This window comes from Sphingomonas phoenicis, from assembly GCF_047238005.1.
Lineage (GTDB): Bacteria > Pseudomonadota > Alphaproteobacteria > Sphingomonadales > Sphingomonadaceae > Sphingomonas.
On record NZ_JBDFMC010000002.1, the window covers coordinates 2,019,844 to 2,077,514 of the forward strand.

Genomic DNA, 57,671 nt, shown 5'->3' on the forward strand with positions numbered 1-57,671 from the left:
GCGAGAAGCATGTCATCGACGACGGGTTCTCCCCGCCGCCGAATAGGATCGGGAGACCTATCATGATCAAGAAGTTTTCGCTCGCCGCCGCCGTCCTCGCCATGAGCGCCTCCACCCTGGTGCCGGTGAGTGCCGCCGACGCGCAGCGCCGCCACTATCGCGGCGACCGGTACGAGCAGCGCTATGACCGGTACGAGCGGCGCAACTATCGCGACGCCTGCCGCCGCAAGGGCGTGGGCAGCACCGGCACCGTGGTCGGCGCGATCGCCGGTGGCCTGCTGGGCCGCACGATCGACACCCGCGGCGACCGCACGATGGGCACGCTGCTCGGCGCCGGTGCCGGCGCACTGGCCGGCCGCGCCGTCGAGCGGGGCGAGCGCCCCGGCTATTGCCGCTGATCCCTCACGAGTTTTCGAGTTCCCTCGCGTAGCGTATCGAGGGCGGAGGGCCGGTGCCGAAAGGTGCCGGCCCTCTTGTTGTGTGGGTGGCCGCGACCGCAGCGGATTGCGTCATGACGGCGCGAAAGCGACTATATCCGACAGCGCGCGCTTGCCGAAAAGCGGGGGATGATTGCGCCCGCGTAAACCGCTACATCGCGGGCACGATGCCCCATCTCTATCTCGTCGACGGCTCCGGCTATATCTTTCGGGCGTATCATCGCCTGCCGCCGCTCACCAACAAGCATGGCGAGCCGGTGGGCGCCGTGTACGGCTATACGTCGATGCTGTGGAAGCTGGTCGACGAGCTGCACGCGGCGGAGGGGCCGACGCACATGGCCGTCATCCTCGACAAATCGTCAAAGACGTTCCGCAACGAGCTGTACGACCAGTACAAGGCGCACCGCCCGCCCCCGCCCGAGGATCTGGTCCCGCAGTTCCCGATGATCCGCGACGCCACCCGCGCCTTCTCGCTGCCCTGCATCGAGACCGAGGGGCTGGAGGCGGACGACATCATCGCCTGCTATGCCAAGGCGGCACTGGCGCAAGGGTGGCAGGTCACGATCGTGTCGAGCGACAAGGACCTGATGCAGCTGATCGAGCCGGGGCTCGACCTGTACGACACGATGAACAACCGGCGGCTGGGCGCGGAGCATGTCGCCGAGAAGTTCTTCGGCATCGCGCCGTCGCAGCTGGGCGACGTGCTGGCGCTGATGGGCGACAGCGTCGACAACGTCCCCGGCGTGCCCGGCGTCGGCCCGAAGACCGCGGCGAAGCTGATCCTGGAACATGGCGACCTGACGTCCGTCCTCGCGGCGGCGGAGGGGATGAAGAAGGGCAAGCTGCGCGACAACCTGATCGAGCATGCCGACATGGCGCGGCTCAGCCGCGAGCTGGTCGACTTGCGCTGTGACGTGGCCCTGCCCGAGCCGCTCGACGATCTGGAGCTGAAGGGCATCCCCGATGCGCCGCTGCGCGCCTTTCTGGAGCATCACGGCTTCCGTTCGCTCCTGGCCAAGCTGGGGCAGGTCGCCGACGCGCCGGTCGCCGTCCCCGCGACCGGCACGGCCGAGGTGCCGATGGAGGAGGACCCGCCCTGCGACCTCGACAATTACGAGACGGTGCAGGACCTCGACGCGCTGGACCGCTGGATCACGATCGCGCGGCACCAGGGCTGGATCGCGATCGATACCGAGACCAGCTCGACCGACGCGACCCAGGCGGAGCTGGTCGGCGTGTCGCTGGCGCTGCACCCCAATCTGGCATGCTACATCCCGCTGGGTCATGGCGGCACCGATCTGCTGGCCGAGGTGCCGGTGCAGATCGATGTCGACGCGGCGCTTTCACGGCTGAAAGACCTGTTCGAGGATCCGGCGGTCCTGAAGATCGGTCACAACCTGAAGTTCGACATGATCGTGCTGGGCGAGCGCGGGATCGACGTGGCGCCGCATGACGACACGATCGTGATGAGCTTCGACCTGGACGCCGGGCTGCACGGCCACGGCATGGACGAACTCGCCGCTACCCACCTCTCGCACAGCTGCATCGCGTTCAAGGACGTCGTGGGCACCGGCAAGACGCAGCGCGGCTTCCACGAGATCGACCTGAAGGCCGCGACCCGCTACGCCGCCGAGGACGCGGACGTGACCTATCGTCTGTGGAAGCGGTTCAGGGCACGGTTGCCGGCGGAGCAGGCGACGCGCGTCTACGAGATGGTCGACCGGCCGCTGGTACCGGTGATCGCGCGGATGGAGCGGCACGGCATCAAGGTCGATCGCGAGCGGCTGGCGGCGCTGTCGGCCGAGTTCGCCGGCCAGATCGCCGAGCGGGAGGCGGAGGTGCACGCGCTCGCCGGCACGCCCTTCACCATCGGCAGCCCCAAGCAGCTGGGCGACATCCTGTTCGAGCGGATGGGCCTGAAGGGCGGGCGCAAGGGCAAGTCCGGCGTCTATTCGACCGACGTGACCGAACTGGAGCGGCTGGCCCGCGACAAGGGGCCGGGCAGCGAGATCGTGCGCAAGGTGCTCGACTGGCGCCAGCTGACCAAGCTGAAGAACACCTATACCGACGCGCTGCAGGCGCAGATCAATCCGAAGACCGGGCGCGTCCATACCAGCTACTCGCTGACCGGCGCGCAGACCGGGCGGTTGTCGTCGACCGAGCCGAACCTTCAGAACATCCCGATCCGCACCGAGGTGGGCCGCCAGATCCGCGAGGCGTTCGTGGCGGAGCCGGGCAACGTGCTGCTCGCGGCCGACTATTCGCAGATCGAGCTGCGGCTGGCGGCGCACATGGCCGACGTGCCGGCGTTGCGCGACGCCTTCGCGAACGGTGACGACATCCACAGCCTGACCGCGACCGAGTTGTTCGGCGAGGTGAACCGCGACACGCGCGCGCGCGCCAAGACGATCAACTTCGCCATCCTGTACGGCATCAGCCGCTGGGGCCTGGCCGGACGGCTGGAGGTGTCGGCGGACGAGGCGCAGGCGATGATCGACCGCTATTTCGAGCGGTTCCCCGGCATCAACCGCTACATGGCCGAGACGCTGGAGGCGGTGCGCGATCAGGGCTTCACCACCACGCTGTTCGGCCGCAAGACCTGGTTCTCGCGGATCAAGTCGAAGAACCAGGGCGAGCGCCAGGGTGCCGAGCGCGCGGCGATCAACGCACCGATCCAGGGCACAAGTGCCGATATCATCAAACGCGCCATGGTGCGGATGGAACCGGCCCTCGCCGCGGCCGGGCTGAGCCATGTCCGCATGCTGCTGCAGGTTCACGACGAACTGGTGTTCGAATTGCCCGAGGGCGATGTCGAGGCGGCCGGCGCGGTGATCCGCGGCGTGATGGAAACGGCGGCGGAACCGGCGGTGAAGCTGTCGGTGCCGCTGGGCGTGGAGATCGGAACCGGGTTGAGCTGGGGCGCCGCGCACTAGTGCGCAACGTCAGCTGCCTTCTCTCCCGTCGCCACCCGGCCTCCACCGGGACGGCGGAGGGTCTTCGATCGAGCTTGGCGTCGATCCCCCGATGACCGACACCAAGGACATCGACGCGCTCGCCAAGGGAGGCCGGACGAACATCGCCGGCTTCATCCTGCGGCTGGCGGCGCGGATCCCGTTCCTGTTCATCGCGGGCCGCGCCTATGGCCCGGATTTGGTCGGACGCTTCGCGATCGCCGTCGTGGTGGTCGAACTGGCCGCGCTGCTTGCCACGCTGGGGCTGAAGCGGGGGCTGGCGCAGGCGCTGTCGGAAACCGACCGACCGCACGTCCATGTGGTGTGGGACGCGATGGCGATGGCGCTGATCGTGTCGCTGGTCGCCAGCGCGGTGCTCTGCACCTTTCCGCAGATCATGTACCCCAATTCGCCGATCACCGGGCTGGACCGCTGGCTGCCGCTGATCGTCGTCGCCATCGCCTGGTCCGACGTCAGCCTGGCGGCGCTCGCCTATCGCCTGAACGTGAAGGCGGCGGTGACGGCGCGGGCGGTGGTGGAACCGTGGACGATCTCGGTCGCCGCCTGGGCATTCTCGTTCTTCACGATCCGCGACGGACTCGTCCTGTCCTACGTCGCGTCGATGACGGCGGCGCTGATCGCCAGCATCGTGCCGTTCCTGCGCAGTTACGGCCTGCCGCACGGCTGGTCGCCACACCTGGGCGTGCTGTGGCGGATGGCGCGGGCGAATGCGCCGCTGGCCGGGGCGGACGCGCTGGAATGGGGCAGCCGCAACGTCGACCGTTTCATCCTGGGCCTGCTGTTCACGCCCGGTATCGTCGGCATCTACTACATGGCGCAGCAGGTATCGTCCCTGCCGCAGAAGCTGAAGACCAGTTTCGATCCCGTACTGGGTCCGGTCATCACCCATGCGCTGGCGCGCGACGACCGGGCGGCGGTGGCGCAGCAGGTGCGTCAGGTCGCGTTCTGGATCATGGCAGCGCAGGGGCTGCTCGCGCTGATGGGCGCCATCCCCGGCGAGGCGGTGATGGGCATCGTCGGACCGCAGTTCGTCGCGGGCACCGCTGCGCTGGCCTTCCTGCTGGCGGGCGAGGTGCTCGCCTCGACCGGCGCGGTGTGCGAATCGGCGCTGGTCTACACCGCGCCGCGCCGCAACCTGCTGATCTCGATGGCTATGCTGGCGTTCCAGATCGGGCTCAGCTTCGCGCTGGTGCTGGGCATGCGCGCGCTGGACTGGCCATTGACGTGGCAGGCGGCGGGGGTCGCGGTGGCGCTGGCGACCAGCCTGGGGCTGACATCGGTCATCAAGGCGAAGCTGCTCCACCGCCTGCTGAAGGCGCCGGTGTCGCCGTTCCGCTGGCCGCTGGTGTGGGCGGCGCTGGCCGCGATCGTCGTCGGAGGCGCGTTCACCGCGCTGCCCAAGCGATACGAATGGGCCGAGCTGCTGATCGGCGAGCCGGCGATCGCCGCGACCTATCTGTTCATCCTCTGGCGCTGGGCGTTCGGCGCGGCCGACCGCGCGCTGTTCGGCAGCGTGCCGAAGACGCAGGATGCGACGTTGCCGAACGTCGGGTCGCCGGTGCGATAGCGCCCCCATCCGCGCCATGCCGGCGCAGGCCGGCGCGGCGCCTCGGTCGTCAGTGGCGGAAGTGGCGCATGCCGGTGAACACCATCGCCAACCCGGCCGCGTCGGCGGCGGCGATCACCTCGTCGTCGCGGATCGAGCCGCCGGGCTGGATCACCGCCGTCGCCCCCGCCTCCACCGCGGCCAGCAGGCCATCGGCGAACGGGAAGAACGCATCTGATGCCACCGCGCAGCCGATCGTACGGGGTTCGGCCCAGCCGGCCTTGTCGGCGGCATCCTTCGCCTTCCACGCCGCGATCCGGGCCGATTCCAGCCGGTTCATCTGCCCCGCGCCGATCCCGGCGGTGCTGCCGTCCTTCGCATAGACGATCGCATTCGACTTGACGTGCTTGGCGACCGTCCATGCGAAGCGACAATCGGCCAGCTCGCGGTCTGTCGGCTGGCGCTTCGTCACCACCTTCATCATCGCATCGGTCAGCTGGCCATTGTCGCGTGACTGGATCAGATAACCGCCGACGATCTCCTTGCCCAGCTCCCCTTCACGCGCCGGATCGGGCAGTCCCTCCGTCAACAGCAGGCGCAGATTCTTCTTCGCCGCGAAGATCGCCAGCGCCTCTTCGTCCGCACCGGGAGCGACCACCACTTCGGTGAAGATGCCGGTGATCGCCCGTGCGGTGGCGGCGTCGATTGCCCGATTGAGCGCGATGATCCCGCCAAACGCCGACACCGTGTCGCACGCAAATGCCGCATCATAGGCGCCGGCGAGCGTCGCCGCCGTGGCGACGCCACACGGGTTGGCATGCTTGACGATGACGACGGTCGGATCGGCATCGCGGAATTCCGCGACAAGTTCCAGCGCCGCATCGGCATCGTTGTAGTTGTTGTAGCTCAGCGCCTTGCCCTGCACCTGTCGCGCCTGCGGAAGGCCCGCGGGCACATCCCAGTTTCTCGACGACAGCACGCGTGCACTCTGGTGCGGGTTCTCGCCGTACCGCAGTTCGACGACGTCGGGCATGTCCGGGTTCGGCTCGCCCGCCTGCTCGACGAACCAGCCGGCGATCGCGCTATCGTACATCGCGGTGTGCATATACGCCTTGCCCGCCAGCCGGCGCCGCGTCGCCATCGCCGTGCCGCCGTCCTGCGCCAGCTCGTCCAGCACCACGGCGTAGTCGGCCGGGTCGGTGACGATCGCGACCCAGGCGTGGTTCTTCGCCGAGGAGCGCACCATGGCCGGTCCGCCTATGTCGATATTCTCGATCACCGTGTCGGCGTCGGCGCCGCTTTCGACGGTTTTCACGAACGGATAGAGGTTCACCACCACCAGATCGATCGCGCCGATCCCGTGTTCCTCCATCGATGCGACATGGCCGGGATCGTCGCGCACCGCCAGCAGGCCGCCATGGACGGTCGGGTGCAGCGTCTTGACGCGGCCGTCCATCATCTCGGGAAAGCCGGTCAGCTCGGCGACGTCCTTCACGGCCAGCCCGGCGTCGCGCAGCGCCTTCGCGGTGCCGCCGGTGGAGACCAGCTCCACGCCGTGCCGGCTGAGCGCGGTGGCGAGGTCGACGATGCCGGTCTTGTCCGACACGGACAGGAGCGCGCGCTTTACGGTGACGATATCCATGGCCCGGCCCTGTGGCCCGTCAGAGCGCCCGCTTCAAGGCCCAGCTGACGCTGGCGCCGCCGGCGGGCGCCATCCCGGCGACGACCAGCTGTGCGATCTGCTGGGGACGACCGTCGCCGTCGATCCACAGGCTCTCCTCGATCGACAGCGCCCCGCCGCGGCAGCGGAACTGCCACAGGGCGCCGCCCGGCAGGCGAAGCAACGCCGCCTGTCCGTCGGCGGTGGGTGACGCCTGCACCCCCACGCCCAGATGGAACCTGACCGCGAACGGCGTCTGCCCGCCACGGCCGAAGCGGCGACCGGCAGGCAGCAGCGCATCCTCGCCGCGCAGCTCGCGCCCGTCGCCGGTCAGCATCAGCTGGCGGCGATGGGTGAACCCCCAGCGCCGGGCATAGCCGTCGTGGCTGGCCTCTATCCGGCTGGCCGCGTCCGATTCCTGCCGCGACAGCTCGACTGCCGACACCCCGCGCCCCAGCATCCCGTCGCCATGGATCGCGGTCGAGTTGCTGTCGCCGACGACCAGCGTCGAATGCGCCGCCGTGGTCCGCAGACCGTCGAGCAGCGCGCCCGGCAGCGTCGCCGCCGCCTCACGCGCGCCGCCGCAGCCGACGACCAGTCGCTGCTCGCCATCAGAGAATTCGAACGCCAGCGTCGACGCGCAGCCGCCCTCCACCAGCCGGGCGATGGGCGGGGGCGCGGCGTCGACGATCACCACCGCGCTGCCCGCGGCCAGGCGCTGGTACCCCCATTCACGCGACTGGCGGAGCGGCCGGGTGCGCACCCCGCTGGCCGCGATCACCGCCGCCACCTGCTCGGGCGTCGACGGCCCCGCCCCCTGCCAGCTGGCGAGCGCGCGGTCGCCATGCATCACGCCCAGCAGCGCGGGCACCATCCGCGACAGCGCCGCGCTGGCCAGGTCGGGCATCGCCATCCGGCGCGCGGCGTAGCAGGCGCGCAGGCAGGACAGCAGGACGATGGTGTCCATCAGCATCGCCGGGCTGCGCGACACCGATCCGCCATCCTCGAACAGCCCGCCCGCGATCGCGCGCGCCAGCCCCGCCTCGCCAAAGGCACGTCGCGGATCGCCGCCGGGGATCAGCAGCCCCGCCGCGACGATCCCGCACCACGCGGCGATCCGCGGCGCGCCCGGTGCCGCCTTGTCCGCGCCCCGATCCAGATGCCGCGCGCCGCGGGCCAGCGTGTTCAGCACCCGCGAGCGATAGATCAGGTCGGTCGACGACAGGATCAGCGGCGCATGCGCCACGCACGCCAGGATGCGCCGACCCCACAGGTCGGGAGCCCAGGCGACGCCGTCGACCCGCTCGGCATGGGTGGCCAGCCAGCGGGCCATCAATGCCTCGGCCCGCGGCGCCGCCTGCGCCCGCGTCGCCACCGTCGACAGGTCGCGCAACCAGTCGAACCCGTGCAGGTAGCGCGAGAAGGCGGGGCTCCAGTCCGGCCGGGTCAGGTCGAGCGAGTGGAGCGGCCGAACCTCACCGCGAAATTGCAGCTGCCCGGCCATGAAGGCCTTGCCGCGCGTCACGTCGCCCAGCATCGGATCGTCGGGCACCGCGATCAGCTTCAGCGGATAGCGCCCCTTCAGCCGCATCGCGTGCAGGGGCGTGCGCCAGGTCAGTCGATAGAGCCGCTCCGACAGCCGTTCGGCGAGCGACAATCCCTTGTCGCCCCCGACGCGTACCAGCCGCTTGCCCTCGTCGATCCCGTCGGCGCCGGGAAGGATCGCGCCCTCGTCCCTCATCCGCCCCCGTCAGTCACCGCGCAGCGCCGCGATGTTGGCGGCATAGCAGGCGGGACCGCCGCGGAACGCCGCGGTGCCCGCGACCAGCGCATCGGCCCCGGCCTCGACGCAACGGCGGGCATGAACCGGATCGACGCCGCCATCCACCTCCAGGTCGATCGTGCGGCCGCTCTGGTCGATCATCTTGCGGATCGCCGCGATCTTCTTCAGCTGGCTGTCGATGAAGTGCTGCCCGCCGAAGCCGGGATTGACGCTCATCACCAGCACCAGATCGACCATGTCGATCAGGTAATCGAGCATCTTGGCCGGGGTGGCGGGGTTCAGCACGACCCCTGCGCGCTTGCCCAGCCCCTTGATGTGCTGGACCGTCCGATGCACGTGGGGCCCCGCCTCCGGATGGACGGTGATGCAGTCGGCGCCCGCCTCGGCAAAGGCATCCAGATACGCGTCGACCGGCGAAATCATCAGATGGACGTCGAACGGCTTGGCGGTGTGCGGGCGCAGCGCCTTCACCACTGCCGGGCCGATGGTGATGTTAGGCACGAAATGCCCGTCCATCACGTCAATATGGATCCAGTCCGCCCCCGCCGCATCGATCGCACGCACTTCCTCGCCCAGCCGGGCGAAGTCGGCGGAAAGGATCGAGGGTGCGATACGAACGGGCTGCATAGTCCGTCATTAACAGCGAAGATGAACGCGGCAAGATGGGCGTTCACCATAATTGTTCGCACGCCGAACAGAGCGCGAACACTGCCCGGATATTGACGCCTCCTCCACCCCACCTGCCTTCGCCAGTGCGGACGGAGAACAGAGGCGGCAATACGCTAAGCCATTGCCGGAGCTGACCGAGGCCCGGCAAGTTGCGGCCTAGATCGCGCCGGTGCCGCCATTGGCGCCGAACGCGCTGCCGGTGGTGAAGCTGTTGCCGCCCTCCGCCAGCGCCACATACAGTCCGGCGAGCTCAGCCGGCTGACCCGCACGGCCAAGGGGCGTATCCTGCCCGAACTTGCCGAGATCGCCGGGCAATTGCCCGCCGGCGACCTGCAGCGGCGTCCAGATCGGACCGGGCGCCACCATGTTCACACGAATACCCTGCTTGCCGAGCTGCTTCGCCAGCCCCTTGGTGAAGATCAGGATGCCGCCCTTCGTGGTCGCATAGTCGAGCAACTCCTCGCCCGGATCCACCGAGTTGACCGAACCGGTGTTGATAATCGCCGCGCCCGGCTTCATCAGCGGGATCGCCGCTTTCGTCAGCCAGAACATGGCGTAGAGGTTGGTCTTCAACGTGCGATCAAACTGTTCAAAGCTGATGTCGGCGATCGACTTCTTCGACTGCTGGTAGGCGGCATTGTTGACGAGAATGTCGAGGCCGCCCAGCTGCCTGGCGGCCTTGCCTGCCAGGCCGGTGGTGAAGCTCTGCTCGGTCAGGTCGCCGGGCAGCAGCACCAGCCTGCGTCCTTCCGCCTTCAGCAGGCGGGCGAGGTCCTGCGCATCGGGCTCCTCAGTCGGGTAATAGTTGATCGCGACGTCTGCTCCCTCGCGCGCGAAAGCGATCGCAGCGGCGCGGCCGATGCCGGAGTCGCCGCCGGTGACGAGCGCCTTGCGCCCCTGCAACCGGCCGGAGCCGCGATAGCTCGCCTCGCCGCAATCGGGCACCGGCTTCATCGCGCGCTGCAAGGCGGGCCATTTCTGCGGCTGCTCGGCGAACGGCTCGCGCGTGTATTTGCTCTGTGGATCCACCGGCGGGGCCGGCGGCGTCTGGGCGAGGGCGGGTGCGGCACCGGCCGCGAGGCCGGCGACGGCCGTACCCTTCAGGATGTCGCGGCGGCTGGTCTGGTCGGTCATGGCAATGCTCCCGTGTCGCAGCCAAGCGCACGGCGAGCCGAAAATGTTTCAGGCGATCAGAAGGGTTTGCGATCTGTGTTGCCGTGCTCCCTTCTGCCGATTTTCAGAACGCGGGCACGACCGCGCCACGGTATTTGCGTTCGATGAACGCACGGGTCCCGGGGCTGCGCAGTGCCGCGATCAGCTTCTGGACGCGGGGGTCAGTGCGCGCGCTTTCCGGCCCGACAAGGAAATTGACATAGGGACTGTCCTTGCCCTCGATCAGCAGGGCGTCGCGGGTCGGGTCCAGCCCGGCGTCGAGCGCGTAGTTGGTGTTGATGAGGGCAAGGTCCGCCTCTCCCATCACGCGCGGCAGGGTGGCGGCCTCCAGTTCGCGGAAGACCAGCTTTTTCGGATTCGCGACCACGTCCTTCGGCGTCGCGGAGGGATCGCGCGGATCGCGCAGCGTGATCACGCCATTCTTGGCGAGCAGCTGGAGCGCCCGGCCGCTGTTGCTCGGTTCGTTGGGGATGGCGACGGTGGCACCGACGGGCAGGTCGCCGATCGACTTCCACTTGCGCGAATAGGCGCCGAACGGCTCGACGTGCACGCCCGCCAGCGTGACCAGCTTCGTGCCCTTCGACTTGTTGAACTCGGCCAGATAGGGCTCGGTCTCGAAATAGTTCACGTCCATCCGCCCCTCGGCGACCTGGGTGTTGGGCTGCACATAGTCGTTGAAGACGCGGACCTCGAGGTTGACGCCCTGCTTCGCCAGCACCGGCTTCACCTGGTCGAGAATCTCGGCATGCGGGACGGCGGTGGCGGCGACGCGCAAGGTGTTGGGATCGCTCGCCGTCTTGCCGCCGCAGGCGGTCAGGGCGAGCGCGCCCAGTGCGACGAGCAGGAGGCGGCGATGCATGAAACGATCCTTCTTCAACGACGACTGAAGCGGCGGACTAGGCGGTCTCCCGCCATCTGCAGCAGTTGCACCAGAACGAGGAGCAGCGCGACGGTGACGAGCATGACGTCGGTCTGGAACCGCTGGTAGCCGAAGCGGATCGCGAGGTCGCCCAGCCCGCCGGCGCCGACCACGCCCGCCATCGCGGTGAACGACACCAGCGCGACCGCGGTGACGGTGGCGGCGGCGATGATGCCGGGCACCGCCTCCGGCAGCAACGCGCGCAGCACCAGATCGCGGGTGGTGGCGCCCATCGCCTGCACCGCCTCCACCGTGTTGCGATCCACCTCGCGCAAGCTGGTCTCGACGAGGCGCGCGAAGAACGGCGCGGCGCCGACGACCAGCGGCGGGATCGCACCGGCGACGCCGAGCGAGGTGCCGACCAGCAGGACGGTCAGCGGGATCATGACGATCAGCAGGATGATGAACGGGACGGATCGCAACAGGTTGACAATCAACGCCAGCGCACCGTTGCCGAGGCGGCTCGCCCAGACCTGCCCCGGCCCGGTCAGGAACAGCGCAACCCCCAGTGGCAGGCCGACGGCGATCGTCAAAGCCAGCGATCCGAACAACATGGCGAGCGTATCGCGCGTCGCCAGCGCGATCTCCGCCCAATCGACGTTCGCGAACCCGGTCATGCCGACAGCCTTGCGACATCGCCGTGGCGGCGGAGCGCGGCCAGCGTCTGCTCGGTATCGCCGCCGCTGAGACCGAGCGTCAGCTGGCCGAAGCTCTGGTCCTTCAGCCGGCCGATCCGGCCGTCGAGGATCGCGAAATCGGTCCCGGTTTCCCGGGCGATACGGGTCAGCACCGGCTCCCAGATCGCCTGCCCCTGCAGGGTCAAACGGATGACGGGACCGGGAAAGGGCGCTGCGTCGGCATCCTCCTGCCCCTCGGCCAGCAGCGCGCGGGTCTCCACTGATCGAGGGCGCAGGAACAGGTCGGCGACGGTGCCGCTTTCGGCTACACGGCCGGCGTGGAGCACCGCGACCCGGTCGCAGGTCTGGCGCACCACCTCCATCTCATGGGTGATCAGGACGATCGTCAGCCCGAGCTCGCGATTCAAATCCGCCAGCAAAGTCAGGATGCTGCGGGTGGTTTCGGGGTCGAGCGCGCTGGTCGCCTCGTCGCAGAGCAGGATGTCGGGCGCGGTGGCGAGCGCACGGGCGATGCCGACGCGCTGCTTCTGCCCGCCCGACAGCTGCGCCGGATATTTGCCGCCCTGATCGGCGAGTCCGACGCGGGCGAGGAGATCGGCGACGCGGGCTGCGATGGCGGTACGATCCTCGCCGGCGATGCGGAGCGGCAGGGCGACATTGTCGCCAACGGTACGCGACGAGAGCAGGCCGAAGTTCTGGAATATCATGCCGATACGACGGCGCAGCGTGCGCAGCGGCCGACCCGACAGGCCCGCAACATCGATGCCGTCGATCGACACCGTTCCCTCGCTCGGCCGCTCCAGTCCGTTCAGCAGGCGGACCAGGGTCGATTTGCCGGCGCCCGAGCGACCGATGATGCCGAACACCTCGCCACGCGCGACGGCCAGGTCGACGCCGGCGAGCGCGGCGTGGCCGTTCGCGAACCGCTTGTGGACGCCCCGCATCTCGATCATCCGGCGATCACCTGCGCCGCGAACCGCTCCATCTCCTCTGCCTGGGGGCTCATCTGGAGGAGGAGGAGGTCGAGACCGGCGGCCTCATATTCGGCGATACGCTCCTTCAGCTGCTCGGGCGTGCCGACCAGATTGGGTCGCAAGCCACGGTTCGAGACCGAATATTCCTGGATCTTCAACTCGCGTTCCAGCTGGGTGCCGGACAGCCACTGGTCGAAATTGGCGTAACCGGCGGGCAATTCCTGCACGTCGGTGATGCGGGCCAGTTCGCGTTTCGCCTCCGCCTCGCTGTCGCGGACGATGGCGTAGGCGGCCATGCCGAAGGTCATCGGCGTTCCGCCGGTCGCGGCGCGGCGGGCGCGCATGTCGGCGATCTTGGGCGCGATCGCCGCCACCGGATCGCCGTGCATGACATAGGCGTCGCAGCGGCCCGCGATCATCGATTTGGCCGCCTCGCTCTCACCACCGGCATAAAGAACAGGCGAATGCAACGGCTTGGGCGAGCAGATCGCTGCGTCGGTGCGGTAGAAGCGACCGTCGAAATCGAACCGCTCCTCCCGCCACAAGCCCTTCACCACGTCGAGCCATTCGGACGTGCGGGCGTAGCGGTCGTCGTGCTGGTCGAATTGCAGGCCGTACTGGCGTGCCTCGTCCGCCCACCACGAGGAGACGACGTTGAGCGACAGGCGACCGCCCGAGATGCGGTCGATGTTCGCCGCGGCCTTCGCGAACAGGGCGGGCTGGTGGAAATTGGGGCGGACGGCGACCATCAGTTCCTGCGTAGTCGTCACCGCCGCGATCGCCGCTGCGGTCGACCAGGCATCGAGTGCGGGCTGCTCCACACCCTTGATATCGTTCAGGTTCAGCTCGGCGATCAGGGTAAGGTCGTACCCGATCCGCTCGGCGCGCACGGCCAGGTCGCGGGCATATTCCCAGCTCGCCTCCATCCCCTCGTCGGGGACGTTGCGCAGCCAGCCGCCGAAGACGGGCATCCAGTAACCGTACCTCATGCCCGCTGCTCCGCGATCACCATTTCCAGCCAGTCGACCAGCCGGTCGTGCGGATCCCAGCCCAGCACATCGAGCGGATCGGCAACGAAGTTCGACAAGGCATTGATATCGTAGAAGCGCGGCGTGCCGTCGCGGTCGTCCACCATCACCTCGATCCCGCCGACGTCGAGGTGCGCGGCCTGCGCGATCCGCTCCGCCGCGGCGATCAGCGCCGGATCGGGGCGGCGTTCCGTGATCTTTATCGAGGGTTTGCCGGGGGTTGCGAGGCACGCGTCGGCGGGGCAGAGGTCGAAACCGCCGCCACCATCGACGTCGATCGCGTAGAGGAACCTGCCGGCCAGCGTCTCGATCCGGGTGATCGCGCCACCGCGGACGGGGATATATTCCTGTATCAACAACACCTTGTCGATGCTGTCGGGGACCATGCCGTCGGCAACCGCGGCGGCGAGGGCGGCGGCGCTGTCGTAGCGGGCGATGCCGGCGCCGGAGCCGCCGATGTTCGCCTTGACGACGATCGGGAAGCGGAGCGTGGCAGCCGCCGCTGCGAGATCGGCCGCGCGGTGGACGACACGGGTGGCCGGTGTCGCCAGCCCCAAGCCTGCGATTACAGAGAGTTGCCGCGCCTTCGACGCGTCGAGGGCCAGCGCGGCGGCACCGTTCAGGACGCGGGCGCCGGCGGCGGACCAGTGCGCCATCAGTGCCTGCGCATAGAAGATCGGATGCTCCCGCTCCCGCAAAAAGCTGGACATTGCAATGCGGTTGAACACCACCGGGGCCGGCGGCGCGGGATCGGCGGGGTCGTAGGCGTGACCGTCTGCGGGGAGGGCGGCATAGGCGATGCCGCGCCGGTCCAGCGCCGCGAAGAGCGGGCGAAACCATTGGGTATGTTCGTAAATAACGGCGAGGTCGACCATCGGATCGCGATAGACCAAGTCGCCGGTCGCCAGCCAGGATTTTACCTTTAGCCGGCCCAAGCCAATCAACTGATCGAAGTTAAGCCACGGATTTCCTTAAATTTCCCGGCGGAACCGACAGCGTCGGCGCGCGGTTGGTGCCGCATTCCAGCATGAGGAGATGCCGATGCGCGACCTTGCAAACGGGCAGAGCGACGACGCGCCGCTCGAGACCTCGAAACGGCGGGAAGCGGCTGCCGAAGCCGCCGCGCAGATCACCGATGCGCAGGGCGATACCATCGTCAACTGTTCCTTGACCGTCAACAAGCCATTGACCGACGTCTATGCGTTCTTCCGCGACTTCGGAAACTGGCCGCAGTTCATGGAAAACGTCGTTCGGATCGACGTGGCCGATGCCACGCGATCGCACTGGGTGGTCAAGGCGCCCGGCGGCACCACGGTGGAATGGGATGCGCGGGTGACCGAGGAGGAACCCGGGCGGCTGATCGCGTGGAGCAGCGAGGAGGGCGCCGACGTGCCCAATTCGGGCCGGGTGACGTTCCGCGATGCCGGCCGGCGCGGCACGGTGGTGACCGCGACGATCCTGTACGATCCGCCGGGCGGCGTGATCGGCAAGGTGGTCGCCAAGATGTTCCAGCGCGAACCGGCGATCCAGGCGCGCCGCGACCTGCGCCGGTTCAAGCAGCTGATGGAGACGGGCGAGATCGCGACCCCCGCGATGAACCCGAAACAGTTCGAGGAGATGGGACTGTGAAAGCACTGGCCTGGCACGGCAAGCACGACGTGCGCATCGACACCGTCGACGATCCCGAGATCGTCAACCCGCGCGATGCGATCATCAAGGTGACGTCGACGGCGATCTGCGGATCGGACCTGCACCTGTACGACGGTTACATCCCGACGATGAAGTCGGGCGACATCCTGGGCCATGAATTCATGGGCGAGGTGGTCGAGACCGGACCGAAATCGACCCTGAAGAAGGGGCAGCGCGTCGTCGTGCCGTTCACGATCGCGTGCGGCAGCTGCTATCATTGCGGCAAGCACCAGTATTCGGCGTGCGACAACGGCCTGCCCGCGGACAATCAGGACATCGCGCAGACGCTGTACGGCCAGCCGATGTCGGGGCTGTTCGGATACAGCCACATGACCGGCGGCTATGCCGGCGGCCAGGCGGAATATGTCCGCGTGCCGTTCAGCGACGTCGGCCCGATCGTGATCCCCGACGGGGTCGAGGACGACAAGGTGCTGTTCCTGTCGGACATCCTGCCGACCGGATGGCAGGCGGCGGAATATGCGCAGATCGAGCCGGGCGACACGGTGGCGGTATGGGGCTGCGGCCCGGTGGGGCTGTTCGCGGTACAGTCGGCATTCCTGATGGGCGCCGAGCGGGTGATCGCGATCGACCATTTCCCGCACCGGCTGGAGCTGGCGAGGAAGTTCGGCGCGGAGACGATCAATTTCGAGGAATCGGCGACGTACGACGCGCTGATGACGATGACCGGCGGGATCGGCCCCGACGCGGTGATCGACGCGGTGGGACTGGAGGCGCACGGGCTGTTCGTCGACAATATCGTCGACCAGATCAAGGCATCGACGTTCCTGGGCACCGACCGGCCACATTCGATCCGGCAGGCGATCATCGCGTGCCGCAAGGGCGGGCGCGTGTCGATGCCGGCGGTCTATGGCGGCTTCGTCGACAAGTTTCCGCTGGGCGCCTTTATGGAGAAGGGCCTGACGCTGAAGACCGGGCAGACGCACGTCCAGCACTACATGCCCGCGCTGCTGAACGCGATCATGGAAGGCAAGATCGACACCGAGTTCCTGATCTCCCACCGGATGCCGCTGTCGGCGGCGCCGGAGGGGTACAAGATGTTCAAGGACCAGCAGAACGAGGTGACGAAGATCGTGCTGAAGCCGGGGATGGACCGGGTGGCGGCATAGCGTTCCGTCGTCACCGACGGAACGTCGGCGGTGGCGGACAGCATGTACCTCGACCGGCGGGATGGCGAGGACGCGGATCGGCAGCCCGGTCATCCGTCGTCATCCCCGCGCAGGCGGGGATCCATACACGCTGGCGTATCGGCTGGATGGGCAAGGACAGCGGCTCTGGATCCCCGCCTGCGCGGGGATGACGGGTCATTCGACAACATGCGGACAGGAGAGAAACAATGGCCGATAAATTCGCGATCGTCACCGGTGCGTCGACCGGTATCGGGTTCGAGCTGGCGTCGCTGGCGGCGCAGGACGGGTATGACGTGCTGGTCGTGGCGAACGAGCCGCTGATCGATGCGGCGGCGGCCGATTTCAGGCAGTTCGGGACGCAGGTCCAGTCGGTCGAGGCGGACCTGTCGACGCTGGAGGGAGTTGACGCATTGCTGGCCGCCGCGAACGGGCGGCCGATCGACGTGCTGTGCGCCAATGCCGGCAAGGGGCTGGGCCACGCGTTCCTCGACCAGCGGGTCGAGGACTGGCGGCACGTGATCGACACCAACATCACCGGCACGCTGTACCTGCTGCAAAAGGTGCTGAAGGGAATGGTGGCGCGCGGCGACGGCAAGGTGCTGGTGACCGGATCGATCGCGGGATACATCCCGGGGTCGTTCCAGGCGGTGTACAACTCGTCCAAGTCGTTCATCGATTATTTCACCGACGCGATCCGCAACGAGATCAAGGACGCCAAGGGCGTGACGATCACCACGCTGAAGCCGGGCCCCGTCGATACCGAGTTCTTCGCCAGCGCGGACATGCTCGACACCTCGGTCGGCCAGTCGGAATCGAAGAGCGATCCGGCCAAGGTGGCGAAGGATGGCTGGGATGCGATGAACAAGGGCGAGGCATCGATCTTTTCGGGGCTGAAGACCAAGATCCAGGGCGTGCTGGCCAATGTGACGCCGGCGGCGGTGCTGGCCGAGCAGCACCGCAGCATGGCGGAGCCGGGTTCGGGGAAGGATTGAGGGGTCGGGGCAGGGCGCGTCGCGTTGAGGTGACATCATCCAGCCCCTCCCCTTCAGGGGAGGGGTTGGGGTGGGGCCTGACCACGAACGCTGCGCCTGCGGAAGCGCCCCACCCCCAACCCCTCCCCTGAAGGGGAGGGGCTCAGTCGACCACGACGGGCTTCCTTGTACCGTCACGTTCGATCGACGATGGTCTTTCCAACCGGGCTCCGGCCTTCACTAGACCTCGCAGAAGCCCCTCGAAACTCGCTTTTATGCGTCATCCCGGCGCACGCCGGGACCATGGACACGCAACATCAACGGCCTGGACGCTCGTGGAGAGATGGGTCCCGGCGTACGCCGGGATAACGGGCGGGTTTTGCAGAAGTCTCGCCTTCGCCGGGGTGCTTCACTCCCGGTGAACCGCACTCTGGAGCCGCTGTCGATCAGCTTCATACAGTTGTCGTCCCGGACTTGATCCGGGATCCCGCTGGACGCGGGATAAGCGGGACCCCGGATCAAGTCCGGGGTGACGATGCTGTTGACGAGACCTGATCGAGATCCAGTCTATTCCCCCACCCCGGCAGGCAGGCGGATCGTGACGGTCAGGCCGCCCCCCTCCCCGCCCGCCATCGCCAGCGATCCGCCGTGCAGCTCGACCAGTTCGCGGGCGATCGGGATGCCGAAGCCGTGGCCGTCGCCGGCCTCGTCGAGGCGGCGGCCGGGGCGGACGGCGTCGGCGAGACGGTCGGCGGGGATGCCGGGTCCGTCGTCGGCGATGGCGATCGTCGCATCGCGGCCGGTGACCGTGGCGGTCAGGTCGACGCGGGTGCGGGCGTGGCGCCAGGCGTTGTCGAGCAGGTTGCCGAGCAGTTCCTCCAGATCCTGACGATCGCAGCGGACCGTCAGCGACGGCGGCACGGCGGGCGTGCAGGCGATGCCGCGATCGGCATGGATGCGCGACAGTGCGTCGGTAAGGTCGGCGACGACCGGCGCGAGCGCGACGGGGGGTGTCGCGAGATCGCCGATACTGGCGGCGCGCGCGCGGCCGAGATGGTGGCGGACCTGCCCCTCGATCCGGTCGACCTGCGCGGTGAGGATACCGGCGGGATCGTGCGCGGGCAGATCGAGGCGGAGCGCGGCGAGCGGGGTCTTCAGGCCATGGGCGAGGTTGGCGACATGGCCGCGCGCGCGCTCCAGCTGGGCGTGCTGGGCATCGATCAGCGCGTTGAGTTCGACGACCACCGGGCGCAGTTCGGTGGCGACGTCGAGGTTGATGCGGCGCCGGGTGCCGCCGCGCACCTCCGCCAGCATCAGCCGCAGCCGATCGAGCGGGCGGAGTCCGACGCGCAGCTGGACGATGGTGGCGACGGCGAGCAGCGCGCCGACGAGCGCGAGCATGACGACGAGCGGGGTCAGTGCCTGGCGCACCGGCTGGTCGATCATCCACCGCGGCACCGCGACCGCGACCAGCGCCGGTCCGGCATCGGTCGGCACCCGTTGCCAGCGGCCATGGACGCGGGTGCCATCGGCGAGGCGAGCATCGAAGGGCGTGGGTGCCAGGCCGGCGTCCGCGACCGGCGGCGGCGGCGGTGCCGCGGGGGGATCGTCGCGGCCCGGACCGCCATCCACGGTCCTGCCGGCAAGGGGCGGGAGCCGGGCAGGCGATGGCGGAGAGGGGCGTTCGGCCTCGTCGGGAGGGCCGAAACCGCCGGACCCCGGGCCGCGCCGCGAACGTGCGTCGTCACCGGGGGGGTATTCCAGCCCGGATGGACCGCGCGCCGGACGACCGTCGCGGTCCGGGTCGCGGCGATCGGGGTGATGGCGTCCGGCGGCGAGCGTCGCGACGGGGCCAAGCTGCTGGCCACCGGCGAAGCTGATGCCGGGATCGCCATCGGTCATGGTCGATCCGGCGGTACCGTGCGGCGCATCGATGCGCCACATCCCGTCGCGGGCGGCAATGGTGTCGAGGCGGTTCGCCAGCGCCGGGTCGATCGCGCCGGCGCGCGTCACCGCGGCGCTGAACACCGCCAGCCGGTCGTCGAGGCGGGTGTCGACGGTGCCGGTGACATAGCGTTCGAGGAGGCCGGCGATGCCCAGCCCGGCGACGACCAGCGCGGCGAGCGTCGTCGCCACCGCGATGACGAGCAGGCGACCGCGGATCGAGGCGGGCAGCACCCTCATGCCAGCGCGCCAGCGGTCAGGCGGTAGCCGCGGCCGCGCACCGTCTCGATCCGGTCGGCGCCGATCTTGCGGCGGAGGCGGCCGATGATGACCTCCAGCGAGTTCGAATCGACGTCGGCATCGCCCTCGTACACCCGTTCCAGCAGGTCGAGCCGCTCGACCACGATCTCCGCCCGGAGCATCAGGGCCGACAGGACGCGCCATTCGAACGCGGTGAGTTTCAGGGGCAGGCCGTCCTGCTCGAACTGGCCGGTCTGCGCATCGAAGCTGGTGGCGCCGCAGCGGATGACGCTGGCGGCGTGGCCGGCAGCGCGGCGGACGAGGGCACGCAGGCGCATGACCAGCTCCTCGACGCGGAACGGCTTGGTCAGGTAATCGTCGGCGCCGGCCTTGAACCCCTGTACCTTGTCCGACCACAGTTCGCGCGCGGTGAGGATCAGGACGGGCATGGTGCGGCCCTCGCGCCGCCATTCGGCCAGGATCGACAGGCCGTCGCGGGTGGGCAGGCCGAGGTCGAGGACGACGGCGTCGTAGGTTTCGGTCGCGCCGAGATGGCCGGCATCCTCGCCGTCGGTGGCGATGTCGACGGCGAAATGCTCGGCGCGGAGCGCGCGGGCGGTGGCGTCGCCGAGTGCGGGATCGTCCTCGACGAGCAGTACGCGCATGCTGTGGCCCTTCCTCCCTCGTCATCCCCGCGCAGACGGAGATCCATAAACGCTGCGGTCCGCGGCCGGAAGCGCAGCGTTGGCGGGAATGGCGCTACCCCCGCGCCCTAAACCGAAACTGAACGGCGCGGTTCAGCGGGGAACGGGGGGCGGGGCGTAGAAGGGCGACACCAACCACACGGAGACTATCCCATGCCCCTTCCCTTCAATCTCTCGCGCCGCGGCACCTGCGCGATCGCCGCGGCCACGCTGTTCGTCGTCGGCGGGGCCGGCGGTGCGCTGGCCGGCAAGGCGTTCGGCCCGACGGTCGAGATGGCGCCGATGCGGCCCACCGCGATCCGCTCGCTGACCGCGGGTGACGACATCGTCACGATCCGCGGCCAGGTGGCCGAGGTGTTCGGCAACAAGTTCGTCGCCAGCGACGGCAGCGGGCGGGCGCTGGTCGACCTGGGTCGCGCCGGCGAGGACGCCGCGCTGGTGGCGCCGGGGCAGACCGTCAGCGTCCAGGGCCGCTACGACCGCGGGATGCTGCACGCGTCGTTCCTGGTCGATGCGGCGAACAAGGTGCTGCCGCTGGGCCCCCGGCCGGGCGGACCGGGCGAGCATCGCGGTCCGGGTGGGCCGGGTGGTCCGGGTCGCCACGGGCCGGACGCGCCGCCGCCGCCGCCCGTCGCCGGCGGGGCCGCACCGGTGGCACCTGCCCCCGCCGTGCCGGCCGCGCCCGCGCCCACGCAGGGCTGATCCCGCCGCGCCCCTCCCCCTGTTTCGGGGAGGGGCGTTGCTCAGCGCGTGGTCGCGGCGACGTCGTCGCGGGTCCAGCCGCCGCCGAACGCCTGATAGAGCGCGACATAGGCAGTCAGGCGGTCGGCGCGGGCCTGGATCAGCGTGAGTTCGGCGGTGAGCAGGCCGCGCTGGGCGTCGAGCTGCTCGATGTACGAGGAATAGCCGGCGCGGTAGCGGTTCGACGCGGTGCGGAGCGCGGCGGCGAGCGCATCGCGCTGGCGGCCGAGCGCCACCGCCTGCTCGCCCGAGCGACGGACGCCGGCCAGCGCGTCGTCGACCTCGCGAAAGGCGACGAGGGCCGCGCGCCGGTAGGCGAAGGCGGCCTGATCGCGGCGGGCGGCGGCGATATCGGCCTGCGCGCGCAGGCGACCGCCGTCGAGCAGTGGCGACAGGATGCTGCCGCCCAACGAGAACACCCCGATCGGATCGGCCAGCGCGGTCGACAGGACGATCCCGGCCGAGCCGGTCAGCGCGACGTTGGGCAGCATCGCGGCGCGCGCGCTGTCGAGCGTGCGGTCGGCGGCGACCAGCGACTGTTCGGCCTGGAACAGGTCGGGCCGGCGGCGCAGCAGGTCGGCGGGCAGCCCATCGGGGATCGGCGGCGCGGCCAGCCGGTCGAGCGGCAGCCCGCGCGGGATCGGGCCGGGGCTGGTGCCGAGCAGCAGGCTGAGCGCGTTCTCCTGCCGGGCGACGGCGAGTTCGGCGGCGGGGACGAGCTGCTCGGTGGCGCGGTACTCCGCCTCCGCCTGATGCAGTTCGAGGTTCGAGGTGTAGCCGCTGGTCGCGCGACGGCGGGCGAAGCGCAATCCCTCCGCCCGCGCCGCCAGCGTCTGGCGCGCGACGGCGAGGCGCAGGTCGAGCGCGCGGAGCGAGACATAGCCGGTGGCGACGGTGCCGGCGACGGCGAGGCGGACGGTGTCGCGCCCACCCTCGCTGGCCAGCAGCTGCGCGGCGGCGGCGCGGCTGGCCTGGCGCAGGCGGCCGAACAGGTCGAGATCGTAGCTGGCCTGCAGCAGCGGCTGGGTGCCGATCGCATCGCTGGGGCGGCCGAGCGGGCTGACCGTCTGGCCGTCGGTGACGGGCAGGCCGGCGGACAGGGTCGGCGTGCGCTGCGCCTGTGCGAGGCGGGCGGCGGCGCGTGCCTCGTCGACGCGGGCGGCGGCGGCATAGAGATCGGGGTTGGCAGCAAGCGCGCGGACGACGAGGTCGGCGAGGACAGGGTCGCCGAACGCGGTCCACCACTGGCGATCGACCGCCGCGCCGGGGCCGAGCGCGGTGCGCCATGCGGGCGGCGGGGCGACGGCGGCGGCGGGCGGGACCGGCGGGCGCGGGCCGGTGCAGGCGGCGAGGGTGACGAGGGCGGCCAGCGTTGCCGTGGTTCGCGCGGAGACGCGGAGGCGCGGAGGGGTGGTCGTTGCCGTTTCGCTTCGCGGTGCCGAGCCGGATGCGCCCGCCTCGTTCAGCCTTCGCGGCGTCGCGCGATCGATCAGAGCCCGGATGAATGCCGGGAGGGCGAGGGCGGCTATCTTGCCACCCCGGCGGAGGCCGGGGCCCGGGTGGGAAGGCTTTTGCGGTAGCACGGGCGTGTTCTCATCATCGTCCCCCGACTGGGCCCCGGCCTTCGCCGGGGTGGGGGATATCCCCGGGGTGGGGTATATCGCCGGAGAGGGGGGAAGGATCATTGCGGGCCGGTGTCGATGCGGGCCTGCACCGACATGCCGGGCCGCAGGCGGGCGGCGAGGGGCTGGCCGGGGTCGATGCGGATGCGGACGGCGATGCGCTGGGGTACCTTGGTGAAGTTGCCGGTGGCGTTGTCGGCCTTCAGCACCGCGAATTCGGACCCGGCGGCGGGCGAGATCCGCTCGACCCGGCCGGTCAGCCGCTCGTTGGCGAGCGCGTCGACGGTGAAGGAGGCGCGCTGGCCGACGGCGACGCGCGCGGTCTGCGCCTCTTTCAGGTTGGCGATCACCCAGGTTTCGGGGGGCACGAGGAACATCAGCTGCGAGCCGGCGGTGACGTACTGGCCGACGCGCACCCCGACCTCGCTGAGCCGTCCCGATTCGGGCGCGCGGATGATCGTGTTGGCGAGATCGATCCGGGCGAGGCGGCGCGCGGCCTCCGCCCCCGACACCCCGGCCTGCTGGCCGCCGCGGCCGACCTCGACGGTGCGGATGTCCTGACGGGCGATCTCGCGCGCGGCCTTCGCCTGTTCGACCCCGGCCTGTGCCTGACGGAGCGCGGCGAGGGTCTGGTCGCGTTCGCGCAACGACACCGATCCGTCGGTGACCAGATCGTTGACGCGGGCCATGTCGGCACGGGCGCGCATCAGCTGTGCCTCTGCGTTAGCGACGGCGGCGTCCTGCGCGGCGAAGCTGGCCTGACGGCTGCGCCCGGCCTGCGTGGCGTTGGCGAGGGTCGCCTGCTGCGCGTCGACCTGGGCCGTCGCCTGATCGACGCGCTGGCGGTAGATGCGGTCGTCGATCGTGACCAGCGGCTCGCCCGCGCGCACGTCGGCGAAGTCGCGGACGAGGACGCGGGTGACATAGCCGCTGACCTGCGGGCTGATGACGGTGGTGCGGCCGCGGACATAGGCGTTGTCGGTCGCCTCGTACGCGGTGGTGAAGGGCGGCAGGCGCCATGCCGCCAGCACCGCGAGGACGCCGGCGAGCGCGACGAGCGACAGGACGACGATGACGGTGCGGTTGTTGCGCGGCGGGCGCCAGCCGGAGCCGACCGGCGCCGCGTCCGGCGCGGCGGGCGGAACCGGCGCGGCGACCTCCGCCGCGCGCTCCTCGGTCATCGGCGTGGTGGAGACTGGCGGGGTGGTAGAGACGGGCGGGCGGGTATCGGTCATGCGGCGGCCTTTCTGGCGCGCCAGTGGCGTCGGCCCAGGAGGAACATGAGATAGGCGGCGGTCGCGGCGGCGACCAGCGACACCAGCCGGAATACGTCGTCATAGGCGAGGACGTTCGCCTCCCGCGTGGTGGCCTGCGACAACAGCGCGCCGCCCTCCGCGGTGCGGAGTGCCGGGTCGCCGACGACGCGGCCGACCGCGGCGCCGCCGGCGGCCAGCCGCTGCGTGACGATCGGGTCGGTCGGATCGATCGCCTGGACCAGCGCGGCGCTGTTCGCCTTCTCGCGCACCTGCTGGTAGCTGCCGAGGAGCGCGGTGCCGGCAAGGCCACCGACCGAGTTGATGATCCCGAACAGCGCGATGAAGCTGATGATGTGGCCGGTGCCCTGTTGCAGCGCGCGGGTCATCCCGAAGAGCAGCGAGGGGCCGAGGAACAGCGTGGCGGAAAAGGCGATCACCGCCTGCGTGGCGTAGAGCTGGGGCGCGCGGGTGAGGCTGGTCGAGTGCGAGTCGATGAAGGCGGCGACCGCGACCATCGCGATGGCGAGCATCACCGGATGGGTCAGCCGTTCGACGTTCAGGGTCACCGCGCTGACGACGACGCCGGCGACCGAGGCGACGAAGAGGATGGTGAAGAACACCACCAGCTGGTCGTTGTTCTGGCCGAGCAGCGTGAGGAGGCCGGTGGCGGCATAGGTCTGTTCGGCCAGCACGATGCGCGCGACGATGGTGACGATGGTGAAGCGGACGATGTCGGCACTGCCCAGCCAGCGGGTGTTGAGGAGCGGATTGGCGCGGTTGTGCTCGACGATCAGCGCGGCGGCGAACATCGGGATGGCGACGATCAGCGCCCAGCCGATCCACGCGGCGTTGGTCCACCAGACGATGCGGCCGAGCCCCAGCACCGCGCAGAACAGCGCGGTGCTGCCCGCGAAGAGGGTGAAGGTGAGGAAGTCGAGCGGCTCGAACGCCTTTTGCCGGTTGGTGGGCGGCAGGCGCAGCCACGCGACCGCCGCCAGCGACACGAGCGCGAGGCCCAGTTCGAACAGATAGAGTGTGCGCCACTGCGACAGGGCGAGCAGATCGGGCGAGAACAGGCGAGCGAGCGGCGTCGCGCATTGCGGCACGCCGATGCCCAGCACCACCGCCTTCAGCCGCCATTTCGCGGGCAGCGACTGCATCATGTAATAGAGGCACAGCGAACTGACCGACGCGCCGACCATGCCGCTGACCGCGCGGACCATGATCGCCGACGAGAAATCGCGCACGAACAGATGGGCGAAGGTGGCGAGCGCATAGAGCGCGAGGAAGATGAGCGCGAACGGGCGCAGGCCGAACTGCTGGCGGAACTTAATGAGCAGCAGGTTGATCGACACGTTGGTCATCACATAGACGGTAGGCAGCCACGCGATCTCCGCCGGATCGAGGCCGAGCGCTCCCTGCAGCGTGGTGGTGTTCGCGGCGACCAGCGCGTTGCCGAGCCCGGCGGTGAGCCCGAGCAGGATGGCGATGACGGCATAGGCGATCCGGCGACTGACCGGATGGTCGGGCGACCCGGGCGAGCCGGGCATCACCGGCCGTTCGTGGGGTGCGAATTCCCAGCGTTCTTCGGCGAGGAAAGCGGTGAGCCGGCGGCGGATCATCTGCGGGGGATAGGACCGGTCGGGGCGCGGTGCCAGTGGGTGTTTCGATCGGGGTGTTGCGGGTTTTGCGTCGTGTTTCCTGATGCCTGTGATGCTTGGGCCGGGGGATCGGGGGAGGCTGGCGTTGCGGCTCGATGCGCGACGGTGGCGCGTCTGGATCCCCGCCTGCGCGGGGATGACGGTGGTTTTGCCGGGCTGGTGCTCGTTTTGGGGCGCTGGCGGTGGGAGATGGCGGAATGGCGGGCGATGTCGCTCGCTCGAACTGGCGACCCCGTGTCCATGGGTCCCGGCGTTCGCCGGGATGACGGAGGGGTAGCGTGCCGGCATGGCAGGCGGCGTTCGGGGGAGTGGTGGAAGCGCGTGTCTGCTCCTTGTCCTGCCCTCCTTCGTCATCCCCGCGGAGGCGGGGATCCAGAGACGCTGGCGTTGCGGTTCGATGCGCGATGGTTGCGCGTCTGGATCCCCGCCTGCGCGGGGATGACGGTGGGCTTTGAGCGGCTACCCTTCATGCCGGGGCGGTGGGATAGCGCGTGGCCTTAGCGAAGCGCCCTTGCGGCCAGTGCGGTGCAGTTGGCGTCGGTTGCGACGGGGCCGCTGTTGCCGCCGATGCGGCGGCCGATCGCCTTCAGGATGTTGCCGACCGACTTGACCTGGGGCGGGATGACCAGGTCGGGGCTGCGGATGGTGCCGGCGACGGTGGCGGTGCCGGGGATGCGGAGGATCACCTCGCGCTTCGGGGCGCCGGTGAGCGAGAGGGCGAGACGCTCGTCGGGGAAGGTCACGGTGCCGCTGCCGGTCAGCTGGCTGATCGCGGTGTCGACGACCAGCGGCGAGACGCGGCCGGTGCCGCCGCGCATCGCGAGTTCGGCGATCAGGCAGCGCAGCCCGGCGCGGTCGCCCTCCCCGGCCAGCAGCGCGCGGCCGGCGTCGAAGCCGAGCGCGGCGGCGTAGCGGGCGGGCAGGCGACCGTCCTGCACGACGAAGCCGATCGTGCCGCTGGACCGGCCGATCGCCGAGCGGATCGTCTCTCCCCTGCCCTTCAGCCGGACGCGGGCGGCGAGGCGGCCGGTGAACTGGCCGCCGGCGGCGAAGGCGGCGACGTCGCCGCCGGTCAGGTGCAGGTCGAGCGTGACCATCGGCGCGGGCGCGCCGTCGCGCTGGTCGACGACGGCGCGGCCGGTGACGTTGCCCTGCGACAGGCGGAGTCGCAGCGGGGCCAGCGTCAGCCGGCGGTGGTCCATGACCAGCGTGCCGGCCATGCCGAGCACCGGCGGCGCGGAGGTGCCGACGATGCGACCGACGGTGAAGGACAGGCGGCCGTCGGTGCTGTCGATCTTGCCGATGTCGACGCGGGTGTCGGGCACCAGCCGCGGGCCGATCCGCGCTTCTTGCGCGGCGGCCTTCGCGCGACCCTCTGCCGAGGTCAGATCGTTGAAGTCGAACGCGCGCGAGGCGATGTGGCCGTCGATCTTCGACCGGCCGTCGACCTTCTTCACGGTCAGATCGCCGGTCAGGTCGGAACGGCCGATGGTGCCGGTCAGCCGCTCGATCCGCCACAGGTCCGGATCGCGGCGGACGTGCGCGCGGAGCGCGACGGGGCGGGTGCGGAACAGCCCGGCCTCGATCACCGCGTCGATCAGCTTCAGGTCGCTGGCGCGGGCGGTGACGTCGAGCGTCATCGCGTTGGTGTCGAGCGGACGGTCCATCGTGCCGGTGGCGCGCATCGCCAGCCGGTCGCCCTCGATCCGCGCGACGAAGGGCCACGGCATGCCCGCGAGCGGCGCGGCGCCGGCGATGGCGAGACGGACGGGGGTGCCGTTGATGGTGCCGGCCCCTTGCGCCTTCAGCCCGGTGGCGGGATCGATCGCGACGGCCAGCCGCACGGTGCGGTCCTGCTTTGCATCGGCATAGCGGATGTCGGCGTTGCGCACGGCGAGGCCGCCGAGATCGGGCGCGCCGCCCCCCTGCTCCTGCTTGCCGGGGCGCTGCCAGTTGGTGCGGCCGTTCGCGTCGCGGACGAGGGCGAGCGAAAGGCCGTCGACCCGGACATCGCGGGGGCGGAAGTCGCCGGTCAGGAGCGGCCAGACCGGGAAGGTGACGGTGAGCGTGCCGAGCCGGGCGAAGTCGCCGGTGCCGGCCCAGCCGGCCTGCGCGATGCGGACGTCGCGGATGGCGATCGTGGGGGTGAAGCCGAAGCGGTCGAGCCGCTGAACACTGCCGATCGTGACCGGGCGGCCGAACCGCTCGGTCGCCTCGCGCTCGACGATGCCGCGCAATGCGCCCCAGGGAAAGGCGGCGAGGACGAGGAGCAACAGGGCGATGACGACGGCCGCGATGCCGAGTGCGATCCGCCGGTCGATCCTCATCAGGGCGGGACGTTCAGGCGGCGATTTCGTTCCGGGGGCGGAATGCGGCGACCGCGTCAGAAGTCGACGGCGATCCCCTTCAGCTCCCAGTCGCCGTAGCGGACGGGATCGCGGCCCAGCGGATCGTCGTCGCGCTGCTCGATCGGGCGGGGTTCGGGCACGGGGGGATTGGGGGAGAGGTGCTCGGGCGGTTTCAGATGGGCGGGGCGCTGGGCCATGATCGTCTCCGGAAACGGCCCGATTGCGGGATGCGGGCCGACACGCCACATAGGCGCGATGAGGACCGATCCCAAGTGACGCGCCGTTGAACGCCGGCCAGACCCATGCGCCCGAGCCGCTGGGCGTGCCGACCCGGCGCGCCGCGATCAAGCTGCTCGACGCGGTACTGCGCCGGGGCGAGTCGCTGGAGGCGGCGCTGCCGGCCGCGACGCGGATGGTGCACGGCCCCGATCGCGGGCTGGCGCATGCCATCGCCGCCGAGACGCTGCGCCGGCTGCCCGATCTCGACGCGCTAATCGACGGCGCGACCGAGCGGGTGCTGCCGCCCGATGCCAAGGCGCGCACGGCGCTGCGCATCGCCCTGGTCCAGGCGCTGGTGCTGGGCACGCCGCCGCATGCCGCGATCGCGACGGTGCTGCCGCTGGTCGACGGCGGGCCACGCAAGCTGGTGCACGGGGTGTTCGGCACGGTGATGCGCAGCGGCCAGCTGCTGCCCGAGGTGCCGGCGCTGCCCGCGGATGTCGAGGCGCGCTGGGGCAAGGCATGGGGCGACGAGATGGTCGCCGAGGCGGAACGCGCGATCGCGGCGCCGCCGCCCCTGGACATCACGCTGGCCGATCCGGCGCAGACCGATGCGTGGCGCGAGACGCTGGGTGGCACCAGCCTGATGCCGGGGCACCTGCGGCTGGACGACCATGTGTCGGTGCCCGACATGACGGGCTATGCCGAGGGGGCGTGGTGGGTGCAGGACATCGCCGCATCGCTGCCGGCGCGGCTGCTGGGCGCGGGTGAGGAGCGCAGCGTGCTGGATCTGTGCGCGGCGCCGGGCGGCAAGACGATGCAGCTGGCCGCCGCCGGCTGGCGCGTGACCGCGGTCGACCAGTCGGCCAGCCGGATCAAGCGGCTGCGCGAGAACCTGTACCGGACGCGGCTGAAGGCCGAGGTGGTGCAGGCGGACGTGCTGTCGTTCGCGCCCAACTCGCCGGCGGACGCGGTGCTGGTCGATGCGCCGTGCAGCGCGACCGGCATCTTCCGCCGCCACCCCGACGTGCTGCACCGGGTGCACCGCGCGCTGATCGAGGATCTGGCGGTGCTGCAGGGACGGATCCTGCGCCGTGCCGCGGAGTGGGTGAAGCCGGGCGGGACGCTGGTGTTCGCCACCTGCTCGCTGGAACAGGCCGAGGGCGAGCGGCAGCTGGAGGCGTTCCTGGCGGCGCGGCCCGACTTTGCGGTGCGCGAGGGTGGCGAGCAGGGACGCGTGCTGCCGGGGCGCTATCCGGGCGGGAACGACGGGTTCTTCATCGCGGCACTGGCGCGGGCCGAAGGATAAAGCGGTGGCCGGCGTCGCGATCGAGGGGGTGGCGAAACGCTTCGGCGAGACCGTCGTGCTGCACGCCGCCGACCTGCGCGTCGAGGAGGGCGAGTTCCTGGTGCTGGTCGGCCCGTCGGGCTGCGGCAAATCGACGCTGCTGCGGATGATCGCGGGGCTGGAGGAGCCGAGCGAGGGGCGCATCGTCATCGACGGGCGCGACGTGACCGGCGTGGCCCCGTCGGACCGGGGCGTGGCGATGGTGTTCCAGTCCTATGCCCTGTACCCGCAGATGACGGTGGCGGAGAACATCGCGTTCCCGCTGAAGGTCGCGCGGGTCGAGCGCGAGGAAATCGCGGCGCGGGTGGCCGAGGTGGCGGCGATGCTGGACCTGACCGACCTGCTCGACCGGCGGCCGCGCGCGCTGTCGGGCGGGCAGCGGCAGCGGGTGTCGATCGCGCGCGCCGTGATCCGCCGGCCCCGCGTGCTGCTGCTGGACGAGCCGCTGTCGAACCTGGACACGGGCCTGCGCGCACGCATGCGGCACGAGTTCGCGCGGCTGCACCAGCAACTGGGCGCGACGATGATCTATGTCACGCACGACCAGCTGGAGGCGATGACGCTGGCCAACCGCATCGTGGTGATGAGCGCCGGGCGGATCGAGCAGGTCGGCGCGCCGCTGGAGGTGTATCGCCGGCCGGCGAGCATCGCGGTGGCGGAGGCGATCGGGTCGCCGGGGATGAACATGGTCGCGGTGACGATCGTGGACGTAGGCGCGGATGCGGGCGCGGTCGTGCGGCTGCCCGACGGCCTGACCGTGCGCACCGGCGCGTGCGTACCGGCAGCGGCGGTCGGCAGTGCGGCGACGCTGGGGGTGCGGCCTGAGCATCTGTTCCCCGCCGACGACGGCGCGTTCGCGGGTGCCGTCGAACTGTTCGAGCGGCTGGGACCGCTGTCGTTCGCGCATCTGGGCGCGCGGGGCGAGGCGGGGACGATCGTCGCGCAGCTGCCCGGCGACCGGGCGGTGTCGCTGGGCGAGCGGCTGCGCGTCGGCGTGGCCCCGCAGGACGCGCACCTGTTCGCCGCCGACGGCCGCGCCTATCCGCGCATTACCCCTTGACGCTGCCGCCGAGCAGGCCGGTCAGGTAATAGCGCTGGAGGAACAGGAACAGCAGCAGCACCGGCATGGTGGTGACGACCGCCGCCGCCATCATCAGCTCCCCGTCCGCCGCATGTTCGCGCGCGATGCCGGCAACCGCGACGGGCAGCGTGTAGAGGTTCTGGTCGGCCAGCACGATCAGTGGCCAGAGGAAGTCGTTCCAGCTGCCCAGAAACATGAACAGCGCCAGCGTGACGGTGATCGGCATCAGCAGCGGCAGCACGATCGACACGAAGATCCGCCCCTCCCCCGCCCCGTCCATCCGGGCCGCGTCGATCATCTCGTCGGGGATCGCCAGCGTCGCCTGGCGCACGAACAGGATGGCGAAGATGCCAGCGAGGCTGGGCAGAATCACCCCGGCATAGCTGTTGACGAGGCCCAGCTCCCTGAAGATCAGGAACAGCGGCAGCATCGCCACCTGACCCGGCACCACCAGGCTGGCGATCAGCAGCTTCAGCAACCGCTCCCGCCCGCGGAAGCGCAGCTTGGCGAAGGCGTAGCCGGCGGGCACGGTCAGCAGCAGGCCGAGCGCGGTCGAGATCGCCGCGACCAGCAGGCTGTTCCAGAGCGCGGGCATGATCCGGTAATCGAACCACGCCCCGTCGATCAGCCGGCGGACGAGGAGTTCGTAATAGTTCTCGCCCGACCAGCGCGACGGCCAGAGCGGGGTCGGCAGCGTTCCGGATTCGCCGCGCGGCATGAACGAGACGATCAGCATGTAGGCGAGCGGCGCGATCGTCAGCGCGGTCAGCAACGCGACGGCGGCGTTGGCGAGGATCGCGCGGAGCGGCAGGCGCGTCACAGCCATTCGTACCGGCGGCCGATCCGCGTCTGGACGAGCGTGAGCGCCAGGATCATCAGGAACAGGATGAAGGCGACCGCGCTCGCCTGGCCCAGGTTCCACCATTTGAACCCCTCGTCAAACATGAAGTACAGGATGGTGGTGGTGCTCTGCGCCGGGCCGCCGAGCGTCATCACATAGGGTTCGGCGAAGATCTGGAGGAAGCCCGCCACGCTCATGATCGCGGCCAGCAGCAGCGTGGGGCCGATCGCGGGCAGGGTGACGTGGCGGAACCGGCCCCAGCGCCCCGCCCCGTCCAGCCGCGCCGCCTCCATCAGGTCCTGCGGGACGGCGGACAGCGCGGCGGTGAAGACGATCATGTTGTAGCCGAAGATCTTCCACGTCACGAACACCAGGATCGCGGGGATCGAGGTGCGCGGATCGCCCAGCCAGTCGACCGGCGGGATGCCGATCGCGCCCAGCGCCCGGTTGATGAGGCCGAAGCGCGCATTGAACAGGAACCGCCAGACGACGGCGGTGGCGACGACGCTGGTGACGTAGGGGGCGAACAGCAGCACGCGCCACAGCGGTTTCCACCGCACCGTCGCATCGTTCAGCAACAGCGCGACCGCCAGCGAGGTGCCGATCGCCATCGGCACGCCCAGTACCGCGAACAGCGCGGTGTTGCCGATCGCGCGCCAGAACAGCGGCGTCGCCAGCAGGCCGGTGAAGTTGCGCCACGCAACAAAGTTCAGGTTCGACCAGTCGGCCAGCGCGTAGATCGAATAGTCGGTGACCGACAGCGCGAGCGCCAGCAGCGTCGGCAGCACGAAGACCAGCAGGATGATCGCGAGGACGGGGGCCGAAAACAGCCAGGCGGCGCGTTCCTGCCGCGTCATGCGATGCGGCCCGCATCGACCAGCGCGCGGCGCTGCGCCAGGATATGGTCGACGCGGCGGTCCATCTCGGCCAGCCCGGCATCGATCGTGACCAGCCCGCGGACGATCCGTTCCGCGACCAGTTGCACGTCGATGCGGATCCGCTCCCACTCGACGATGCCGGGGTCCTGCGTCGGCTGGAGCATCTGTTCGGCGAACGGGCGCAGCACCGGCGTGGCGAGCGCGGGCGAGGACCAGGCGGCGCGGGTTGCGGGCAGGTTGCCGATCATCCGCTGGAAGCGCAGCTCGCTGGCTGCGGAGGTCATGTGGCGGACCAGCGCGCGGGCCGCGGCCGGGTGGGTGGTGGTCGACGATACCGCCAGGCTGGCGCTGACGCCCGAGGCGGCGGCGGGGCCGTGCGGGCCGGGCATCCGTGCCGTGCCCCAGCGGTCGGGCGCGATCTCCGCCCGGCGGCGATGCAGGTCGAGCATCAGGGTGGGGCCATAGGGATAGATCGCGAAATAGCCCTGCGCGAAGGCGGCGACGGGATCCTGCACCTCGGTCGACAGGACGGCGGGGGCCAGCCCCTCGCGGAACAGCGAGACGTAGAAGGCGACTGCCGCGCGTGCCTCCGGCGTGCGGAAATTGCCGCGGGTATCGTCGTCGCGCAGTGGGCGGCTGCCGGTCTGGCCGAGGAAGGTGAAGAGCGCGTCCCACCAGTTCAGCAGCATCAGGAAGACGAAATCGTCGGGGCGGCGGCGCTTGATCGCGTGCCCCATCCGGCGCCAGCCCTCCCAATCGGTGGGCGGCGCGGGGTAGCCCGCCTGCTCGACCAGGTCGCGGCGATAGAACTGGACCTGCGGCGCCAGGCTCCACGGCACCGCATAGTCGCGGCCGGCGTGGCGGACGGTGTCGAGCACGCCGGGAAACATGCCCGCCACCAGCGTCGGGTCCGCCAGCGGCGCCAGCGCGCCGATCATCGCGAACTCGCCGACCCAGCCGTTGGGCAGCATCAGCACGTCGGGCAGCGAGCCGCCGGCGAAGGCGGTCAGCAGCTTCTCGTGCGCGGCGGTCCAGGGCAGCGACTGCACCTCGACGGCCAGCCCGGTCGCGGCGGTGAAGGCGGGCATCAGGTGTGGCGCATAATCGCCCTCGTAACTCATCGCCCAGACGGTGAGCGGCGCCTCCGTCGCGGCGCGGCCGCAACCGGCGAGCGCGCCCAGCGCCAGCACCGGCGGGACCGCCAGCATCGCCCGGCGGGACAGCCCGGCGGCCGCTGAAACCCTCTCCCCCATCATGGCAGCGTGACGCAAGCAGCGGCGCCGCGCCACCCCCGACGACCGATTAAACGTCAATGGGTTGCGCCATGTTTACCGGGATCGACGCACCCGGCGACAAACGATTGATCGAACCGTGCGGATCGTCCTAGTCAAACGGACGAGATGACCGGCAGTGGCCGGCAATCGGGGAGAAGACCGTGTTGCACCACCGCTTGTGCCGTTCCCTGCTGTCCGGCGCAGCGCTGCTCGCCGTGCCGGCCGCCCATGCGCAGACCGCGCCCGAGCCCGCGCCGGCCGCCGCCGATGCGCCGGCGGAGGATGGGGCGACCGACATCGTCGTCACCGGATCGCGGATCACCCGCCCCGATTACGAGGCGCCCAACCCGATCGTGTCGTTCGACGCGGCGACGCTGCAGCGATCGGGCAATACCAACGTCACAGAGTTCCTGCGGCGGGTGCCGGCGCTGACCAATTCGATCGACAGCACGCGGTCGGCGGGCAATGCGCAGGCGGATGGGGCGCTGGGCCAGGCGGGGCTGAACCTGCTCGACCTGCGCGGGCTGGGTACCAACCGGACGCTGGTGCTGGTGAACGGCCGCCGCCACGTCGCAGGGCAGTTCGACACCGCCGCGGTCGACATCAACAGCATCCCCACCGACCTGATCGAGCGTGTCGACGTGCTGACCGGCGCGGCATCGGCGGTGTACGGCGCCGACGGCGTGTCGGGCGTGGTCAATTTCATCCTGCGCCGCAACTTCGAGGGACTGGGCGGACGGGCGCAGTTCGGCGTGTCGGACCGCGGCGACGCGGCCAACCGCTTCGCCTCGATCATCGCCGGGCGCAACTTCGGCGAGGGTCGCGGCAACGTGACGCTGGCGTACGAGTACAACGCCGAACAGCCGCTGGCGAACGACGACCGCGCCTATCTCCGCTCGGCGAACCGGGTGTTCTTCGTCAACAACAAGAACTACGTCGCCGGCCAGCCGGGGTCGTACGTGAAGATCCCGACCACCGACAATCGCTACACCGCCAGCTATTTCGACGCGAACGGCGTGCAGCAACCGGGCGGGTCATATGCCAACATCATCAAGATCGGCGACCGCTTCTTCCGCGGCGACGGCCAGCCCTATACCTTCGGCACCCAGTCGCAGACCGACGATTATTCGCAGGGCGGGGACGATACGCCGGTCGCCGGCTATATCGGCGACATCGTGTCGCGGACCCGGCGCCACGCCGTCAACCTGCTGGCGCATTACGACGTCTCCGACGCGTTCAAGCTGAGTTTCGAGGGGAAGTTCGTCCAGTCGTCGGCGCGGACGTTCAGCAGCTATAGCGGCACGTACAGCAGCCCGACGGGCGAGGGGTACAATGCGCCGATCGCGCTGGACAATCCGTTCATCCCCGCCAGCCTGCTCGCCGCCGCGCAGGCCGAGGGGCTGACCAGCATCGTCATCAACCGCAACAATTTCGACCTGCCCCGCCGCGGCGAGGACGTCCGCCGGCGGACGTGGCGCGGCGTGGTCGATGCCAGTGGGCGGATCAGCGACCATGCCGGCTACGACTTGTCGTACACCTATGGCCGGACCGACGTGCGCTCGACCAAGCTGAACGACCGGCTGGCCGACCGCTACCCGCAGGCGCTGGACGCAGTGCGCGACGCATCGGGGCAGATCGTCTGCCGCTCGGCCGCGGCGCGGGCCGCGGGGTGCCTGCCGGTCAACACGTTCGGCACCTATGTCGCCGATCCGGCGGCGTTCGATTACTTCCTGTTCGATCCGGTCAGCCGCGCTCGAGTGGAGCAGCACGTCGTCAACGCCTCGCTGACCGGCGATTTCGGGCAGTTCTTCGCGCTGCCCGGCGGCCCGATCCAGTTCGCGGCGGGCGGCGAGTACCGGCGTGAGTCGAGCCGGTTCCGGCCGGCGCCCGAGCTGCTGAACGGCGCCTTCTACCAGTTCGACGAGCCGCTGGTGCCGACGCCCAGCAGCGGCGCGTTCGACGTGTGGGAACTGTTCGGCGAGCTGAACGCGCCGCTGCTGAAAGACAAGCCGTTCGCGTACCTGCTGTCGGTCGGCGCGGCGGGGCGGTATTCGGATTATTCGACGGTCGGCAGCACCGAGGCATACCAGTTCAACGCGATCTATGCGCCGGTCGAGGATATCAGCTTCCGCGGATCCTATGGCCGGTCGGTGCGCGCGCCCAACATCGCCGAGGTGTTCCGCCCGCGCACGGGCTTGTCCGACTTCATCGAGGACCCCTGCTATCTGGCGAACCGCGGCCAGGGCACGCAGTTCCGGCAGGCGAACTGCCAGACGCTGATCGCCGGGCTGGGCGGCGATCCGGCCGCCTTCTCGAACGTCAACAACCCCGATGCCAGCGTCAACATCGTCGGCGTCGAGCAGGGCAATCCGAACCTGGCGCCGGAAGTGGCGCGGACCTGGACCGGCGGCGTGGTGCTGCGCCCCCGCTTCGTGCCGCGGCTGCAGATCGCGGCCGACTGGTACGACATCCGGCTGAAGGGCGCGATCAACCGCGCCTCGCCGACCGACCTGGCGCGGCTGTGCGTCGATCTGGAATCGATCGACAATCCGTATTGCGCGGCGGTCACCCGGCGACGGGGCACCGGCTATATCAGCGGCTATACGGTGTCGCCGCAGAACGTCGCCGCGTTCCGGACCGCGGGGCTGGAGGTGAACATCGCGTACCAGATCCCGACCGACAGCATCGGCCGGTTCGACCTGCGGCTGGTGGGCGGGTATCTGCACCGGCTGGAGCTGGTGCCGCTGCCGGGCGCGGCGGAGACCAACAATCTCGACCAGCCGTTCCGGCCGAAATACAACCTCGTCTTCTCGCCCAGCTGGACGATCGGCAAGCTGACCGCGGCGTACAACCTGCGCTGGCAGAACGGCACGCGCCGCTTCAGCCGCAACGACACCGACGGGCGCGAGGAGTTCGTCGATCCGCGCTATTTCCGCTTCAAGGAATTGTGGCAGCACGACGTGCAGGCGCAGCTGGACGTCGACGAGCGCTTCTCCTTCTATGGCGGGGTCAACAATCTGGCGAACCAGAAGCCCGATATCGGGTTCGAGACGAACGTGCCGATCTCGCCGCTGGGCCGGTACATCTATGCCGGGGTGAAGGTGCGTTACGACCCGCGCTGACGGGTCGTCCACGCCTCGATCCGGTCGAACAGGCGCCCGGTCCAGCCGCGGTGATAGATGAGGCCCTGATAGACCGACAGCGCCGCGCCGGCCCAGACGACGTACAGCCGCGGCCGGCCGGTCGCGCGGGCGAGGCGCGCCATGCGGTGGCTCCACCGGGCGATGGCGAAGCGGGCGCGGTAGATCAGGCGGCGCCGCCAGGGCAGGTCGCCCGCCCCCGGCGCCACCCGCTTGCGCGGGATCAGCCCGCGCCTGCGCCATGTGAGGCGATAGGCGAGCCCCTCGCGCCGCTGGCGGAAACCGGCCGCCTGCGTGTCGGCGATGAAGTCGGCGTCGACGGTCTCGAGCGTCAGTCGGCCGTGCTCGACCGCGCCCGACACCATGTCGCGCAGTTCGGGCGAGCGGACGATCACGACGTTGGTACCGCGCCCGTCCGAGGAATAGGGCTCTACCCAGGCATCGCCGAACGCGATGTCGGCGGTCTCGGCGACCACGTCGTCGCACCAGTTGCAGGCCGATGCCTGAAAGAAGCCCGCGCCCCAATCGCCGTCCGCCAGATGCCACCAGTCGCGATCGCGCACGCTGCCATCGGCCAGGGTCAGCTGCGCGGTGTACCAGTTGGCGGGACGGCCGGCGTCCTTGCGGCGGTATTCGACGGCGCGGATCTCGGCCGGGGGAGCATCCAGCTGCCACGCGAAGCTGTCGACGAAGGCGGCGCTCTTCATGTGTCCGCAGAACAGGCCGAGGAGGTGGGTGACCCGCTCGCCGATCACCGGATCCTCGGCGCGCAGCAGATTGATCGCCTTCATGAAGCAGGGCACGCCGACGATCGCGTAGCGGCCGGGTACGGCGCGGATCTCCTGCAGGATATCGGACATGTCGACGGGGAAGTAGCGCGAGCGCGCACCGCGCACGATCTGCTCGCCGTCGCGCGAGATGGCGTAGCGGAAGAAGATGCCGTCCTGCCCGTCGGCCGGCACGACATGCGCGACGCCGTCGATCGCGCCGGTGCGGAGCAGCTCGCTCGCCACCCAGCTGACCATCCCGCCCGAACTGCCGCCCGCCCGGAAGCCGCCCTCGGCGACATGGCCGACATGCGCGGTCTCGAACCGGCCGATACGCGGGTCGACGACGGGTGCGGCGGGGAAGCGGGCGGCGGCGATCGCATCCTCGTCGCGGGCCGCGGGCGAGAAGGGACAGGTGCGGGCGAAAGCGGGCGTGGCGACAGTCAGGGCACCCTGCGGCTCGCGCAGACCGTCGTCGTTCCACGTCATCGAACGACCGGCATCGGCACCGCAGCTGCCGCAGCCGATGCACATCCCCGACCGCATGATCGCCGCCGGGGCGAGCGGGCGGGTGTCAGGCAAGGACACGGTCCAGATAGCGGGTCGACCGCACGCGACCCTCGGCGATGCGGCGATGCACCTCCGGCTCCAGTGGCGTACCGAGCAGCTGACGGATCGCGGCATCGCCGGTCGTCTCGTCGATCAGGCGATGGCGGGCGCCGAGCTGATCGGTCAGCCCCTCCAGCTTCAGGCGGCGATAGGGCGAGGCGGCGGCCACGAACGGCCGCGCATAGTGGAGCGCGAACACGGCGCCGTGGAAGAAGCTGGTCGCAACCGCCCGGGCGCCGGCCATCAGCGCCGCGAATTCGAGCGGGCCCGCGTCGCTGCGATCCTCGTCGGCGACGGCATTGGGGTAGCCGACGCTGACGATGCGGGTGCCCGTCGCGGTCGCCCAGCGGCGCACCGCCTGGACGAACCAGCCGGGCAGGCCGTGACCGTAGAGGAGGATGTAGTCGCCCTCGGACGACGGAGCGGCAGGTAGCACTGCGGGGAATTGCAGGCAGGGATCGAGCACCATGTCGGGTTCGATCGACAGCGCGGCGGCGATCATCGCGCGCGAATTCTCGTCGCGCACCGATACCGCATCGAACCGGCGCAGCCGCGCGGTCCAGCCGGCGTCGACGCCCTTGGCGGCCGGATGATTGCCGAAGCTGGCAGCGTAGGAGACGAGACGACGCGCCCGCAGCCCCTCCCCGAAGAACAGTGGCCGGGCGCTGTACCAGGGATGGGCGAAGTTCCAGACCTCGTCGCTGCCGACGACGACGGTGTCGACCGGCTCCGCCTGATCGGGGCGGTCGAGCGGAAAGGCGGGGGAGCGGGGCAATGCGGCGACCGCGTCGGTGAAGGCGCGGACCTTGCGGCCCAGCGCGGGGTGATGGCGGCGCGGGGTGCGGGCGGGCAGCTCCGGCTGGAACGCGCTGCGCAGCTCGGCCGAGCGCACCGCCGGCGAGCGGTGATCGAGGAGCACCGCCGGGCGGCCGCGCGCCGCCAGCCCCTCGACCAGGCAGCGCGCCTGCCAGTAGGAGCCGTAGTTGATGCTGTCGTGAAAGGTCAGCACGCCGATCGTGCCGGCAGGCGACACGGGCGTGACGTCGGCATCGGCGCGGACATCCACGCGGAGGGTCGTCATCGAAGCTTCCCCGAAAGCGGCGGGATCAGGCCGCATCCTTGCGGGTGGCGAAGTCGAGCGGTGACGGCGGCGTACCGTGATGCGCGACGAACGGCGCGGCGGCGGTGGCGGTGGTGGTGGCGGCCGGTGCGTAGCGATCGATCATCGCGGCGCAGAAATCGGCGAACGCCTGCGGCTCGCGCGCGGGGCTGGTGTGATGCGGCGCGACGCCCAGATGCTCCGGCGTGAAGCAGAACGTCAGCGTGACGTCGAAATCGGCCAGCGCCGCCATCTGCCGGTCGAACCAGTCGAGCGCATCGGGGCGGAAGCTGTCGGCCCAGCTGAGCCCGGTGCGCAGCTGGCGGGTGCCGAGCCGCTTCATCCACGCGACCGCCTCGTCCAGCCGCGGATCCTGGAAATGGAACCACTGCATCAGCCCCATATGCTCCGCATGGCGCGCATAGACGTCGAGCGCGGGCTTGGGCGTGCCGTCGGGCCGGATCAGGCCCATGTAGAAGTGGCGATAGTAGCTCGATCCTTCCGCCTCGCGGTGGCGGGTCTCCGCGCCCCAGGCCATCGGCAGGTCGAACAGCGAGTACCAGAAGATGCGCGGGACGCGGCCGATCAGCAACTCGGCGGTGCGCTCCAGCCCGAAGACCTGCACCTCCTCCGCGCCGAACGAGCCGACGCCGACCTCGGTCACCCAGACCGGCTTGTCGGGCACGACCGCCTCGATCTCGGCGACCTTTTGCGGCCAGCTGTCGATCGGCCACAGGTTCCAGTCGATCGGGAAGCCGTGCACCGCGACCACGTCCACCGCGTCCAGCACGCCCTTGGCCCGCATCGACTGCGTCCATTGCGGGTCGATCGGCGACATGCCGCCCAGCACGCGCTGCACCGCCGGATTGGCGGCGTGGATCGCCCGGCCCGCACGGATCACGGTGTCGGCGAAGATATCCCAGTCGGGATCGAGCGCCACGTCCCAATGCGATTTGTTGTTGGGCTCGTTCCAGATCATGGCGGCTTCGATCACGCGGATTTCTCTCCCTTGGTCGGATAGACGGCGGCGGGCCCGAACTGCGCGTACGGCACCGGTGCGGCGCGGCACAGGAACACTTCGGGTTCCGGATTGTCGAGGATGGCGAACCCGGCCGCGCGCAGCATCGCCGCGCTGGCGGCGCGGTTGGGCGCCCACCAGTTGGTCCAGTCGTCGGCGTAGCGCTGCTCGATGAAATGCATCTTCGGATAGCCGGGTTCGTCGAACAGCGCCGGCTTGTCGTAGGTGCCGGGGGTGAAGAACGGATGGTTCTCCGGCACGTCGGCGATGTCGTCGGTGCCCTGTTGCAGGGTCTGGAACAGCATCAGGTCGCCTGCGACATGCTCGCGGATCAGGTCCAGCGCCAGCAAGGGATGGCGCAGGTGATAGAGCACGCCCATGAAGATCACGAGATCGAACGTCTCGCCCAGCGCGGCGACCTGATAGACGTCGAGGTTGCGGAACTCGATACCGTCGAACCCCAGCGCGCGCGTCGCCAGCCGCGCCTGCGCCAGATAGCGTTCGTCGCTGTCGATGCCGACGACGCGGGCGGCGCCACGCCGCTTCATCTCGACCGAGTAGAAGCCGGCGTTGCAGCCGATATCCAGCACCGACTTGCCGGTGAGGTCGGCGGGCAGCGCGTGGGCGAAGCGGGCGAACTTGTCGCGCGGGTAATCGCCCAGAAAGTGATCGGGCGCAGTCTGGATGCCGTTCAGGTCGATATTGTGGAACCACGGCGCCAGCGCCGCGATCCCGGCACGCAGCTCGGCATCGGCGGGTCGTTCCGTCATCGCTTCCGCATTCGACATCGACCCGGGGCCCCTTCGCACGCGTCCCTGCCGGACGTCGGTGTCCGGTCATCGTTACGCCAACGATCGGGTTTTTCCACCGTTCCCTTTCGGCCATCGTATTGACCTGCATCAACTAATTCGTTCGGAACCGGTCGGGCTCCGTCATCATTCCGCATCGGTGACAGGATCAACGATGCCGTGGACCGACGCGATGCGGGCAGGCCGCTGGGCCGATGCATGGGCGCTGGAGACGGCGACGATCGCCGGGCGCGACCCGACGATGCGGGACGATCCGGCCCTACCCTATCACCGGCGCTGGGTGTGGGACGGGCGGGCGGTGGCGGATCGCGACGTGCTGGTCCGCTGCTATCACGGGCTGGGCGATACCATCCAGTTCGCCCGCTACCTGCCGGTGCTGGCGGCGCGGGCGCGATCGGTGACGCTGGAGGTGCAGCCGTCGCTGATACCGCTCCTGTCGGGCATGGGCGCGAGCGACATCGTGCCGTTCGACGTGGCGCGGCCCCTGCCCCCCAGCGACTGCGACATCGAGATCACCGAGCTGCCCTGCGCGCTGGGCGTGGCGCCGGACGCGGTGGCGATCCCGTATATCGCGAGCCCGCCTGCGGCAGTGGCAGGCGGGACGATCGGGCTGTGCCACCGGGCCGGCGACTGGGACGCGGAGCGCTCGTTCGCCGCCGACCTGCTGCGCCCGATCGCGGAGCGGCATGCGTGCGCGATGCTGGCGACCGGGGCGACGACGCTGCCCGTGACGAACCCGGCGGGCTGCCCGGCCGACATGGGCGAGACGGCGGCGCTGGTCGCCGCGGTCGACCTGGTCATCACCGTCGACACGATGATCGCGCATCTGGCCGGGGCGATGGGCCGGCCGACCTGGCTGCTGCTGAAGGCGGAGCCGGACTGGCGCTGGTCCCCCGACCGGCGCGACACGCCCTGGTATCCGACGATGCGCCTCTATCACCAGCCCCGCCCCGGCGACTGGGCGACGGTGCTGGCCACCGTCGCCGCCGAGCTTTCCCCCGTCCATCCGCACAGGAGCCCTGCCCCATGGCCAGCCTAGCCAGTCCGTCGATCCCCGTGTCGTGGGGCGAGCTGCTCGACAAGCTGACGATCCTGGGGATCAAGCGCGAGCGGATCGCCGCCGCGGAGGCGCGGGCCAATGTGGTGCGCGAGTACGACCTGCTACACGGCGTCGGCGCGGCGGTGCTGCGCGAGGCGGCGGTGGCCGACCTGTTCGGCCAGCTGCGCCACGTCAACGAGGAGCTGTGGGAGATCGAGGACGCCATCCGCGCCGAGGAGGCGAAGGCCAGTTTCGGCCGCGCGTTCGTGGCGCTGGCCCGTTCCGTCTATCGCAAGAACGACGAGCGGGCGGCGATCAAGCGCCGCATCGACCGGACGCTGGAATCGGAGCTGACCGAGGAGAAGAGCTACTGGTCGGCATCGTAACCGCCCGGCCCGTCAATCCGCCGCGATCGGGCCGCTGGGCGGGGTGGGACGGCGGGTGAACCAGACGATGACGGTCATCGCCAGGCACAGCCAGGCCGACAGGCGGAACAGGTCGGTCGAGGCGAGCAGATACGCCTGTCCCACCATCTGGCGGGTGATCGCGCCGGCCGCCTGCACGTCGGTCAACCCCATCCGCATCAGCGCGTCGCGCGCCAGCGTATAGGGCATGCCGCTGCCCACCGCCTCCGACAGGCGGCTCTGGTGCAGCGCCTCGCGCCGGTCCCACGCGGTGGTGATGATCGACGCGGCGAAGCTGCCCGCGGTGATGCGCGCGAAGTTGGAGATGCCGGTGGCGGACGGCAGCCGCTCTGGCGGGATCCGGTCGAGCGAGATGGTGAGCATGGCGAGGAAGAAGGTGCTCATCGCGATCCCCTGCACCAGCAGCGGCAGCATCAGGTCGTAGAAGCTGGCATAGGTGGTGTAGCCGGAGCGCAGGTAATAGGAGACGCCGAACGACGCGAACGCGACCGTCGCCAGCACCCGCGCATCCACCTTGCCGCTGATCCGCGCGACGAACGGCGTCAGGATCACCGCCACCAGCCCCGACGGCGCCGCCACCAGCCCGGCCCAGGTCGCGGTGTAGCCCAGCTGGGTCTGCAGCCATAGCGGCAGGAGCAGCGTGTTGGCGAAGAACACCGCATAGCCGAGGCAGAAGGCGATCGTGCCGATCGCGAAATTGCGGCTGGCGAACAGCTTCAGGTTCACCGCCGGGTTGGCGTCGGTCAGTTCCCAGATCAGCCAGCCGACAAAGCCGACGATCGCGATCACCGTGGCGATGACGATGCGGTCGGCGGCGAACCAGTCGTCGTTCTTGCCGAGGTCGAGCACGATCTGGAGCGCGCCGACCCACACCACCAGCAGGATCAGCCCGACCTGGTCGATCGGCAGCTTGCGCGTCGGCGTCTCGCGCGTTTTCAGGTTGCGCCAGCAGATCAGGCCGCAGAACAGCCCGAAGGGCACGTTGATCAAGAAGATCCAGCTCCAGTGGTAATTGTCGGAGATGTAGCCGCCCAGGATCGGCCCCATGATCGGCGCGACCAGCGTCGTCATCGACCAGATGCCGAGCGCCGTGGCGCGCTTCTGCGGGGGGAAGATGGCGATCAGCAGCGCCTGGCTGCCCGGGATCATCGGCCCGGACACGGCACCCTGGAGGATGCGGAAGCCGATCAGCGAGGGCAGGTTCCATGCGATGCCGCACAGGAACGACGCGATCGTGAACAGGACGACCGAGGTGCAGAAGGTCCTGACGACGCCGAACCGGCCCATCAGCCACCCGGTCAGCGGCACGGCCACCCCGTTGGCGACGGCGAAGGCGGTGACGATCCAGGTCGAATTGTCGCTCGACACGCCCAGGTTGCCGGCGATCGTCGGCAGCGACACGTTGGCGATCGTGGTGTCGAGCACCTGCATGAAGGTGCCGAGCGCCAGCGCGAACGCGGTCAGCGCCAGGGCGCCGCCGGCGAGCGGCGCCTGCTGCGCGCCGGCGGGAGGACCGGCCATCAGCGGTTGGCCGCGACGATCTGCCGGATGCGCGCCTCTACCTGCGGATCGCCGGCGGCGGTCTGCAGCCCGGCATAGGCAGCGCGGCCGGGCTGGCCCAGCCGGGTGCCGGACGTGTCGGCGGTATCCACCGTCGCCGCGACCGACAGGCCGACGCGCAGCGGGTTGGCGCGCAGCTCCGCGGGATCGAGCATGATGCGGACGGGCACGCGCTGCGTGATCTTGATCCAGTTGCCGCTGGCGTTCTGCGCCGGCAACAAGGCGAAGGCGTTGCCGCTGCCCGCGCCCAGCCCGACGACCCGGCCGTGATAGACGATGTCGCCACCGTACATGTCGCTGGTGATCGTCGCCGGCTGGCCGATGCGCAGGTCGCGCAGCTGCGTCTCGCGGAAATTGGCGTCGACCCACAGCCGCTCCAACGGTACCACGGCCATCAGCGGCGTGCCCGGCGCGACCTGCTGGCCGATCTGCACGGTGCGTTGCGCGACGACGCCGGCGACCGGCGCGGTGATGCGCATGTGGCCCACGGTGATCGCGGCGCGGCGATAGGCGGCGATCGCGGCCTGCACCGCCGGATTGGTCTCCACCGTGGTACCGCGGACGACGTTGCGCGACTGCGCCTGCCGGCTCTGCGCCAGTTGCAGGTTGGCGGCGGCGACGCGGACCTGATCCTGCGCGTGGCTTAGCTCCTCGCCCGAGATCGCGCCCTGGGCGGCGGCGCCGCGGCGGCGCTGGAGATCGCCCCGCGCCTCTGCCAGCTGGGCGCGTGCCTGCGTCACCGCGGCACCGGTCTCGTCGACCGCGGAGAAGCTGGACCGGGTCGACCGCACGGCACGGGCAAGGTCGGCCGCCGCGGTGGCGAGGGCGACGTCGGCGGTCGCCGCGTCGAGCTCGATCAGCGGCTGGCCGGCGCGCACCGCCTGGGTGTTGTCGGCATGGATCGCCAGCACGGTGCCGGGATCGCGCGCGGTGATCGCCACCACGTCGCCGGCGACATAGGCATCGTCCGTCTCCTGCTCGGGCGCGGCCAGCAGGAAGTGGAAGACCGCCCAGATCACTGCGGCGGCGAGCACGACGACCGCAAGGATGATCAGGCCGATGCGCCGCGCCCGCGGCTTGCCGGCGGGTGGCGATGCGGCCGGGGCCGAAGCGGGCGGCGGCGTGTCGGAAGCGGGCGTATCGGTCATCGGGCAGGGTCCTGTCGGGCGTCGACGCCGCCGCCGAGCGCCAGCGCCAGCCGCACGCGCGCCTGCGCGGCGTCCACGGCGAGATCGGCGTCGGCCTGTTCGGCGTCCAGCGTGCGGATGTCGTTGTCGACGAGATCGAGGCGGCTATCGAGGCCGCTCGACACGCGGATCGCGTTCAGCCGGCCGGTCTCGCGATAGCCGCGCACCACCTGCGCCTGGCTGGTGCGATCGGCGGCGATCGCGGCGACGCGAGCGATGCCGTCGGCCGCCTCGCGCACCGCGCCGATCACGCGATCGTTATAGTCGGCGGTGGCGAGGTCGAGCGCGGCAGCCGCCCCCTCCAGCTCGGCACGGCGACCGCCATTGTCGAACAGGGGCAGGCTGAGCGCCGGGCCGGCGCCGGCGGTGCCGGCATCGAGCGAGAAGAGGTTGCCGATGCCGATCGCCTGCAATCCCGCCATCGCGGCAAGATTGACGTTGGGATAATAGGCCAGCCGCGCGACCTGCTTGCCCTCCGCCGCCGCGGCGATGCGGGCCTGCGCGGCGGCGATGTCGGCACGGCGTGCGAGCAGGTCGGCGGGAACGCTGGCGGGCAGCGGCACGCCGCCATCCAGCCGCACCGCGGTCGCCCCGATCGTGGCGGGATAATCGACACCGCGGCCGGCAAGTGCCGCCAGGGCGTTCCTCGCCAGCGTCGCGCTCGCCTGCGAACGCACCAGCGCCTGTCGCGCCTGGGCGAGCAGCGTCGCCGCCGCCTGCCGGTCGAGCTGGCTGGCCAGCCGGTTGCGGATGCGCACCTCGACCAGTTGCAGCGATCCAGTGCGCGCCTGGATCGTCGCGGTGGCGAGCCGTGCCTGCGCCTCTGCCCGGACGAGATCGAGATAGGTCGCGACGACCGATCCGGTCAGGGCCAGGCGCGCCGCCGCCACGTCGAGCGTCGCCGCCGCAGCCGAGGCGCGCGCGCCGCGGATCGCCGCGCGCTGGCGCCCGAACAGATCGAGGTTCCAGCCCAGATTGGCGACGCCGGTGCCGACGAACCGGGTCGATCCGCCGAAGGGCGGCGGAATGGTGTAGCGGCCGCTGAGTCGTGCCACCTGCGCCTGTGCCTCCAGCGTCGCCTGCGGCCCGGTTTCCGCGCCGCGCGCGGCGAGCACCGCCTGCGCCTGCGTGACGCGGGCAAGTGCGCCGTCGAGCGTGGGATTGCCGGCGACCGCGTCCGCGATCAGCCGGTCGAGCTGCGGATCGCCGAAGCCACGCCACCAGTCGGCCGGCACCGCCGGCGCGGTCGCGGCAAGGCCCAGCGCGACGGGCATGACCGGCGAAACCGCCTGGTGCGTCGCCGGTGCCGCACAGCCGGCGAGCAGCAGCGGGATCAGCAGGGATCGGGGGTTCAGGCGCATGGGCCCTCCACTTCGGTCAGGGTGCCGCGCAGTTTCTGGAGCAGACCGATCAGCGTCTCGATCTCCCCGTCCTGCCAGCCGGCCAGCCATTCGTTCCAGCAGGCGATCACGCGCGTCTTGCAACGGAGCGCCACCGCCTCGCCCTCCGCCGTCACCGCCAGGTTGATGCAGCGGCGATCCTCCGCCGTGCGCTCACGCGTGATCCAGCCGCGTTCCGCCAGCTGATCCACCAGCCGGGTCATCGCGCCCTTGTCGTGACCGAGATCGCGGGCGAGATCGGCGGCGGTGGCGCCGGGCTTGTACCAGAGCGAGACCAGCGCCGACCATTGCGTGCCGGTCAGCCCCTCTTCGGCGAACACGGGTTCGATCCCTGCGACCGACAGCTGGTGGCTGCGGCGGATCAGGTACCCGATGGAGCGATCGGGCTCGAACTCCGACTCGGCATAGAAGGACATATCGATGCCTTGGCAACCATTGCCGGGGCAGTCAATTAACAGTTATGACATGTTGGACGGGGCCGCCTCCGCCGACAGACCGATCGGAACTCCTTGTGGCAAGAGATCCCTATCAGGTCCGGTATGTCGGAAGGCGGCGCCGGTCCGGTCCGCTCAGCGCGGCAGGAGCAGCTTGTCCAGCCCGGTCTGGCCGGTGCCGGTCTTCACCAGCTTCGGATAGCGCGGGCCACCGTGGTAATCGATCGCGACGGTGCGCAGCCGGTCGCCGTTGCGGACCAGCAGCCGTATCGGATCGCGACCGTCCTTTGCCGCGACGATCGCCGCCTTCAGCACCTCGGGCGTATAGGCGTCGTCGTTCACGGCCTGGATCTGGGTGCCGACATCGATCCCTGCCTTGAACGAGGGCGATTCCCAGATCGTGGCGGTGACGGCGCTACCCTCGCCGATCACCAGCCCCAGCGAGTAGCTGAGATCGACGTTCTTGCGGGTCTTCTCCACCTGTTTCAGGTAGTTCGACTGATCGGGGCCATAGACGAGCCTGTACCCGTTCATCGCGAACCCTTGCGTCGGGGCGGGCTGGCCGGTCTCGGTCAGGCGCCTGGTCAGGAACGCGGCCCAGTCATAAGGCACGATCCGGTCCAGCGTGGCGGCGACGTCGGCGAAGGTATAGGTCACCTCTCCCCAATCGCCGTCGCGGATGCCGAAGAAGGCGCGGGCGAAATCGTCGATCGACTTGCGACCGCCGGATTTCTGGCGGAGCATCGCGTCCACCTCCATCCACACCATCAGCCCCTCGTTGTAGTAGTCCTCCGACCGCTGCCAGCTGACCCAGCCCTTGGGCCGGCGTTGCGAGATGACCGGATCGTTGGTGGTATCGATCAGCGGCCGCCACTGGCGCGCGGGCGCGGTGTCGTAGATGCCGAGGATCGAGGCATAGCCGTCCAGCGTATCCTGCTTCGACACCAGCCCCGAGCGCGCCTGGAGGACATAGCCCCAGAACTGGGTCTGCCCCTCGTACACCCACAGCGACGCGCCCTGCATCGGGGTGCGATAGTCGGGCGTCCACAGCTCCGCACCGCGGCGGAACTTGCCGTCCCAGCTGTGGGTGAACTCGTGCGGCAGCAGGTTGCGGGCCGGCACGTTCTGGTCCCACTCGGTGAAATAGCCGGTACGCGAGCCGTTCTCGGAACTGCGATGATGCTCCAGCCCGATGCCGCCCAGCTGGTCGGACAGCGACAGCAGGAATTCGTACCGGTCGTAATGCTGCGCGCCGAAGGTCCTGACCGCCTGTTCGACCAGCCGCTTGTGCGCGGCAATCTGCTCGTCACTGGCGGCCAGCATCTCCGGCCGGTCGGCGAAGACGTTCAGGTTGACGCGCGGGCCGAGCGCCCATTTGCGGCCGTAGCGGCCGGCGAGCACCGGCGAATCGACCAGCACCTCGTAATTGGTCTGGCCATAGGCCCAGGTCGATCCGGTCACCGTCGCCGGAATGGCGCCCGCCGCGGTGAAGCCCGCCGGGAAGTGCGCGGTCATGCGGATCGGGATCTGGCGCGTGAAATAGCCGGCCGGATACAGGCTGACCGAGTTGGGCTGGAGGCTGATCAGGTTGGGCGTCATCGCCACGCGGCCCTGATCGGTCTTCGTCGCCGACAGGAACTGGAACTGCACGTCGAGCGCCTGCGCGCCGGCCGGCACGTCGAGATGGAAGGCGAACACGTCGACGGAGTCGCGCGTCCATGGCACGACCTTGCCGTTCGCGGTGACGACCAGCCCGGCCAGCTTGTCGATCTGGCCGGTCGGCGAATGGCTGCCCGGCAGCCATTTCGGGAACAGCAGCACCATGTGACCGCCGCCGGCGACCGGGATCGTCTCCCTGACCCGGAAGATGCCACGCTCCGTATCGGTCGCGTCGACGTCGAGCAGGATCGTGCCGCCGGGATAGGGCGTGTCGCGCGGCGCCGGGATCGTGTCGACGATCGGCACCGGCTGCGGCGCCGAATTGCCGGCGGGTACCTGGGCGATCGTGGCGGCGGAGGCGAGCAGGCTGGCGGCGAGAAGCGGTCGGATCATGGATGGGAGACTTTCGAGAAACGCTGTTCCGGACCCCGCCCGGATATCATCTGACGGGCAGAAAGCGAGCCCTGTGAATGGGATGGCTGCATCTGACGGCGTGGCGCGGCGGTTGACGATCGGGTGATCGCGCGTGCACGAACCGGCCATGCCGACCCCATCGATCATGTTCCGCCTGCTCCTGATCATCGCTGCCTGCGCCGGGATGACCGCCGCCGGCGGCGCCACAGCCGAGGGCCGCTGCGCGTTGCTGTCGCCGGGCGACAGCCGGGTCTCGGCGGCGGCAGGACAGGCGCCGGTGGGCATCCACGCGCCGGCCGGCTGGGACGGCGACCGGCCGCTGCCGCTGGTCGTCCTGCTCCACGGCAGCACCGGCACGGGCGCCGAGATGCTGCGCAGTTCGGGACTGGCGGCGACGGCGGACCGGCACGGTTTCCTGGTCGCCTATCCCGATGGCGGCATCCGCTCCGGCTCCGGCTTCGTCTGGAACATCCCCGGCGTGCCCACGGTCGACGGCAGCGTGCCCGGGCCCTATGCGCGCGACGATGTCGCGTTCATCGGCGATATGATCGACGGGCTGGTCGCCGCGGGTTGCGCCGATGGCAGCCGCGTCTATGCGACCGGGCTGTCGGGCGGCGGCCGCATGACCTCGTGGCTGGGCTGCGTCGTGCCGGGCCGCTTCGCGGCGATCGCGCCGGTCGTCGGGCTGCGCGCCGGCAACCCGCTGGCCGCCGCCCCCGACCGCCCCGATCCACGGACCTGCCGCCCGGCGCGCCCGATCGCCGTCATCGCCTTTGCCGGCGATGCGGACACGACGAACCCGATCACGGGCGGGGGCGCACCCTATTGGCGGTACACGATGCATGCCGCCGAGCAGCGCTGGGCGGCGATCAACGGCTGCACCGCCGCCCCGACGACGCGCTGGATCACGCCTGGCGTGTATGAGGAACGCTATGCCGACTGTCGCGACGGTGCCGACGTCGCCGCGCGGATCGCGGTCGGCCAGGGCCATAGCTGGGTCGTCGACAACGACGCGCTGTGGCAGTTCCTGTCGCGCCATCGACGCGAAATCCGCCCGGTACGGCAATGACATCGATTTAAATATGATATTATCTTGACCGTCTGGAAGAGTGACGGGTACACCCCACCTCCTGCGACACGGCCGACCACGGCCTGCGCCGGATGAAGGTGGGAGGGGAACGTGACCGGGACCATGGACGAGCGCCTCGCCCGCATGCCGACCGGTTCGCCGCAATGACCGGCGGCGGCGACCGGATCGACCGGATCGAAAGCTTCCTGGTCCACCCGCGCTGGCTGTTCGTCAGGGTCGAGACGGCGCAGGGCGCGGTCGGCTGGGGCGAGGCGACGCTGGAGGGGCATGCCGAGGCCGTCGCCGGCGCGATCGACGCCGCCCGCGACCGGCTGATCGGGCAGGACCCGGACCGGATCGAGGACGCGTGGCAGATGCTGCACCGGCTGGGCTTCTATCGCGGCGGGCCGGTGCTGCTGTCGGCGATCGCCGGAATCGACCAGGCATTGTGGGACATCAAGGCGCGCAAGCTGGGTGTGCCGGTATACCAGCTGCTGGGCGGGCGGGTGCGCGACCGCATCCCGGTCTACGCCTGGATCGGCGGCGACCGCCCCGGCGACGTTGCCGCGGCGGCGCGCGCGCGGATCGAGCAGGGCTTCACCGCGGTGAAGATGAACGGCACCGAGGATCTCGGCTGGCTCGACAGCCCGCGCAGCGTCGATGCCGTCGCCGAGCGGCTGGCCGAGGTGCGCGCGACCGGGATCGACGTCGGCGTCGATTTCCACGGTCGCGTCCACAAGCCGATGGCACGCACCGTCCTGCGCGCGATCGAGCCGCTGGGTCCGCTGTTCGCCGAGGAAGTGGTGCTGGGCGACAATCCCGCCGTCTTCGCCAGCCTGGCCGGCTTTTCCAGCGTCCCGCTGGCGCTGGGCGAGCGGCTGTACAGCCGGTGGGATTTCCGCCCCTTCCTCGAAAGCGGCGCGCTGGACATCGCGCAGCCCGACATCGCCCATGCCGGCGGCATCTCCGAATGCCGCCGCATCGCCGCGATGGCCGAGACCTATGACGTGGCGTTCGCCCCGCACTGTCCGATCGGGCCGATCGCGCTGGCCGCCTGCCTGCATCTGGCCGCGGCGACGCCGAACTTCGTCATCCAGGAGATTTCGCTGGGCATCCATTACAACGGCGCGGCGCAGGAATTGACGACACTGATGCGCAATCCCGACCTGTTCCGGATCGACGGCGGCAGCGTCGCCATTCCCGAGGGGGCCGGGCTGGGCGTCGAGATCGATGAGGCGGCGGTGCGCGCGATGGCGCTCGACCCGCACCGGTGGCGCAATCCCGCCTGGCGCGGATCGCAGGGGGAGTTGCGCGAATGGTGACCGCACGCGGCGTGATCGTGACCGGCGGGCTGGGCGATATCGGCATGGCGGTCGCGCGCGCCTTCGCCCGCGAGGGCGCCGCGCTGTTGCTGGTCGATGCGCGGGCCGACGACGGCAACGCGGCCGCGGCGCTGACGGCCGGGGGAGCGGCGCAGGTACTGATCCACCGGGCCGACATCGCCGACCCGGCGGCGGTCGCCGCGGCGGCCGCGCTCGCGCACGACGCATTCGGGTCGCTCGATGTGATCGTGAACGTCGCCGGCATCATGATCTACAAGCCGCTGGCCGAACTGGAGGCGGCGGACTGGCGCCGGCTGATCGACGTCAACCTGATCGGTGCCGCGCTGTTCGTCGGCGAGGGGCTGCGCCGGATGACGCCGGGTGGCTGCATCGTCAACGTCGCGTCGGTCCATGCGCGGCGGACCTCCGCGCTGGTCGCCCCCTATGCCGCCGCCAAGGCGGCGCTGGTCAGCCTGACGCGGTCGGCCGCGATCGAGGGCAAGCCGCTGGGCATCCGCGTCAATGCGATCCTGCCCGGCGCGATCGAGGGCGCGTTGCTGCGCGCCAGCCCGAACATCAAGTCGGGCGCCGAGGTGGTCGACCCCGCCGATCTGGGCCAGCCGGAGGACATCGCCGCGCTCGCCGCCTTCCTGGCGTCGGACGCGGCGCGGTTCATCACGGGCGAGGACGTCGTCGCCGATGGCGGCCGGATGGGGAGACTATAGCATGCACATGGTCGATACCGGCGCACCCGCCGCGGATACTACCGCTCCTGCCGCGACCGGGGCGGTGTGGCTGGCCGCCGCGATCTCCGCCCTGGGCGGACTGCTGTTCGGATACGACTGGGTGGTGATCGGCGGCGCCAAGCCGTTCTACGAGGCGGCGTTCGGGCTCGACACGCCCGCCGTCCAGGCCTGGGCGGTCAGCTGTGCGCTGATCGGGTGCCTGGCCGGCGCGATGATCTCCGGCGTCGTCGCCGACCGGCGCGGGCGGCGCCCGGCCCTGCTGATCGCGGCGGTGATCTTCGCCGGCTCGTCGATCGGCACGGCGCTCGCCGGCGGGTTCGGCACGTTCGTGGCGTGGCGGATCGCGGGCGGCGTGGCGATCGGCATGGCATCGGGACTGTCGCCGCTCTACATCGCCGAGATCGCTCCCTCGGGCAGCCGCGGGCGGCTGGTCGTGCTGAACCAGATCGCCATCGTCATCGGCCTGCTGGCCGCGCAGATCGTCAACTGGCTGATCGCGCAGCCGGTGCCCGCCGGCGCCTCCGCCGCCGACATCGCCGCATCGTGGAACGGCATGGCCGGCTGGCGCTGGATGTTCGGTGCCGCCGCCGTACCCGCCACCGCGTTCGTGCTCGGCTGCTTCCTGATCCCCGAAAGCCCGCGATGGCTGGCCCAGCGGGGCCGGTGGGACCGGGCGCGGGGCGTTCTGGAACGGCTGGGCGGCGAAGCGCATGCGCAAGGGGCGCTCGACGACATCCGCCGCGCGATCGAGGCGGCGCCCGGCCGCAGCCTGCGCGCGGTGCTGCAGGAGGCCCGTTTTCGCCGGGTGCTGGTGATCGGCGTCGCCCTGGCCGTGCTGCAACAATGGTGCGGCATAAATGTCATATTTAATTATGCGCAGGAGATCTTCGCCGGCGCCGGGTACGAGGTATCCGACACGCTGTTCAACATCGTCATCACCGGCGTCGTGAACTGCGTCTTCACGCTGGTCGCGCTGGGCACCGTGGAACGCTGGGGGCGGCGCCGGCTGCTGCTGATCGGCTGTGCCGGGCTGGCGGTGATCTATGCCGCGGTCGGCGCGGGCTATATCGCGGGGGTGCAGGGCTGGCCGCTGCTGCTGCTGGTCGTCGCAGCGATCGCGACCTATGCGATGACGCTGGCGCCGGTGACCTGGGTCGCCCTGTCGGAAATCTTCCCGGGCGAGGCGCGCGGCGCCAGCATGGCCGTGGCCACGACGGCACTCTGGGCGGCGTGTTTCGTGCTGACCTACACCTTCCCGCTCCTGAACGCGTGGGCGGGTACCGGCGCGACCTTCTGGATCTATGGCGCGATCTGCGCGGCCGGGTTCGTGTTCATCCACCGCATGCTGCCGGAGACCCGGGGCAAGACGCTGGAGCAGATCGAGCGGGATTGGTGACGGGCGCCCCCGTCGCGATCAGTCCCTGAGAGCCTGATCGCGCAGGCGGGTGAAGGGTGCCAGAATGTAGGACAGCACCGACCGCTTGTCGCCGAGCAGACTCACCGTCGCCACCATCCCCGGCCCGATCGGCAGCGCACTGCCGCCACGCCCGTTCAGGCTCTCGCGCGAGGTGCGGACGCGGACCAGATAATAGGCCTCGTTGGTACGCTGATCGAGGACCGAGTCCGGCGAGATCGACACGACCCGCCCCGGCAGCGAGCCATAGACCGCCGGGTCATAGGCGGTGAGTTCCACCTTCGACGGCTGGCCCATGCGGATGGCGGCGATGTCGCGCGGGTTGACGCGGGCATCGATCAGCAGCCCGTCCTCCGACGGCACGATCTCGACCAGCGGCGCGCCCGGCGCGACGGTGCCGCCGACCGTGGTCACCATCACCCGGTTGACCCGCCCGGCGAGCGGCGCGCGCACGACGGTGCGCGTCACCTTGTCCGCGAGCGCCGGCATGGCGGTGCGACGCTGGGCATATTCGCCGCGCGCGGTGGCGAGTTCGTCCGCCGCGCGCGAGCGCCAGTTCTGGCGCGCCTGCGCGTAGTTCGCCCGCGCCTCCACCGCCGCGCTGCGCGCGCGCGCGATCGCCGCACCGGCGGCCGTCGCCTCGCTGTCGGCGACGGCGGCGGCGTTCTCGGTCTGGATCAGGGTCAGCCGCGGTTCGATCCCGCGTTCCACCAGCGGACGGATCATCGCCAGCTCGCGGCGGGCCGCCTCGCTGGCGGCACGGCGGGCGGCGGCGCTCGCCTCCGCCTCGCCGATCGCGCGCTCGGCCTGGACGATCCGCGACTGCGCGGCGGCGAGCGTGCTGGCGAGGTCGGCCATGCGCGAGGCGTGGAGTGCCCGCTCCGTCGCGATCTGCCCGGCGGCGGCGGCATCGGCGGGCGGGCCATAGACGGGATCGCGGCCGACCACCTCGGCATCCAGCCGCGCCACGCGCGCGTCCAGCGCGTCGAAGGCGGCGCGGCTGCTGCCATATTCCGATCCGCTCGCGGTGCGGTCCAGCCGGATCAGCGGCGTGCCGGCCCGCACCGTCTGCCCGGTGCGCACCAAGATGCGGTCGACGATGCCGCCCTCCAGGTTCGACACGATCTGGAGTTCGGCGCCGGGGATCACCCGCCCCTGCGCGCGCACCGTCCGGTCGATCTCGGCCAGCGCCGCCCACGCCACCGCGATCACCAGGAACGCCAGGATGCCCCACAGCAGCACGCTGGACGCGACACGCGGCCGGATCCGATCGGCCAGATTCTCGATATGGGTCGCCGCCATCGCCTTATGCCGCCTTTGGCTGGGTAAGCTGCTTCATCACCACGTCGCGCGGTCCGTCGAGCGTGATGCGGCCGCGGTCCATGACGATCACCCGCTGGACCAGCCGGATCAGCTGGGGCCGGTGGGTGATGACGAGGAGCGTGCGATCGGCCAGTTCCGCCTCCAGTCGGCCGATCAGCCCGCCCTCGGTCTGCAGGTCCATCGCGCTGGTCGGCTCGTCGAAGATCACCACCGGCGGGCGCCCCGCCAGTGCGCGGGCGAGCGCGATGGACTGGCGCTGCCCGCCCGACAGCCCCTCGCCCCGGTCGGCGAGCTTCAGGTCGTATCCGTTGGCGACCTGGCCGATGAACTGGTGCGTGCCCGACACGCGCGCCGCCCGCACGATTTCCGCATCGTCGATCCCGTCGCGACCCAGCGCGATGTTCTCGCGCACCGAGCCGGTGAACAGCACGCTTTCCTGCATCGCTGTGCCGATGTTGCGGCGCAGGTCGCGCGGATCGAGCTGGCGCAGATCGATGCCGTCGACCAGCACCAGCCCGGCCTCAGGCGGATAAAGACCCAGCAGCAACCGCGCGAGCGTCGACTTGCCCGATCCGACGCGGCCCAGCAGCGCGACCCGCTCCCCCGGCTCGATCGCGAAGCTGACGCCGTCGATCGCGCGCTCGGCGGCGCCGGGATAGCGGAAGGCGACCTGGCGGAACTCGATCCGGCCCGCCACCCGCTCGGTGCGCAGCGGCTCGTCCGCCGGCCCCTCGACGGTCAATTGCATCAGGCCGTTCAGCTGGCGATAGGCGGTGCGCGTCGCGGTCAGCCGCGACAGCAGCTGCGCGATCGTTGCCAGCGGCGATACCGCGCGGCCCGACAGGATCGAGCAGGCGATCAGCCCGCCCATCGTCAATTCCTGCGCGGCGATCAGCTCGACCCCCACGATCACGACGCCGGCATAGGCGATGGTGTTGGCGGAAATCGCGATGTTGACGCCGATCGTCGACACCAGCCGCTGGCGCAGCGAACTGTCGGCATGTTCCTCCAGCGCGCGCGCCCATCGCCGCGCCAGCAGCGGGCCGGCGTTCGATGCCTTCACCGTCTCCATGGCGCCGATCGCCTCGACCAGCACCGACTGTTTCTCCAGCCCCTCGCGCATCATCCGCGACGACAGCCGGTCGAGCGCGGGGTTGGTCGCCCAGCCGGCCAGCACGACCAGCGGGATCATCGCCAGCGGCACCCAGACCACCGGCCCGCCGATGATGGCGATCAGCGCCAGCGTGACGATGATGAACGGCACGTCGACCAGCGCGGTGATCGAGGCGGAGGCGAAGAAGTCGCGCAGCGTCTCCAGCTCGCGCATCAGCCCGGCGAGCGCGCCCGTCGATCCTTTCCGCAGGTCCATGCGCAGCTCGATCAACCGCTGGAACACGTGCGCGCCGATGCGCTGGTCGATATCGGCGCCAGCGACATCGACGAAATAGGCGCGCAGCGTGCGCAGGATCAGGTCGAACACGATCACGATCGACAGGCCGATGCTGAGCGCGATCAGCGAGGCGGTGGCGTTGTTCGGCAGCACGCGGTCGTAGACCGTCATGGTGAACAGCGAGGTGAGGAGCGCGAACAGGTTGATGACCGCCGCGGCCAGCGCGACCTTCAGGTACGTGTCGCGGTTGCGCAGCATCGGCGCCAGCAGCCACCGGCCCAGCCGGGCCGGCCGTGGCGGAGCGAGATCGTGAAGGCTCATGGGCGATCCGTTGCGGCAGAGGTGGGCAGGTCGAGCGCGTCGAGCAGGCGCCCGGTCCGCGCCAGCAGGACATAGCGCGCGGCATCCAGCTCGGTCACCGCCTGGATATAGGCAGTGGCGTTGGCGAAATAGGCGTCCTCGGCGGCGAGGAGGTCGAACAGCGTGCCCCGCGCGGCGCGGAACCGCTCGGTCAGCACGTCGCGCGAGCGGCGGCCGGCGACATAGGCCTGCTCCAGCGCGGTGCGCTGCCCCTCCAGCGCCGACACGTCGGCCCAGGCGATCGCCGCCTCGCGCTCGGCATCGATCCGGGCGGTCGCGGCGCGGGCATCGGCGGCGTTGGCGCGGGCCCGCAACTGGTCGGCCCGCGAGTCGATCCCGCCGAACAGCCGCTGGCGCAGCGTCAGCCGCGCGCGGATGTCGTAGTCGCGCTGGTTCTCGATCACGCCGTAGCGCCCGGCATCGACGCCTGCGGACAAGGTCGGCAGCGTGTCGGACCGTGCCGCCCGCGCCTCCTCCCGCGCGGCGCGGGCGAGGTCGGCGGCCGAGCGGACCGCCGGCGCCTCACGCGCGGCGGACTGCGCCGAATCACGGTCGAGCGGCGCGGCATCAGGGGCCGGTGCCCGCGCCAGTCCGGGCGGGGGTGGACGGCCGAACAGCTCCCCGAACCGCGCCTCCGCGCTCGCCTGCAAGCGGCGATACTCGGCCGTCCGCCGGTCGGCCGAGGCGACATAGCCGTCGACCCGCGCCGCATCGCTGGGCGCG

47 protein-coding genes (1 of these 47 running past the window's edge) are annotated in these 57,671 nt (G+C 70.4%); 16 read left to right on the forward strand and 31 right to left on the reverse strand.

Going from position 1 to position 57,671, the window contains the following annotated elements; genetic code table 11:
* Nucleotides 1–62: 62 nt before the first annotated feature.
* The 3 genes from ABC319_RS10840 (at nt 63) to ABC319_RS10850 (ending at nt 4,976) form a co-directional block, all read left to right on the forward strand.
* Nucleotides 63–398: a glycine zipper 2TM domain-containing protein gene (locus ABC319_RS10840; protein ID WP_413070229.1), complete on the forward strand. Its 336-nt coding sequence runs from the start codon at nt 63–65 to the stop codon at nt 396–398.
* Nucleotides 399–604: 206 nt separating this feature from the next.
* Entirely contained in the window at nt 605–3,370 is a 2,766-nt protein-coding gene (polA, locus tag ABC319_RS10845) for a DNA polymerase I (RefSeq protein ID WP_413070230.1), read from the forward strand.
* Nucleotides 3,371–3,461: 91 nt separating this feature from the next.
* Complete coding sequence (locus ABC319_RS10850) at nt 3,462–4,976, forward strand: lipopolysaccharide biosynthesis protein (protein ID WP_413070231.1); 1,515 nt, start codon at nt 3,462–3,464, stop codon at nt 4,974–4,976.
* 49 nt (nt 4,977–5,025) lie between these two features.
* Here ABC319_RS10850 and purH read toward each other — a convergent pair whose 3' ends face one another.
* The 9 genes from purH to ABC319_RS10895 form a co-directional block, all read right to left on the reverse strand.
* Nucleotides 5,026–6,597 carry a bifunctional phosphoribosylaminoimidazolecarboxamide formyltransferase/IMP cyclohydrolase gene (gene purH, locus ABC319_RS10855; protein ID WP_413070232.1) on the reverse strand — a complete coding sequence of 524 codons (1,572 nt, stop codon included), beginning with the start codon at nt 6,595–6,597 and terminating at the stop codon, nt 5,026–5,028.
* A gap of 19 nt (nt 6,598–6,616) precedes the next feature.
* Nucleotides 6,617–8,356: a heparinase II/III family protein gene (locus ABC319_RS10860; RefSeq protein WP_413070233.1), complete on the reverse strand. Its 1,740-nt coding sequence runs from the start codon at nt 8,354–8,356 to the stop codon at nt 6,617–6,619.
* Between the two features lie 9 nt (nt 8,357–8,365).
* The gene (gene rpe / locus ABC319_RS10865; protein WP_413070234.1) at nt 8,366–9,025 is read right to left on the reverse strand and encodes a ribulose-phosphate 3-epimerase; all 660 of its coding nucleotides are present in this window, start codon (nt 9,023–9,025) and stop codon (nt 8,366–8,368) included.
* 198 nt (nt 9,026–9,223) lie between these two features.
* Nucleotides 9,224–10,201, reverse strand: a complete 978-nt coding sequence (locus ABC319_RS10870; RefSeq protein ID WP_413070235.1) for an SDR family oxidoreductase — start codon at nt 10,199–10,201, stop codon at nt 9,224–9,226.
* A 103-nt stretch (nt 10,202–10,304) separates the two neighbouring features.
* Entirely contained in the window at nt 10,305–11,099 is a 795-nt protein-coding gene (locus tag ABC319_RS10875) for a MetQ/NlpA family ABC transporter substrate-binding protein (RefSeq protein WP_413070236.1), read from the reverse strand.
* 14 nt (nt 11,100–11,113) lie between these two features.
* Nucleotides 11,114–11,776 carry a methionine ABC transporter permease gene (locus tag ABC319_RS10880; protein WP_413070237.1) on the reverse strand — a complete coding sequence of 221 codons (663 nt, stop codon included), beginning with the start codon at nt 11,774–11,776 and terminating at the stop codon, nt 11,114–11,116.
* Nucleotides 11,773–12,750: a methionine ABC transporter ATP-binding protein gene (locus ABC319_RS10885; RefSeq protein WP_413070238.1), complete on the reverse strand. Its 978-nt coding sequence runs from the start codon at nt 12,748–12,750 to the stop codon at nt 11,773–11,775. The genes ABC319_RS10880 and ABC319_RS10885 overlap by 4 nt, the downstream gene beginning before the upstream one ends.
* On the reverse strand, nt 12,747–13,760 hold the full coding sequence (locus ABC319_RS10890; RefSeq protein ID WP_413070239.1) for an LLM class flavin-dependent oxidoreductase: 1,014 nt from the start codon (nt 13,758–13,760) through the stop codon (nt 12,747–12,749). Before ABC319_RS10890 ends, ABC319_RS10885 begins: the two co-directional genes overlap by 4 nt.
* Nucleotides 13,757–14,734 (reverse strand): ATP-grasp domain-containing protein, encoded by a 978-nt coding sequence (locus ABC319_RS10895; protein ID WP_413070240.1) that lies wholly within the window; start codon nt 14,732–14,734, stop codon nt 13,757–13,759. Before ABC319_RS10895 ends, ABC319_RS10890 begins: the two co-directional genes overlap by 4 nt.
* Nucleotides 14,735–14,840: 106 nt before the next feature.
* Here ABC319_RS10895 and ABC319_RS10900 point away from each other — a divergent pair, with 106 nt between their 5' ends.
* From ABC319_RS10900 to ABC319_RS10910, 3 genes are all read left to right on the forward strand, one after another.
* A complete protein-coding gene (locus ABC319_RS10900; RefSeq protein WP_413070241.1) occupies nt 14,841–15,428 on the forward strand; it encodes an SRPBCC family protein in 588 nt (195 codons plus the stop codon).
* Nucleotides 15,425–16,615 (forward strand): zinc-dependent alcohol dehydrogenase, encoded by a 1,191-nt coding sequence (locus tag ABC319_RS10905; RefSeq protein WP_413070242.1) that lies wholly within the window; start codon nt 15,425–15,427, stop codon nt 16,613–16,615. The genes ABC319_RS10900 and ABC319_RS10905 overlap by 4 nt, the downstream gene beginning before the upstream one ends.
* 227 nt (nt 16,616–16,842) lie before the next feature.
* Nucleotides 16,843–17,628 (forward strand): SDR family NAD(P)-dependent oxidoreductase, encoded by a 786-nt coding sequence (locus ABC319_RS10910; protein WP_413070243.1) that lies wholly within the window; start codon nt 16,843–16,845, stop codon nt 17,626–17,628.
* Between the two features lie 546 nt (nt 17,629–18,174).
* Here ABC319_RS10910 and ABC319_RS10915 read toward each other — a convergent pair.
* Both ABC319_RS10915 and ABC319_RS10920 read right to left on the reverse strand, forming a co-directional pair.
* A complete protein-coding gene (locus ABC319_RS10915) occupies nt 18,175–19,791 on the reverse strand; it encodes a sensor histidine kinase (protein ID WP_413070244.1) in 1,617 nt (538 codons plus the stop codon).
* Nucleotides 19,788–20,456 (reverse strand): response regulator, encoded by a 669-nt coding sequence (locus tag ABC319_RS10920; RefSeq protein ID WP_413070245.1) that lies wholly within the window; start codon nt 20,454–20,456, stop codon nt 19,788–19,790. The genes ABC319_RS10915 and ABC319_RS10920 overlap by 4 nt, the downstream gene beginning before the upstream one ends.
* A gap of 192 nt (nt 20,457–20,648) precedes the next feature.
* Here ABC319_RS10920 and ABC319_RS10925 point away from each other — a divergent pair, with 192 nt between their 5' ends.
* Nucleotides 20,649–21,197 (forward strand): single stranded DNA-binding domain-containing protein, encoded by a 549-nt coding sequence (locus ABC319_RS10925; RefSeq protein ID WP_413070246.1) that lies wholly within the window; start codon nt 20,649–20,651, stop codon nt 21,195–21,197.
* Nucleotides 21,198–21,238: 41 nt separating this feature from the next.
* Here ABC319_RS10925 and ABC319_RS10930 read toward each other — a convergent pair whose 3' ends face one another.
* From ABC319_RS10930 to ABC319_RS10950, 5 genes are all read right to left on the reverse strand, one after another.
* Nucleotides 21,239–22,606: an efflux transporter outer membrane subunit gene (locus ABC319_RS10930; RefSeq protein WP_413071682.1), complete on the reverse strand. Its 1,368-nt coding sequence runs from the start codon at nt 22,604–22,606 to the stop codon at nt 21,239–21,241.
* A gap of 311 nt (nt 22,607–22,917) precedes the next feature.
* Complete coding sequence (locus tag ABC319_RS10935) at nt 22,918–24,093, reverse strand: HlyD family secretion protein (RefSeq protein ID WP_413070247.1); 1,176 nt, start codon at nt 24,091–24,093, stop codon at nt 22,918–22,920.
* Complete coding sequence (locus ABC319_RS10940) at nt 24,090–25,736, reverse strand: efflux MFS transporter permease (RefSeq protein WP_413070248.1); 1,647 nt, start codon at nt 25,734–25,736, stop codon at nt 24,090–24,092. Before ABC319_RS10940 ends, ABC319_RS10935 begins: the two co-directional genes overlap by 4 nt.
* A 536-nt stretch (nt 25,737–26,272) precedes the next feature.
* Complete coding sequence (locus ABC319_RS10945; protein WP_413070249.1) at nt 26,273–28,102, reverse strand: AsmA family protein; 1,830 nt, start codon at nt 28,100–28,102, stop codon at nt 26,273–26,275.
* A gap of 56 nt (nt 28,103–28,158) precedes the next feature.
* Nucleotides 28,159–28,320 (reverse strand): DUF1674 domain-containing protein, encoded by a 162-nt coding sequence (locus ABC319_RS10950; protein WP_413070250.1) that lies wholly within the window; start codon nt 28,318–28,320, stop codon nt 28,159–28,161.
* An 86-nt stretch (nt 28,321–28,406) separates the two neighbouring features.
* Here ABC319_RS10950 and ABC319_RS10955 point away from each other — a divergent pair, with 86 nt between their 5' ends.
* Both ABC319_RS10955 and ABC319_RS10960 read left to right on the forward strand, forming a co-directional pair.
* A complete protein-coding gene (locus tag ABC319_RS10955) occupies nt 28,407–29,651 on the forward strand; it encodes an RsmB/NOP family class I SAM-dependent RNA methyltransferase (protein ID WP_413070251.1) in 1,245 nt (414 codons plus the stop codon).
* Between the two features lie 4 nt (nt 29,652–29,655).
* On the forward strand, nt 29,656–30,750 hold the full coding sequence (locus tag ABC319_RS10960) for an ABC transporter ATP-binding protein (RefSeq protein ID WP_413070252.1): 1,095 nt from the start codon (nt 29,656–29,658) through the stop codon (nt 30,748–30,750).
* Here ABC319_RS10960 and ABC319_RS10965 read toward each other — a convergent pair.
* From ABC319_RS10965 to ABC319_RS10975, 3 genes are read right to left on the reverse strand one after another with little or no spacing between them, the layout of a single operon-like run.
* The gene (locus ABC319_RS10965) at nt 30,740–31,597 is read right to left on the reverse strand and encodes a carbohydrate ABC transporter permease (protein WP_413070253.1); all 858 of its coding nucleotides are present in this window, start codon (nt 31,595–31,597) and stop codon (nt 30,740–30,742) included. The genes ABC319_RS10960 and ABC319_RS10965 overlap by 11 nt on opposite strands.
* The gene (locus ABC319_RS10970) at nt 31,588–32,469 is read right to left on the reverse strand and encodes a carbohydrate ABC transporter permease (RefSeq protein WP_413070254.1); all 882 of its coding nucleotides are present in this window, start codon (nt 32,467–32,469) and stop codon (nt 31,588–31,590) included. The genes ABC319_RS10965 and ABC319_RS10970 overlap by 10 nt, the downstream gene beginning before the upstream one ends.
* Complete coding sequence (locus ABC319_RS10975; protein ID WP_413070255.1) at nt 32,466–33,761, reverse strand: extracellular solute-binding protein; 1,296 nt, start codon at nt 33,759–33,761, stop codon at nt 32,466–32,468. The genes ABC319_RS10970 and ABC319_RS10975 overlap by 4 nt, the downstream gene beginning before the upstream one ends.
* Before the next feature lie 164 nt (nt 33,762–33,925).
* On the opposite strand from ABC319_RS10975, the gene ABC319_RS10980 reads away from it, so the two are divergent.
* Nucleotides 33,926–36,886, forward strand: coding sequence for a TonB-dependent receptor plug domain-containing protein (locus ABC319_RS10980; protein ID WP_413070256.1), 2,961 nt, complete (start codon nt 33,926–33,928; stop codon nt 36,884–36,886).
* Here ABC319_RS10980 and ABC319_RS10985 read toward each other — a convergent pair.
* From ABC319_RS10985 to ABC319_RS11000, 4 genes are read right to left on the reverse strand one after another with little or no spacing between them, the layout of a single operon-like run.
* On the reverse strand, nt 36,871–38,253 hold the full coding sequence (locus tag ABC319_RS10985) for a Coenzyme F420 hydrogenase/dehydrogenase, beta subunit C-terminal domain (RefSeq protein WP_413070257.1): 1,383 nt from the start codon (nt 38,251–38,253) through the stop codon (nt 36,871–36,873). The two genes, ABC319_RS10980 and ABC319_RS10985, sit on opposite strands and share 16 nt — an antisense overlap.
* Nucleotides 38,246–39,361, reverse strand: a complete 1,116-nt coding sequence (locus tag ABC319_RS10990; RefSeq protein ID WP_413070258.1) for a polysaccharide pyruvyl transferase family protein — start codon at nt 39,359–39,361, stop codon at nt 38,246–38,248. The genes ABC319_RS10985 and ABC319_RS10990 overlap by 8 nt, the downstream gene beginning before the upstream one ends.
* A gap of 25 nt (nt 39,362–39,386) precedes the next feature.
* Complete coding sequence (locus tag ABC319_RS10995; RefSeq protein WP_413070259.1) at nt 39,387–40,373, reverse strand: beta-xylosidase; 987 nt, start codon at nt 40,371–40,373, stop codon at nt 39,387–39,389.
* Nucleotides 40,370–41,167: a TIGR04290 family methyltransferase gene (locus ABC319_RS11000; protein WP_413070260.1), complete on the reverse strand. Its 798-nt coding sequence runs from the start codon at nt 41,165–41,167 to the stop codon at nt 40,370–40,372. Before ABC319_RS11000 ends, ABC319_RS10995 begins: the two co-directional genes overlap by 4 nt.
* Nucleotides 41,168–41,360: 193 nt before the next feature.
* Here ABC319_RS11000 and ABC319_RS11005 point away from each other — a divergent pair, with 193 nt between their 5' ends.
* Together ABC319_RS11005 and ABC319_RS11010 are read left to right on the forward strand one after the other, a co-directional pair.
* A complete protein-coding gene (locus tag ABC319_RS11005) occupies nt 41,361–42,245 on the forward strand; it encodes a glycosyltransferase family 9 protein (RefSeq protein WP_413070261.1) in 885 nt (294 codons plus the stop codon).
* On the forward strand, nt 42,233–42,631 hold the full coding sequence (locus ABC319_RS11010) for a DUF6165 family protein (RefSeq protein WP_413070262.1): 399 nt from the start codon (nt 42,233–42,235) through the stop codon (nt 42,629–42,631). Before ABC319_RS11005 ends, ABC319_RS11010 begins: the two co-directional genes overlap by 13 nt.
* A gap of 12 nt (nt 42,632–42,643) precedes the next feature.
* Here the strand turns inward: ABC319_RS11010 and ABC319_RS11015 are convergent, their stop codons facing one another.
* The 5 genes from ABC319_RS11015 to ABC319_RS11035 all read right to left on the reverse strand — a co-directional run bounded on the left by ABC319_RS11015 (nt 42,644) and on the right by ABC319_RS11035 (nt 49,303).
* Nucleotides 42,644–44,191, reverse strand: coding sequence for a DHA2 family efflux MFS transporter permease subunit (locus ABC319_RS11015; RefSeq protein ID WP_413070263.1), 1,548 nt, complete (start codon nt 44,189–44,191; stop codon nt 42,644–42,646).
* Nucleotides 44,191–45,378 carry an efflux RND transporter periplasmic adaptor subunit gene (locus ABC319_RS11020; protein ID WP_413070264.1) on the reverse strand — a complete coding sequence of 396 codons (1,188 nt, stop codon included), beginning with the start codon at nt 45,376–45,378 and terminating at the stop codon, nt 44,191–44,193. The genes ABC319_RS11015 and ABC319_RS11020 overlap by 1 nt, the downstream gene beginning before the upstream one ends.
* Nucleotides 45,375–46,778, reverse strand: a complete 1,404-nt coding sequence (locus ABC319_RS11025; protein WP_413070265.1) for an efflux transporter outer membrane subunit — start codon at nt 46,776–46,778, stop codon at nt 45,375–45,377. The genes ABC319_RS11020 and ABC319_RS11025 overlap by 4 nt, the downstream gene beginning before the upstream one ends.
* Nucleotides 46,769–47,233 (reverse strand): MarR family winged helix-turn-helix transcriptional regulator, encoded by a 465-nt coding sequence (locus ABC319_RS11030; RefSeq protein ID WP_413070266.1) that lies wholly within the window; start codon nt 47,231–47,233, stop codon nt 46,769–46,771. Before ABC319_RS11030 ends, ABC319_RS11025 begins: the two co-directional genes overlap by 10 nt.
* A gap of 153 nt (nt 47,234–47,386) precedes the next feature.
* The gene (locus ABC319_RS11035; protein ID WP_413070267.1) at nt 47,387–49,303 is read right to left on the reverse strand and encodes a M61 family metallopeptidase; all 1,917 of its coding nucleotides are present in this window, start codon (nt 49,301–49,303) and stop codon (nt 47,387–47,389) included.
* Between the two features lie 148 nt (nt 49,304–49,451).
* Here ABC319_RS11035 and ABC319_RS11040 point away from each other — a divergent pair, with 148 nt between their 5' ends.
* The 4 genes from ABC319_RS11040 (at nt 49,452) to ABC319_RS11055 (ending at nt 53,857) form a co-directional block, all read left to right on the forward strand.
* Complete coding sequence (locus tag ABC319_RS11040; RefSeq protein ID WP_413070268.1) at nt 49,452–50,393, forward strand: CE1 family esterase; 942 nt, start codon at nt 49,452–49,454, stop codon at nt 50,391–50,393.
* 164 nt (nt 50,394–50,557) lie between these two features.
* Nucleotides 50,558–51,715, forward strand: coding sequence for a galactonate dehydratase (gene dgoD, locus ABC319_RS11045; RefSeq protein ID WP_413070269.1), 1,158 nt, complete (start codon nt 50,558–50,560; stop codon nt 51,713–51,715).
* Entirely contained in the window at nt 51,709–52,440 is a 732-nt protein-coding gene (locus ABC319_RS11050) for an SDR family NAD(P)-dependent oxidoreductase (protein ID WP_413070270.1), read from the forward strand. The genes dgoD and ABC319_RS11050 overlap by 7 nt, the downstream gene beginning before the upstream one ends.
* A 1-nt stretch (nt 52,441) precedes the next feature.
* Nucleotides 52,442–53,857 carry a sugar porter family MFS transporter gene (locus ABC319_RS11055; RefSeq protein ID WP_413070271.1) on the forward strand — a complete coding sequence of 472 codons (1,416 nt, stop codon included), beginning with the start codon at nt 52,442–52,444 and terminating at the stop codon, nt 53,855–53,857.
* Between the two features lie 18 nt (nt 53,858–53,875).
* Here the strand turns inward: ABC319_RS11055 and ABC319_RS11060 are convergent, their stop codons facing one another.
* The 3 genes in view from ABC319_RS11060 to ABC319_RS11070 are tightly spaced (at most 4 nt apart) and all read right to left on the reverse strand, a layout consistent with a single transcriptional unit that may run on beyond the window.
* Entirely contained in the window at nt 53,876–55,177 is a 1,302-nt protein-coding gene (locus tag ABC319_RS11060) for an HlyD family type I secretion periplasmic adaptor subunit (protein ID WP_413070272.1), read from the reverse strand.
* Nucleotides 55,178–55,181: 4 nt separating this feature from the next.
* Entirely contained in the window at nt 55,182–56,909 is a 1,728-nt protein-coding gene (locus tag ABC319_RS11065; RefSeq protein ID WP_413070273.1) for a type I secretion system permease/ATPase, read from the reverse strand.
* Nucleotides 56,906–57,671: the 3' portion of a TolC family protein gene (locus ABC319_RS11070; RefSeq protein WP_413070274.1), read on the reverse strand. It continues 620 nt past the right edge of the window; only the last 766 of its 1,386 coding nucleotides appear in the window; its start codon lies beyond the right edge, outside the window; it ends in the stop codon at nt 56,906–56,908. The genes ABC319_RS11065 and ABC319_RS11070 overlap by 4 nt, the downstream gene beginning before the upstream one ends.

Coding starts and splice junctions, on each gene's coding strand:
- ABC319_RS10840 (WP_413070229.1), top strand. CDS start 63: ATGATCAAGAAGTTTTCGCTCGCCGCCGCCGTCCTCGCCATGAGCGCC.
- polA (WP_413070230.1), top strand. CDS start 605: ATGCCCCATCTCTATCTCGTCGACGGCTCCGGCTATATCTTTCGGGCG.
- ABC319_RS10850 (WP_413070231.1), top strand. CDS start 3,462: ATGACCGACACCAAGGACATCGACGCGCTCGCCAAGGGAGGCCGGACG.
- purH (WP_413070232.1), bottom strand. CDS start 6,597: ATGGATATCGTCACCGTAAAGCGCGCGCTCCTGTCCGTGTCGGACAAG.
- ABC319_RS10860 (WP_413070233.1), bottom strand. CDS start 8,356: ATGAGGGACGAGGGCGCGATCCTTCCCGGCGCCGACGGGATCGACGAG.
- rpe (WP_413070234.1), bottom strand. CDS start 9,025: ATGCAGCCCGTTCGTATCGCACCCTCGATCCTTTCCGCCGACTTCGCC.
- ABC319_RS10870 (WP_413070235.1), bottom strand. CDS start 10,201: ATGACCGACCAGACCAGCCGCCGCGACATCCTGAAGGGTACGGCCGTC.
- ABC319_RS10875 (WP_413070236.1), bottom strand. CDS start 11,099: ATGCATCGCCGCCTCCTGCTCGTCGCACTGGGCGCGCTCGCCCTGACC.
- ABC319_RS10880 (WP_413070237.1), bottom strand. CDS start 11,776: ATGACCGGGTTCGCGAACGTCGATTGGGCGGAGATCGCGCTGGCGACG.
- ABC319_RS10885 (WP_413070238.1), bottom strand. CDS start 12,750: ATGATCGAGATGCGGGGCGTCCACAAGCGGTTCGCGAACGGCCACGCC.
- ABC319_RS10890 (WP_413070239.1), bottom strand. CDS start 13,760: ATGAGGTACGGTTACTGGATGCCCGTCTTCGGCGGCTGGCTGCGCAAC.
- ABC319_RS10900 (WP_413070241.1), top strand. CDS start 14,841: ATGCGCGACCTTGCAAACGGGCAGAGCGACGACGCGCCGCTCGAGACC.
- ABC319_RS10910 (WP_413070243.1), top strand. CDS start 16,843: ATGGCCGATAAATTCGCGATCGTCACCGGTGCGTCGACCGGTATCGGG.
- ABC319_RS10915 (WP_413070244.1), bottom strand. CDS start 19,791: ATGAGGGTGCTGCCCGCCTCGATCCGCGGTCGCCTGCTCGTCATCGCG.
- ABC319_RS10920 (WP_413070245.1), bottom strand. CDS start 20,456: ATGCGCGTACTGCTCGTCGAGGACGATCCCGCACTCGGCGACGCCACC.
- ABC319_RS10925 (WP_413070246.1), top strand. CDS start 20,649: ATGCCCCTTCCCTTCAATCTCTCGCGCCGCGGCACCTGCGCGATCGCC.
- ABC319_RS10935 (WP_413070247.1), bottom strand. CDS start 24,093: ATGACCGATACCCGCCCGCCCGTCTCTACCACCCCGCCAGTCTCCACC.
- ABC319_RS10940 (WP_413070248.1), bottom strand. CDS start 25,736: ATGATCCGCCGCCGGCTCACCGCTTTCCTCGCCGAAGAACGCTGGGAA.
- ABC319_RS10945 (WP_413070249.1), bottom strand. CDS start 28,102: ATGAGGATCGACCGGCGGATCGCACTCGGCATCGCGGCCGTCGTCATC.
- ABC319_RS10950 (WP_413070250.1), bottom strand. CDS start 28,320: ATGGCCCAGCGCCCCGCCCATCTGAAACCGCCCGAGCACCTCTCCCCC.
- ABC319_RS10965 (WP_413070253.1), bottom strand. CDS start 31,597: ATGGCTGTGACGCGCCTGCCGCTCCGCGCGATCCTCGCCAACGCCGCC.
- ABC319_RS10970 (WP_413070254.1), bottom strand. CDS start 32,469: ATGACGCGGCAGGAACGCGCCGCCTGGCTGTTTTCGGCCCCCGTCCTC.
- ABC319_RS10990 (WP_413070258.1), bottom strand. CDS start 39,361: ATGACGACCCTCCGCGTGGATGTCCGCGCCGATGCCGACGTCACGCCC.
- ABC319_RS11000 (WP_413070260.1), bottom strand. CDS start 41,167: ATGACGGAACGACCCGCCGATGCCGAGCTGCGTGCCGGGATCGCGGCG.
- ABC319_RS11005 (WP_413070261.1), top strand. CDS start 41,361: ATGCCGTGGACCGACGCGATGCGGGCAGGCCGCTGGGCCGATGCATGG.
- ABC319_RS11010 (WP_413070262.1), top strand. CDS start 42,233: ATGGCCAGCCTAGCCAGTCCGTCGATCCCCGTGTCGTGGGGCGAGCTG.
- ABC319_RS11015 (WP_413070263.1), bottom strand. CDS start 44,191: ATGGCCGGTCCTCCCGCCGGCGCGCAGCAGGCGCCGCTCGCCGGCGGC.
- ABC319_RS11020 (WP_413070264.1), bottom strand. CDS start 45,378: ATGACCGATACGCCCGCTTCCGACACGCCGCCGCCCGCTTCGGCCCCG.
- ABC319_RS11025 (WP_413070265.1), bottom strand. CDS start 46,778: ATGCGCCTGAACCCCCGATCCCTGCTGATCCCGCTGCTGCTCGCCGGC.
- ABC319_RS11030 (WP_413070266.1), bottom strand. CDS start 47,233: ATGTCCTTCTATGCCGAGTCGGAGTTCGAGCCCGATCGCTCCATCGGG.
- ABC319_RS11035 (WP_413070267.1), bottom strand. CDS start 49,303: ATGATCCGACCGCTTCTCGCCGCCAGCCTGCTCGCCTCCGCCGCCACG.
- ABC319_RS11040 (WP_413070268.1), top strand. CDS start 49,452: ATGCCGACCCCATCGATCATGTTCCGCCTGCTCCTGATCATCGCTGCC.
- dgoD (WP_413070269.1), top strand. CDS start 50,558: ATGACCGGCGGCGGCGACCGGATCGACCGGATCGAAAGCTTCCTGGTC.
- ABC319_RS11050 (WP_413070270.1), top strand. CDS start 51,709: ATGGTGACCGCACGCGGCGTGATCGTGACCGGCGGGCTGGGCGATATC.
- ABC319_RS11055 (WP_413070271.1), top strand. CDS start 52,442: ATGCACATGGTCGATACCGGCGCACCCGCCGCGGATACTACCGCTCCT.
- ABC319_RS11060 (WP_413070272.1), bottom strand. CDS start 55,177: ATGGCGGCGACCCATATCGAGAATCTGGCCGATCGGATCCGGCCGCGT.
- ABC319_RS11065 (WP_413070273.1), bottom strand. CDS start 56,909: ATGAGCCTTCACGATCTCGCTCCGCCACGGCCGGCCCGGCTGGGCCGG.